Origin of the sequence: Pseudomonas frederiksbergensis, from assembly GCF_003732665.1 — a bacterium.
Lineage (GTDB): Bacteria > Pseudomonadota > Gammaproteobacteria > Pseudomonadales > Pseudomonadaceae > Aquipseudomonas > Aquipseudomonas frederiksbergensis_G.
Map to the genome: position 1 here is coordinate 114043 of NZ_MOBP01000009.1, position 56811 is coordinate 170853.

Here is a 56811-nt window from a genome sequence, read left to right on the forward strand (position 1 = left end):
GCTGTACCAGTTGCCGAAGAAAATCCCCATGCGGCCCTTGGCCGGCAGCATTCGCCAATAGCGCCAGGCCGGTGGCCGCGCCAGTTCTTCGTCGGTCTGCTGGTCGAAGGTGCGCACCTCGATCAGTCGCGGGTCCATCCACTCGTTGAGCAACTTGACCGTCTCGCCCTTGCCGGCGCCTTCGATGCCATTGATCAAAATGATCACCGGGAAACGTTGCTGCTGCTGAAGTTCGAACTGCGCTTCGAGCAAGGCTTCACGCAGGATCGGTACTTCGGCGTCGTAGGTTTCTTTGTCGATGGCGTGACCGATTTCGGCAGATTCGAACATGGGCGGCTCCGTTCCAAGATTGAGCAAGACTAGCGGATTGACCTCTCCTGTGGGGGGAGAAGTTCAAGATCAAAAGATCGCAGCCTTCGGCAGCTCCTACAGGGATACGCATTCCATGTAGGAGCTGTCGAGTGCAACGAGGCTGCGATCTTTTGATCTTGATCTTCACCGTCCTGCCGGCCCAAGGACTTGCCATGGATCAAGCACAGGCCTGTCGATCAGCTAGAATGCCCGCCTTGCCGTTGCCGAGCCTGCCATGAACCCTGAATTGCCCAACGCCCAGCTTGACTGGGACGACCAGGGACGCCCGTATTCGCGGGTGTTCGATGATGTGTATTTTTCCGACCTGTCCGGGTTGGACGAAACTCGCTACGTGTTCATCGAACAAAACCGTCTGAAGGAACGTTTTGCCGCGTTGCCCGCCGACGGGCGCCTGGTGATTGGCGAGACCGGTTTTGGCACCGGATTGAATTTCCTCTGCGCCTGGCAACTGTTCGAAGAGCAAGCCGTGGCCGGTGCGCGGCTGCATTTTGTCAGCGTGGAAAAGTACCCGCTGACCGCCCCGGACCTGAAACGGGCGCTGGCGCTGTGGCCGGAACTCAAGCCATTCGCCGATCAATTGTTGGCCCAGTACGTGGCGATCCATCAGGGCTTTCAACGCTTGGTGATGGATAACGGCCGAGTGACCCTGACCTTGCTGATCGGCGATGCGCTGGAGCAGTTGCCGCAACTGGATGCGCAGATCGATGCGTGGTTTCTCGACGGTTTCGCCCCGGCGAAAAACCCCGACATGTGGACCGCCGAGCTGTTCGCCGAACTGGCGCGCCTGGCCGCCCCCGACTCGACCATCAGCACTTTTACCAGCACCGGTTGGGTCCGTCGGTTGCTCAACGCGGCGGGCTTCAAAATGAAGCGCACGCCGGGCATCGGCCACAAATGGGAAATCCTGCGTGGTGCCTTCGTCGGTTGGCCTGCCGAGACGCCGGCACCGATGCCGGCCAAGCCGTGGTTCGCTCGCCCTGCGCCAAATAACGGCGAGCGCCACGCCCTGGTCATCGGCGCAGGCCTGGCGGGTTGCGCCAGTGCGGCCAGTCTCGCGGCGCGGGGTTGGCAGGTGAGTTTGATGGAGCGTCATGCCGATATCGCCCAGGAAGCCTCGGGCAATCCCCAAGGCGTGCTGTACCTCAAGCTGTCGGCCCACGGCACCGCGTTGTCGCAATTGATTGTCAGCGGTTTCGGCCATACCCGGCGGGTGCTTGAACAGTTGCATCGCGGTGTGGACTGGGACGGCTGCGGTGTGTTGCAACTGGCGTTCAATGCCAAGGAAGCCGAGCGTCAGGCGCAATTGGCGGCGGCGTTTCCTGCAGATCTGCTGCACATACTGGATCAAGCGCAAGCCGAGACACGGGCCGGCATTGCGTTGGCCCATGGCGGCTTGTTCTATCCCGAGGGTGGCTGGGTGCATCCGCCGGCGCTGTGCCAGTGGCAGGCTTCGCGGCCCAACGTTCAATTGCTCACCCATCGCGATGTGCTGGAATTGCGCAAGGTCGATGACCAGTGGCAAGCCTGGGACGGCGACACCCTGCTCGCCAGCGCACCGGTGGTGGTGTTGGCCGGTGCCGCCGAGATCAAGCGTTTCGCGCAAAGCGCCGACCTGCCGCTCAAACGCATTCGCGGGCAAATCACCCGACTGGCGCAAACCAACGAGAGCCAAAGCCTGGCCACGGTGGTTTGCGCCGAAGGGTATGTCGCGCCAGCACGCCTGGGGGAACACACCCTGGGCGCCAGTTTCGATTTCACCAGCGACGACCTGACGCCGACCACTGCCGAACACTTGGGCAACCTGCAACTGCTGGAAGAGATCTCCAGCGATCTGGTCACCCGCCTGCACGCCGATCAACTGGACGCCGATCAACTCCAAGGTCGCGCGGCGTTCCGTTGCACCAGCTCCGACTACCTGCCCATCGTCGGGCCGCTCGCCGATGGCCAGGCGTTCAACCAGGCCTACGCCGCCCTGAGCAAGGACGCCCGGCAAGTGCCTGACGTCCAGTGCCCCTGGCTCGACGGTTTGTACGTCAATAGCGGCCACGGTTCCCGGGGGTTGATCACCGCGCCGTTGTCCGGCGAGTTGCTGGCAGCCTGGCTGGAAAACGAACCGCTGCCCCTGCCGCGCAGTGTGGCCGAGGCTTGTCATCCGAACCGCTTTGCCTTGCGCCGGCTGATTCGCGGAGTCTGATCCGCACGGCTTCGAGCCTTCACTTTCAGCCTTCGTATAACGCTCTACCACCGGGCACAACTGACGTTGTGCCTGTCACCCGCAATATCCTCGCCCCGCTACTTATAACCGATCGATCTAAAACTCCCGCCAAGTCACCGGGTCAGTTTCAGAGTACCCGCCGTTTTGGCGCGGAAATGATTGACCCTCCCCAACGGAAAAACCGGTAAGGACTTTATGTGCGGATTAGCTGGCGAGTTACGCTTTGATCATCAACCTGCGGACCTTGCGGCCGTTGAACGAATCACCCATCACCTGGCCCCTCGCGGTCCGGATGCGTGGGGCTTCCACAGCCAGGGGCCGATTGCCCTGGGCCATCGTCGCCTGAAAATCATGGACCTGTCGGACGGCTCGGCGCAGCCGATGATCGACAACCAATTGGGCTTGTCCCTGGCCTTCAACGGCGCGATCTACAACTTCCCGGAACTGCGCGCCGAGCTTGAAGCCCTCGGTTATGCCTTCTATTCCGGCGGCGACACCGAAGTGCTGCTCAAGGGCTATCACGCCTGGGGCGAGGCACTGCTGCCCAAGCTCAATGGCATGTTTGCTTTCGCGATTTGGGAACGTGACGCCCAGCGCCTGTTCATCGCCCGTGACCGTCTCGGCGTGAAGCCGCTGTACCTGTCGCGCACCGGCCAGCGCCTGCGCTTTGCATCGGCGTTGCCGGCGTTGCTCAAGGGCGGCGATATCAGCCCGATGCTCGACCCGGTGGCACTCAACCATTACCTGAATTTCCATGCGGTGGTCCCGGCCCCGCGCACCTTGATCGCCGGCATCGAAAAACTGCCGCCGGCAACCTGGATGCGCATCGAGGCGGATGGCACCACCGAGCAGAAAACCTGGTGGACCCTGCCCTACGGCCCCCATGCCGATGAGCTGAACCTGACCCTGGAAGACTGGCGCGACCGCGTGCTCGACAGCACCCGCGATGCCGTCGCCATCCGTCAACGTGCGGCCGTCGATGTTGGCGTGTTGCTGTCCGGCGGCGTCGATTCGAGCATGCTCGTAGGCCTGTTGCGTGAAGTCGGTGTCGAGAATCTGTCGACCTTCTCCATCGGTTTCCAGGATGCCGGCGGCGAGCGTGGCGACGAATTCCAGTATTCGGACCTGATCGCCAAGCACTACAACACGCAGCACCATCAATTGCGCATCCAGGAAAGCGAGATCATCGAGCAATTGCCCGCGGCGTTCCGCGCCATGAGCGAGCCGATGGTCAGCCATGACTGCATTGCCTTTTATTTGCTGTCTCGTGAAGTGGCCAAGCACTGCAAGGTTGTGCAGAGCGGCCAGGGCGCGGACGAGTTGTTCGCCGGTTATCACTGGTATCCGCAAGTGGACGGCGCCGCCGATCCGTATGCGGCCTATCGCGAGGCGTTTTTCGACCGCAGCTACGAAGACTACGCCGCCACCGTGCAGCCGAAATGGCTGACAGCGAATGACGCCGCCGGCGACTTCGTGAAGGAACATTTCGCACAGCCCGGCGCCGATGCCGCAGTGGACAAAGCCCTGCGTCTGGACAGCACGATCATGCTGGTGGACGACCCGGTCAAACGCGTCGACAACATGACCATGGCCTGGGGCCTGGAAGCACGTACGCCGTTTCTCGACTATCGCCTGGTGGAACTGTCGGCCCGGGTGCCGGGCAAATTCAAATTGCCGGACGGCGGTAAGCAAGTCCTGAAAGAAGCAGCACGATTGGTCATTCCGAGTGAAGTGATCGACCGCAAAAAAGGCTACTTCCCGGTGCCCGGCCTCAAGCATTTGCAGGGCGATACGCTGAACTGGGTGCGCGAACTGCTGCTCGATCCAAGCCAGGATCGCGGCCTGTTCAACCCGGCCATGCTCGACCGCCTGCTGACCGACCCGCAAGGCCAGTTGACCCCGTTGCGCGGCTCCAAGCTGTGGCAATTGGCGGCACTGAACCTGTGGCTCAGTGAACAAGGACTCTGATCGATGAAACCCCACGCCTCGGCTTACAGCCAACGCTTGTTGCGCGGTCAGTCCCCCTCCTACGAACGCTTGCAGGCGCGCCTGGCCGAAGATGGCAGCGAATTGAACGCCGCGCCGATTGCGGTGCATTGCGGTTGGGGCCGGTTGCTGATCGGGCATACCTTTCCTGATGCGGCGAGCATCGCCCAGGAGTTGCTCAACGAGCAGCCCGGCGAGCGCGATATCGCGTTGTATGTTGCGGCGCCCCAGCAAGTGCTGGGGCTGGAACCGGCGCAGTTATTCCTTGATCCGTCCGACACGTTGCGCCTGTGGTTCAGCGATTACCGGCAATCAACCCGGGTGTTTCGCGGCTTTCGTATTCGCCGGGCCCAGAGCGAGGCCGATTGGCAGGCGATCAACCTGCTGTATCAGGCGCGCGGCATGTTGCCGATCGATGCGTCATTGCTGACCCCACGTCATATGGGCGGCCCGGTGTATTGGCTGGCTGAAGACGAAGACAGCGGCGCGATCATCGGCAGCGTCATGGGCCTCAATCATCACAAGGCCTACAACGACCCGGAAAACGGCAGCAGTCTTTGGTGCCTGGCGGTTGACCCACATTGCTCGCGGCCCGGTGTCGGCGAAGTGCTGGTGCGGCATTTGATCGAGCACTTCATGAGCCGTGGGCTGAGTTACCTGGACCTGTCGGTATTGCACGACAACCGCCAGGCGAAAAGTCTCTACGCCAAGCTCGGTTTTCGTAACCTCTCGACCTTCGCCATCAAGCGCAAGAACGGCATCAATCAGCCGTTGTTCCTTGGGCCGGGGCCGGAGGCGGAGTTCAATCCTTATGCGCGAATCATCGTCGAGGAAGCCCATCGTCGCGGCATTGATGTGCAGGTCGATGATGCGGACGCCGGGATGTTCACCCTCAGCCATGGCGGGCGCCGGGTGCGTTGCCGCGAATCCCTTAGCGACCTGACCAGCGCTATCAGCATGAGCCTGTGCCAGGACAAGAGCCTGACCCATAAGGTGTTGAAAGCGGCCGGCCTGAACCTGCCCTCCCAGCAACTGGCGGGCAACGGCGACGATAACCTGGCGTTTCTCGACGAGCACGAACGTGTGGTGGTCAAGCCGCTGGATGGCGAACAGGGACAAGGCGTTGCGGTGGATTTGCAGACCATTGAAGAGGTCCAGCAAGCCATCGAAGCGGCGCGCAAGTTCGATTCGCGGGTGTTGCTGGAAAGCTTCCACGAAGGGCTGGATTTGCGAATTGTGGTGATCGGTTTTGAAGTGGTCGCTGCGGCAATTCGGCGGCCGGCGGAAGTGGTCGGTGACGGCCAACATTCCATCGGTGCGCTGATCGAAGCCCAGAGTCGACGCCGGCAGGCGGCCACCAGCGGTGAGAGCAAGATTCCGCTGGACCATGAAACCGAGCGCACCTTGCAAGCGGCGGGTTACGACTACAACAGCATTCTGCCGGCGGGCGAGCATCTGTTCGTGCGGCGTACGGCGAATCTTCATACCGGCGGCGTGTTGGAGGATGTCACCGCGATCCTGCATCCGACGCTGGTGGACGCTGCCGTGCGTGCGGCCCGGGCGCTGGATATTCCAATGGTCGGCCTCGACCTGATGGTGCCCGCCGCCGACCAGCCGGAGTATGTGTTTATCGAAGCCAACGAACGCGCCGGCCTGGCCAACCACGAACCGCAACCGACGGCGGAACGCTTTGTGGATTTGTTGTTTCCGCATAGTCAGCCGGCAGCCTCTTAGACGTGTATCGCCTGAGCTGACGCCTTCGCGGGCAAGCCTCGCTCCCACAGGGGAACGCATTCCAAAAAGTGGGAGCGGGCTTGCTCGCGAAGGCGGCCGGACAGGCGACAAAGATCTTTCCCCTCATCGAAACCATCGATGTTCGTTACTCATCAGGAGTTTCCATGACCAGCAAAATTCCCGAACCGGATCTCAACTACCTGCAAAAAGTCCTGCTGGAAATGCTCGCCATTCCCAGCCCGACGGGGTTCACCGACACCATTGTGCGTTACGTCGCCGAACGGCTCGAAGAGCTGGGCATTCCGTTTGAAATGACCCGGCGCGGCACCATCCGCGCCACCCTCAAGGGCAAGAAGAACAGCCCCGACCGTGCGGTTTCCGCGCACCTGGACACCATCGGCGCAGCAGTGCGTGCGGTGAAGGATAACGGGCGCCTGACCCTGGCCCCGGTCGGCTGCTGGTCGAGCCGGTTTGCCGAGGGCAGCCGGGTCAGCCTGTTTACCGACAATGGCGTGATCCGTGGCAGCGTGTTGCCGTTGATGGCCTCCGGGCACGCGTTCAATACCGCCGTGGATGAAATGCCGATCAGTTGGGATCACGTCGAATTGCGCCTGGACGCCTACTGCGCCACCCGCGCCGATTGCGATTCCCTGGGGATCAGCGTCGGCGATTTCGTGGCGTTTGACCCGTTGCCGGAGTTCACCGAAAGCGGCCATATCAGCGCCCGTCACCTGGACGATAAGGCCGGGGTCGCCGCATTGCTGGCGGCAATGAAAGCCATCGTCGACAGCGGCGAAGAACTGATGATCGACTGCCACCCGCTGTTCACCATTACCGAGGAAACCGGCAGTGGCGCCGCGGCCGCGTTGCCGTGGGATGTCAGTGAATTCGTCGGCATCGACATTGCGCCGGTCGCGCCGGGGCAGCACTCCAGCGAACACGCGGTGAGCGTGGCGATGCAGGATTCCGGCGGGCCGTATGACTATCACCTGTCGCGGCATTTACTGCGATTGGCCAGTGACAACGACTTGCCGGTGCGCCGCGACCTGTTCCGCTATTACTTCAGCGACGCCCATTCGGCGGTCACCGCCGGGCACGACATCCGCACCGCGCTGCTGGCGTTCGGCTGCGATGCGACTCACGGCTATGAACGGACCCACATCGACAGCCTGGCGGCGCTGAGTCGTTTGCTGGGTGCGTACATCCTGAGCCCACCGGTATTTGCCAGCGATGCCCAACCGGCCAAGGGTTCGCTGGACCGGTTCAGTCACCAGATCGAACATGACACGCAGATGGAAAGCGACACGCGGGTGCCGTCGGTGGATAGTCTTGTTGGGCAGCGCAACGATAGCTAAGTCCTGCGGTGTCTGAAATATCGCCTTCGCGGGCAAGCCTCGCTCCTACAGGTTTTGTGTCGATCGCAACATTCGGATCGACACATACCCTGTAGGAGCGAGGCTTGCCCGCGAAGGCGTCAGATCAGACACCCATTCACAACCGGGCTAGCCGCAAAACCGCATTCGCCGTAGCATCGCGCCATTGTTTTAGCCGAGGTGCCTATGCTGATCCCCTACGACCAACTTGAAGTCGACACCCTCACCCGCCTGATCGAGGATTTCGTGACCCGCGACGGCACGGACAATGGCGATGACACGCCGCTGGAAACCCGCGTATTACGAGTTCGCCAGGCGCTGACCAAAGGCCAGGCACTGATCGTTTTTGACCCGGACAGCGAGCAATGCCAGTTGATGCTCAAGCACGATGTGCCCAAGCACCTGTTCGACTGAGCCGCTTAGCGTCCTTTGCTTTTCGCCAGTTTGACCTGGATGCGTTCGTAGACTTCGGCCCGGTGCACATTAACGTCTTGGGGGGCTTCGACGCCAAAGCGCACGCTGCCGCCGTTGACCGCCAGAATGCGCACGGAAATGTTGTCACCGATGGAAATCAACTCACCTACGACACGACTGAGTACAAGCATGGCATTCGTCCTTCAGGGTTACTGGACCCCAAAGATGCCCCGCGCGTACTGGGCCTTCAATGTGCTGACGGCAAATCAGTCATGCCCTACAACCCGGCTTGAATCCCCTTACAGACACGTCCTGCAAATCAGACCGATCCTTCAGGAAGCGGAGAAGCGCGGACCGAAAAGGATGACGGTCGCGCCGATTACGCACAGCGCCACGCCAATCCAGTCAGAGCCCAGCGGACGAATCCGCTCGACGACGGCCAGCCAGCCAATCGACGCAATGATGTAGATGCCACCGTAGGCGGCATAGGCGCGGCCCGCGTAGGTCGCTTCGACCCGGGTCAGCAGCAAGGCGAACAGGGTCAGGCTCAACAATGCCGGGATCACCCACAGAGCACTTTTGCCCTGGCGCAGCCACATCCAGAACGCAAAGCAGCCGGCGATTTCAAACAGCGCGGCGAGGAAAAACCACAGGTAATTGAGCATGCTGGCGTCTCGTGAGGATGACCGATGGCGGCCACCCTAACCACGACGTTGCCTGCGGGCAAGATCAGCCTGCGGTTTGTTTGGCCTTGGCGCGCATTTTGTCGGCCATGACGGTCATTTCGTTGTACAGCAATTGTGGATTTTTCTGCTTGATTGCCCAAGCCATGCGGCCTTGTTCGTGGGGAAGGATCATGAACTCGCCGGCGGCCACTTGCGTGTAGATGTAGTCGGCAATGTCGGTGGCGGTGATCGGTGAGCTTTCCAGCAACTTGCCGACCTGGGCTTTCATCGCTGGCGTCGGGCCACGGAAAGAATCCAGCAGGTTGGTCTGGAAGAACGACGGGCAGACCACGTGCACGCCCACTTCCTGGTGCGCCAGTTCGATCAGCAGGCTTTCGGACAATGCCACCACGCCAGCCTTGGCCACGTTGTAGTTGCTCATGGCCGGGCCTTGCATCAGTGCGGCCATGGAGGCGATGTTGATGATCTTGCCTTTGCTTTTTTCCAGCAGCGGCAGGAAGGCCTTGCAGCCCTTGACCACACCCATCAGGTTGATCGCGATCTGCCAGTCCCAGTCTTCCAGGGACAACTCGCTAAAGAACCCGCCCGAAGCCACTCCGGCGTTGTTGACGATGATATCGATGCCACCGAGTTTCTCTTCGCACGCCTGGGCAAAGGCAGTGAGTTGGCTGTAATCGCGTACATCGCAACGCTGGATAAACCCGTCGCCACCGGCCTCGCGCACCCGCTTCAGGGTTTCTTGCAGACCGGGTTCGCTGACATCCGACAACGCCAGTTGCCAGCCTTCGCGGGCCCAGCGCAGTGCGATTTCGCGACCCAGGCCCGAGCCTGCGCCAGTGATCATCATGCGATTTTGCATAGCAAACAGCCTTGTTGTTCTGGGGAAGATGCGCCGAGTGTAGCGAAGGAAACAGCCCGACCCACGCTCCATCAGATTGCTGAATGGTCCGCGCAAACCGGCGCACGGCTTGAGACCGGGTCGCGGCCTTCGCGGGCAAGCCTCGCTCCTACATAAACGCGCCTTGATCGTGTATGCCGTGATCGACGCAAAACCTGTAGGAGCGAGGCTTGCCCGCGAAGAACGATAACGCGGTCCAACTGACCAACTAACAAGACGCGAAAAAGAAATAAGCCTTCTTTCTAAAAAACATTAAAAAACTTTGAATTTTCTTTCATCCGCGTGAGTCGGATTTTGTAAGCAGTTCGGATTTATTGCATTCCGGCTGATAGTTAAAACGCTAGGTCATTCAGAACACTTCCAACAAGGAAATAGACATGGGCACAATTCTTATCGTTATCCTGATCCTGCTGCTGATCGGTGGTTTGCCAGTATTCCCGCACTCAAGAAGTTGGGGTTATGGTCCATCGGGTATCCTCGGCGTCGTGTTGGTAGTGCTGTTGATTCTGCTCTTGCTCGGCAAGATATAAGATTTAACCCGACCCAAAAAAAAGAGGCCCTTGAAAAAGGGCCTCTTTTTTATTGCCTCGACTATTTAGTCCGGCTTGCCGTTAACCACGCCGGCGGTGTTATCCAGCAGGCTCTTGGTCGCGGTTTGCAGGAACGACTCGAGTTTCTGCTTGAGGGCTGCTTCGTCAGGCGACTCTGGAATCACTTCGCCTTTCGGGTTGGCGCCCAGTTCGTAGTGATACAGCTTTGGCGGCATCTCTTTAGGCAGTACCAGCACGCGGTCGGCGGTCAGCAAGGCCACGGTCTGATCGCTGCCCGAAGGTTTGATCACGCCAAAACCCTTGTCGCCTTCCGGCAGGTTCAGCAGGTCGCGGCCCCAGCACTGGTGAATCACGTCGCCACCGACGCGACCCATGATGGTCGGCACGATGTCGATTTGAGTGCCCACGGTGTGGTCACGCTGGCCGAATTTTTCCTGTATGCCCGGTGCGATCATCAGCATCGGCACGTTGAAGCGACCCAGGTCCATTTCGGTGATTTGCTGCTCGTCGCCGAAACCATGGTCGCCGACAACCACGAACAGGGTTTCATTGAAGTAAGGCTCTTTACGCGCCTTCTCAAAGAACTGACCCAGCGCCCAGTCGGAGTAGCGCATGGCGGTCAAGTGTTCGTTCAGGCTGCCGCGATCGGTCACGCGCTCGACCGGCAATGGCGTCGGCAAGGCATACGGCGTGTGGTTGGACAGGGTTTGCAGCAAGGCATAGAAGGGCTTTTTGTCCTTGCCATCGCGCGCCTTCAGTTCTTCCAGGCCACGGTTGAACATGTCCTGGTCGGACACGCCCCACGTCGGATCGGAGAACACCGGGTTCACGAAATCGTTACGCCCGATGAAGTTGGTCATGCCCTGGTTGCTGAAGAAGCCCGACTGGTTGTCCCAGGCGAAATCACCGTTGTAGACATACACATCGTCATAGTCGCGAGCGCTGAGCAACTGCGGCAGGCCGGACAACTTGTGGCTGCCTTCCGGCGTCTGCATCAGGTATTCGAAACCTGGCAGGTTCGGGAAGCAGGCCATGGTGGCAAACATGCCCTGGTGGGTATGGGTGCCGTTGGAGAAGAAGCGGTCGAACAGCAGGCCTTCTTTCGACAACTTGTCGAAGGCTGGCGTGATGTTGCCGGGACGACCCAGGGCGCCCACCGAGTGACCGGCGAAGCTTTCCATCAGGATCACGACAACGTTCTTGATCGGCAGGGTCTTGTTGGCGTCCGGCGTGTAGTTGCGGCGTACTGCGGCGATGTCGTCATCGACCAGTTTGTCGCTCGGGGTCAGCAACATGTCGCGCACGGTCTGCTGGGCCTGGGGCTGTGGCAGCGTGGCTTTCCAGATGTTGTCGCGATCTTCGGACATGCGGCTCTTGGCCGCCGCGATCAGTGACAGCGTGCCGTTGAGGCCCAACTGGTTGGCGAAGTTGGAATCGGTGGTGTAGACGTCACCCCAACGCAGTGGAGGGCCCTGGCGCAGGGTGCCGCGGGCGGCGACCACACAAACCAGCAGGCAGACCACGAACACCGCGATGCGCGCATACCACGGCGCAATCTGACGCGTGCCGATGCTGCCACCGCTGAACGGACCACGGGGACGGGTGGCGCGGTCGGCGCCCTTGAACGCCAGGGTCAGGAGCAAGGTGCCCACGGCCCAGGCCAGCAGGTAGCGAACCACCGGGAAACCGTACCAGAGCATGCTCATCACGGTTTTCGGGTCTTCTTTCACATACTGGAACACCAGCCCGTTGAGGCGCTGGTGGAACTCACGGTAGAAGTCCATCTCCATCAGGCCGAGGAACAGCGCGATGCTCGAAGCGATGGTCAGCCAGAAACGGAAGAACCCGCGAGCCGCCATGGCCCGGGCGCTGAACAATGCCAGCAGCAACGGGATAATGAGGTAGACCACCAGGCGCAAGTCGAAACGCAGGCCATTGGCGAATGCTTCGAGGAAGGTCGAAGCCGGGGTGTCGAGGATCATCGCGCGGTTGTAGACCAGCAGCGCTACGCGCAGCAGGCTGAACATGACCATCATGACCAAGGCACACAACAGCGTGTAGGCCAGATGCGATTTGACGGTCGGTTGCAGCAGGCGACTAGAAGCTCGCTGCTGATTCAGGGCGTCCGGGTTTGCCATGTCGTTTTAGGACCCATTGGAAGTTTAAGTTTCAAAATACAGCTGCGCCCTGCCCTCTGTTGGCCAGTACCTGACCCCGGGGCTTGCGCGGGTGCGCAAATGTTGCACGATCAATCGCGGCATTGCTATTGATTACTTTGCGGGATGTTGGCGAGGGCGAATTGTCTTGGAGGCTTTGTGAAAATTTCGTGCAACGCATATCCGGAAACACAATAAAGCCCCAACCTGATACAGCACCAAACCTGTGGGAGCGGGCTTGCTCGCGAATGCAATTGAACATTCAACATTGATGTCGGCTGACACACCGCCTCGCGAGCAAGCCCGCCCCCACAGGGGTTGCGTTTAAGCTGGCCCTGAATGAAAAACGCCCCGAACCAGTCGGGGCGTTATCGAAAGCGCGGCGCGATTACTTCTCGGCGCGCTCTTTAAGGGCTTTGAGGGTGTTGAACGGGGCATCGACTACGAACTTGTTGGCGATCATCGATGGCACGCTGCCGCCCGGCTCGGTGTGCACCTGATAGGTTACTTCGACCTGATCACCCTTGGGTACGAACTTCCAGTAACCCTCGACTTTGGCGACCCGCACAAAACCTTTTTCCTCAGGAATGTACTTCGGCACGCCTTCGAGTTTGCGGGTCAGGCTGCCGTCGGCACCTTCGACGGTGGTGACGTGCAACACCGAATCACGCGGGGTGACGGGCCATGGGGTGTTGAACTGGGTGTAGGTCCAGCTCTGATCGCCTTCGTGCTTGAGCAACTTCTGGGCTTTGCACTCGTGAATCCAGGCACAGGCTCCCGCCACGTCTTCCTGCAGCGCGCGCAATTTGGCGATGGTGGTCTTCATCAGAGTGACGCCCTGGTAGGCCTTGTAATCGGAACCGGCCACTTCGCTCAGGGACACTTTGATGCCGTCTTCGTTTTTGGCGACTTTCCAGTCTTCAGCCTGGGCGGCCGAAGTGGCCAGCACAACCGTCAAACCACACAGCACAGCGATACGATGCAGCGAACCCATAGTTTTATTCCTTATTGTTGAAGTTCCGTTCGTTGAACACATCACGCCGCCGTCATTTGCTCCCACCAGCCAATCAGCCGGATGGCTTCTTCACTGCTGTTGCCGCAAACCTCGGCATCGGCTTGAAAGGCCGAACAGACCGCCGGACGCTCTGCCTGGCCGAAAATGTTGCACAGGTTTTCGACCGACAGTTGCACGCAACGTTCTCCAGCGGGTTTGCCTTGCGGCATGCCGGGAATCGGTGAACTGATGGAAGGGGCAATACAGCAGGCGCCACAGCCTTCACGGCATTTCATGACGACAAACACCTCGCGACGGGCAATGTGTAAAAGGGACGTGGCACAGAGTACCCGCTAAAACGACTGTTTAAAATTACTTGAAGGTGAGTTTTTACGCTCAAGCGAACGTGACCGACCAGTCTCCGACGAAGCGTCTGGCCCGCGGCTCACCGATGGGAATGATTTAGCGCTTGAACTCGAATTCCAGTGCCGCGCCTTCGACCTCGCGACGCTCTTCGTTGCGCAGTTGCAACTGCATTTCGTTGCTCAGCAGACGACCGTTGAGCTGGAAGTCACTGGATTTGTCGCCAAACATTTGTGGCAAGACCCCATCGTGCTTGGGCAATGGCACAGTCCCCTTGGGCTTGAGCTCTTCGACCATTTGCTTGGGCAGGCTCAAGTCAAGATTAGCGGGTGGCAGTTGGGTGGTCTTGACCACTTCACTGGCCGACTTGGACTTGGAAGCAATGGGCGGGCGCTTTTTGATGGGGGCGGCTTTCTTCTTGGCCGGCGTCGCTTTTTTGGCCGCGACCGGTTTCTTCGCGGTGGCCTGGGAACTGCTGGCGACCGGTTTTTCCTGGGCAGCAGCGGCCATGACACCTTCCGGTAACACAGTCATGACGAGGCAGATTGACAGCCAGGCAGCAGAAAAAATCGGTTTCATGGACCCAACGGCGCTAACGGCAGAGGGCCATATGCTCGCCTGTTAAACGCGCCATGACAAGCACGGGCAGCAATGACCTGCCCGTGGAATCAAAAACCGCTGGCTGTTTCCTGACACAGTTGGGTGGCCAGCAGCCCGAGGGTCATCAACGCCCGCTCGGCCTCGCGGTTCCAAGGCGTGCCGCAGTTCAGGCGAATGCAGTGATTGAATTGCTCGGTATTACTGAAAATCAGCCCCGGCGCGATGCTGATGCCTTGCTGCAAGGCCCGCACATGCAATTCCTGGGTATTGACCCGCCCCGGCAGGCTGACCCACAAAATGAAGCCACCGGTTGGCCGGCTCATCTGCGTGCCTTCGGGGAAGTACTGCTGCACCGCCAACTGGAAGGCACTGAGATTCTTGCGGTACTCCTGGCGGATGAAGCGCAAATGCCGGTCGTAGCCGCCGTTTTCCAGATACGCCGCGATGCCCATCTGCGTGACGCTGCACGCCGAATGGGTGCTGAAGGTCTGCAAACGCTGGATTTCCTGCTGGTACTTGCCCGCGATCATCCAGCCGATCCGCACCCCCGGCGACAGGGTCTTGGAGAAACTCGAGCAATAGATCACCCGGTCGAGCCGGTCGTAGGCCTTGAGGGATTTGGTGCGGCCCTGCTCGAACATCAATTCGCCGTAGATATCGTCTTCGACAATCTGGATATCGAAATCCGAGGCCAGGCGCAGCAGTTGCTTCTGGCGCTCTTCGGGCATGGTGCCGCCCAGTGGATTGCTCAGGCGGGTGGTGAGCACCAACGCCTTGATCGACCACTGGTTGGCCGCCAGTTGCAGGGCTTCGAGGCTCATCCCGGTGGCCGGATCGCTGGGAATTTCGATGACTTTGAGGCCCAGCAAGTCGGCCAGTTGCAGCAGACCGTAATAAGTCGGCGACTCAGCGGCGATCAGGTCCCCCGGCCGGGTCAGGACCCGCAGCGACATCTGCAAGGCATCGACACAACCGTGGGTGATCACCACTTCGGACGGATCGACCACCACGCCGGCATCACGCATGCGGATCGCCACTTGTCGGCGCAACGGCTCGAAACCGGGACTGAACATGTAACTGAACGCCCGAGGACTATGGAACCGGGTGACCTTGGCCAATTGCTGGTGCAGCGCCCGCACCGGCAAATAGTCGACGCTCGGCACCGCAGCGCCCAGTGGGAACACGCCTTCGCGGCGGGACTCCACCAACACTTGCTGGATGATGCTGCTGCGAGTGACCAGGCCGGGCCGCTCGACCCGGGCGATGTCCGGGGTCGGCGCGGTCAGCGCCGGGGTCTGGTGTACGTAGTAACCCGATTGCGGCCGGGCACGAATCAGGCCCTGGTCCTCAAGGTTGGCGTAAGCCTGCAGCACCGTCGCATGGCTGACATTGAGCTGCGAGCTCATCTTGCGCACCGATGGCACGCGCTCCCCCGGTTGATAGACACCACGACGGATGTCCTCGGCCAGTTGCTGAGCAATACGTTGGTAGAGCAAGAGATTGGTCATGACGCAGTACTCGATTTCACGGGCATTTTATTCTTGTGTGAAACAATACCGGAACAGTTTAGAAGTGTACGGGGACAGTTGCCACAATAGTCGACCGTACAGTGCAGTGTCAGCAAAATCTGTACTGCTTTTTTGAAGAGCGTGAAGTGATTCGCAGGCACAAAAAAACCCGGCGCTGTCTGGCAGGCCGGGTTTGTAGGAGCTGTCGAGTGAAACGAGGCTGCGATCTTTTCTGGCCCACTTGAGTATCGAGAGCAAGATCAAAAGATCGCAGGCTTCGCCAGCTCCTACCGGGCAGCGCCGAGCTGGCCTTTTTCGTCGGAGAACACAATTTCCACCCGACGGTTCTGCGCACGGCCACGTTCGGTGGCGTTCACGTCCACCGGGTATTCATCGCCATAGCCTTCGACCTGGATGCGTTTGTCGTCGATGCCCAGGTCCATCAGCACATCGGCCACCGATTGCGCACGGTCACGGGACAGCTTGAGGTTGTCCTGCTTGCCGCCGGTGCTGTCGGTGTAGCCTTCGATCCGCACCACGCGCTTGGGATTGAGCTGCAGGAATTGCACGATCTTCAACACGACGCGGTTTGCCGAGTTTTTCAATTCTGCTTCGCCGGTGTCGAACAGCACATCGCCCAGGGTCATCACCAAACCACGGTCGGTCTGGGTGGTGGCCAGTGCGACGATTTGCTCTTCAAGCCACTTGCCCTGTTGCTGCACGCTGAGCAACTTGGATTCGCGCAGGGCCAATTGCAGGCGCTGGCGCTCCAGTTCGAGCTTCGCCGCCTTCTCTTCGTTGAGCACCTGGTTGGTGTGTTCACGGGCAATGGCGCTGTAGCGCTGGCTCAGGTAAGCGTAATGCACCACATCGGAACCGCTGCCCCAATAGCTGGACAGACGATCAGCGCGGGCCAGCGACTCACCGGCGCGGATCACGTCTTTCGGCGCGATACGCAACACGTTGGAGTCTTCCTTGACCTTCTGGAAGTCGGCACCGGCATCTTGCAACGCGGACTCGCTGTGCTGGCCGGCGCAGCCGTAAAGGCTGACGCAACCAACCAGGATCAAACCGCCGAGCGCTTTGGACTTGAGACTCATTGGGCATCTCCCAGTTGCTTGCGCAGGCGAGTGATGCGGGTATTGAGAAGATTCAACTGCTCTTGGCTCTTGAGGGTCAGGACCTTGGCTTCGGCCAGGCGTGCGTCCAGTTCAGCCTGTTCGGCGCGCATGCGGGCATGCTTGTAGGACTGGTCGGTCATGTCGCCCTGGGCGCGGGAGAACTTGTCTTCGGCCAGTTTCAACTCCGGCACGTCTTCAGCGGTGCCACCCACGGCCTTGGCTTGTTCGAGTGCCTGCTCGGTCAGGCGAATTTGTTCATTCGGCGCCGGATCGGCTGCACAACCCGCCAGAGCCAGAACGGCCAGGGCAGCGAAAAGAGGTCGAATACTCACTAAAAATCCCTACTGTTTTGGGGTACTGGCGGGTTGCTGTTGCTGCGACTTCCAACGCTCGATATTGCGTTGCAGCACAGCTTCCGTCAGTCCGGACGCGGGCAATTCTGTCATCTTTTTGGCCAGCTGTCCGCGCAACCACGGATCGTTGCAGGCGGAGTTATGGGAAACCGCGAGGAACAGGCCGGGTCGGTCGACCGGTTGCGGGTACGTCTGTAAGTCGTTGCCCATGCCCAATGCCTGCGCGGCGGCCATGCCCGAATAGCGTCCGGCGAGTACAAATTCGACTTCGCCCAGAAGCAATTTCTGAAAGGCCTGGGTCAGGTTTGGTGTTCGGGTGAGGGTCAATTGCTGCTCGGCGAAAGTGCCGAATTCCCGGGTCATTCGAGACTTTTCCGACACGGCGCCCGAGTGCCCGCGCAAATCGTTCGCTTCGCTGTACGGCAGCGTCGAACCTTTGCGGGTCCAGACCAGATAATCGTTTTCCAGCAGCGGCGGATGGATGTAATCCAGGTTTTCCAGCTCATTGAGCGTCAACGGTGCGTCCGCCAGCATGTCCATGCGCCCGCTGCGCACTTCGTCCAGGGCCTGGGCGCGTTTGCCGGCGTAGAGCATTTCGATCTTGATGCCCAACTCCCCCGCCACTTGCTGCAACAAATCGGCACTGGCGCCGATCAGGTGCTTGGGGTTCTGCGGGTCTTGCCACAGGTACGGCGGTGCATCCGGGCTGCCGGTGACCACCAGGCGTTCGCATTTGCCCACGGCGCTGGCGAGCCCTGGCAACAGCGTCAGGCCCAGCAATAATGTCCGGCCATACAGGCGGCGCAGATCCATGGCAAAGCTCTCCCACTCAAATCCGAAACAAAAAAAAGCCCGACCAAAAGGCCGGGCTCTTTATAGTTTAAGCCGCTGGATTAGACCAGCTTCTCGAACTCGGGGATGGCTTCGAACAGGTCTGCCACCAGGCCGTAATCGGCCACCTGGAAGATCGGCGCTTCTTCGTCCTTGTTGATCGCAACGATCACTTTGGAGTCTTTCATGCCGGCCAAGTGCTGGATCGCGCCGGAGATACCGACCGCGATGTACAGCTGTGGAGCAACGATCTTGCCGGTCTGACCGACCTGCATGTCGTTGGGTACGAAACCTGCGTCGACCGCAGCGCGGGAAGCGCCGACGGCAGCGCCCAGCTTGTCGGCCAGGGCGTACAGGTGTTTGAAGTTATCGCCGTTCTGCATGCCACGGCCACCGGAAACGACGATCTTGGCGGCGGTCAGTTCCGGACGATCGGACTTGGCCAGTTCTTCGCCAACGAAGCTGGAAATGCCAGCGTCGTGGGCAGCCGCAACCGCTTCAACAGCAGCCGAACCACCTTCAGCAGCCACCGGGTCGAAACCGGTGGCGCGTACGGTGATCACTTTCACTGCGGCGTTCGATTGAACGGTAGCGATGGCGTTACCCGCGTAGATCGGGCGCTTGAAGGTGTCAGCGCTTTCAACCGAGATGATCTCGGAGATCTGGTCAACGTCCAACTGCGCGGCTACGCGTGGCAGGATGTTTTTGCCGTTGGACGTCGCGGCAGCCAGGATGTGGCTGTAGCCCTTGCCCAACTCTGCAACCAGAGGCGCGACGTTTTCCGGCAACTGGTGAGCGTAGGCGGCGTTGTCGGCCACCAGCACTTTCGCCACGCCAGCGATTTTCGCAGCGGCTTCAGCCACGGCGCCAGCGCCTTGACCGGCGACCAGAACGTGGATGTCACCGCCGATTTTGGCGGCAGCAGCGACGGTGTTCAGCGTGGCCGGGGCCAGCACTTTGTTGTCGTGTTCAGCAATAACCAAGATAGTCATTTAGATTACCTTCGCTTCGTTTTTCAGTTTCTCGACCAGTTCAGCCACCGACTTGACCTTGATACCCGCGCTGCGTGCAGCCGGCGCTTCGACTTTTACGGTCTTGTTGGTGGAGGCGGTGGAAACGCCCAAAGCGTCCGGAGTCAGCACTTCGAGAGGCTTCTTCTTGGCTTTCATGATGTTTGGCAGGGACGCGTAACGCGGCTCGTTCAAACGCAGGTCGGTGGTGACGATGGCCGGCAGTTTCAGGGAAACTGTCTGCGCGCCGCCGTCGATTTCGCGGGTCACGGCAACGGTGTCGCCAGTGACTTCGACTTTCGAAGCGAATGTGCCCTGACCGTAGCCGCTCAATGCAGCGAGCATCTGGCCGGTCTGGTTGTTGTCGCTGTCGATGGCTTGTTTGCCGAGGATCACCAGCTGAGGCTGTTCCTTGTCGACAACGGCTTTCAACAGCTTGGCAACAGCCAGGGATGTCAGATCTTCAGCGGATTCGACGAGGATGGCGCGGTCGGCACCCAGAGCCAGCGCGGTGCGCAGTTGCTCTTGAGCGGTGGACGGGCCGATGGAGACGACGACGATTTCAGTCGCAACGCCTTTCTCTTTCAGGCGTACGGCTTCTTCCACGGCGATTTCGCAGAATGGGTTCATCGACATCTTCACGTTAGCGAGGTCGACGCCGGAATTGTCCGCCTTGACGCGAACCTTGACGTTGTAATCCACAACGCGTTTGACAGCTACAAGAACCTTCATGGATTCCTCGTTACTCTCCGGTGAAAAGAAAGTCGCCTAGGCGAACCTGGCGGTTGATGCTCGTGGGCGCAAGGGCACCTCTAAAAACGCTGGCATCTGAACGGGGTGACACGGCTCGCGTTGCTGATGACCGTTCGTCAGTGGTGACCGATGAGTCATTCATTACCGCGGCGTGTAAACTGCGCGCCGAATCTTCGTGGCGCATCACCTTGTACTGCCATCGCCCTGTCTTTAGAGGTGCTCTTGAAACCAACAGTCAGCCTACGGCGAGCGCAAAACCGCCCGTATCTTGACCGGAACACCTATTCCGGTCAATACGGCAAAATGGCCAGTCATAAGCCGCGTGACTTTGATTTCTCTGGCTCCGAGCCAATTCAAACAAACGTTTGTATTGGACGCTAGGAGTGGTGTAGATATAATGCGCCACCCAGAGAGAAAGGTGGCTCATCGATTGTCCTCTTCCGGCCTTGCGCCGGGATTCATGGATGCGACACCAAACCTCCAATTAGAAAAAAAACTGTTGAGCCTTGAGTAGGAGATAACCTGTGGAACGCGAATACATGGAATTCGACGTGGTCATCGTCGGTGCCGGCCCCGCTGGTCTTTCCGCCGCCTGCCGCTTGAAGCAGAAGGCCGCCGAAGCCGGTAAGGAAATCAGCGTCTGCGTGGTCGAAAAAGGCTCCGAAGTCGGTGCTCACATTTTGTCCGGTGCCGTGTTCGAACCACGGGCCCTGAACGAATTGTTCCCGGACTGGAAAGAACTCGGCGCGCCGCTGAACACGCCGGTCACCCGCGATGACATCTTCGTTCTCAAGAACGCCGACAGCGCGCAGAAAATCCCCGACCTCTTTGTGCCCAAGACCATGCACAACGAAGGCAACTACATTATCTCCCTGGGCAACCTGTGCCGCTGGCTCGCCCAGCAGGCCGAGAACCTGGGCGTGGAAATCTACCCGGGCTTCGCCGCCCAGGAAGCGCTGTTCGACGAGAACGGCGTGGTTCGCGGGATCATCACCGGTGACCTGGGCGTTGATCGCGAAGGCCATCCGAAAGAAGGCCTCTACACCCCGGGCATGGAGCTGCGTGGCAAGTACACGCTGTTCGCCGAAGGTTGCCGTGGCCACATCGGCAAGCAACTGATCAAGCGCTTCAACCTCGACAGCGACGCCGACGCCCAGCACTACGGCATCGGCCTGAAAGAAATCTGGGAAATCGACCCGGCCAAGCATCAGCCAGGCCTGGTGGTGCACACCGCCGGCTGGCCGCTGGACATCATGGGCACCGAGAACACCGGTGGATCGTTCCTCTATCACCTGGAAAACAACCAGGTGGTGGTCGGTCTGATCGTCGATCTTTCCTACAGCAACACCTACCTGTCGCCATTCGACGAGTTCCAGCGCCTCAAGCATCACCCGGTGCTCAAGCAGTACCTGGAAGGCGGCAAGCGCATCAGCTACGGCGCTCGCGCAATCTGCAAGGGTGGCCTGAACTCGCTGCCGAAAATGGTGTTCAAGGGCGGCGCGCTGATCGGTTGCGACCTCGGCACCCTGAACTTCGCCAAGATCAAAGGCAGCCACACCGCGATGAAGTCCGGCATGCTCGCCGCTGAATCCGTGGCCGAGGCGCTGTTCGCCGAGAAAGACGGCACCGAAGAGCTGACCACTTACGTCGACGCCTTCAAGAAGAGCTGGCTCTACGACGAACTGTTCGCCAGCCGCAACTTCGGCCCGGCGATCCACAAGTTCGGCGCCATTGTCGGCGGCGGTTTCAACTGGCTCGACCAGAACATCTTCGGCGGCAAACTGCCGTTCACCCTGCACGACACCAAGCCGGATTACGCGTGCCTCAAGCTCGCGGCGGACTGCAAGAAGATCGATTACCCGAAACCCGACGGCAAGCTCAGCTTCGACAAACTCAGCTCGGTGTTCATCTCCGGTACTAACCACGAAGAAGAACAACCGTGCCACCTTAAGCTGACCGACCCGAGCATCCCGATCAGCAAGAACCTGCCGCTGTACGATGAGCCCGCCCAGCGTTATTGCCCGGCTGGCGTGTACGAAGTGGTGACCAAGGAAGACGGCGAGAAACGCTTCCAGATCAACGCCCAGAACTGCGTTCACTGCAAGACCTGCGACATCAAGGACCCTGCACAGAACATCACCTGGGTGGCGCCGGAAGGCTCCGGCGGCCCGACTTACCCGAACATGTAAGCCGCACGCCTGAACATCAAGGCTCCCGAATGGGGGCCTTTTTGTTGCCTGCAATTTAAGCCACAACACAGAACCATTGTGGGAGCGGGCTTGCTCGCGAATCCGGTGTATCAGCCACCATTTAAGTCGACTGACCCACCGCATTCGCGAGCAAGCCCGCTCCCACAGGGGATCATTGTCAACTTAAGCGGCGCGTTCATCCCCGGGACTGCGCTCAAAGTAGCGCTTATATTCCCGACTGAACTGCGACGTACTCTGATACCCCACCCGATGCGCCACCTGCGCCACGCCCAACCCCTCACCCAGCAACAACTGCTGCGCCTTGAGCAAGCGCAAGCGCTTCAAATACTGAACCGGCGACAACAACGTGCTGCGCTTGAAATGCTCATGGAACGTCGACGCACTCATGTTCGCGCAACCGGCCAGCGTCTCGACATTCAACGGCTCGGTGAAATGCCCGTGCAGATGATTCAGCGAAGCGGCGATCCGTGCGAATTGCCCCTGCTGCTCCACCAACGCCCGCAACACATCGGCCTGGGGACCGCGCAGCGCCACGAACAACAATTCCCGCAAACGCGCCGGCCCCATGATCTGGCATTCCAGCGGATCGTGCAGGCAGCGCAACAACCGCTCGACACAACCACGCATGCCGTCATCAAGCACCGCCGAGGTCATGGACTCCAGGGTCTGCGCCGCAATGCTGCGCCCCGCCACCAGCCCCATGGCCAGTACCAGTTCCCCGAGCAACACGCGGTCGATGGCGATGGAAATCCCCAGCATCGGCCCCTCCGGCGCGGCAAAGGTTTCGCACTCGAAAGGCACCGGCAGTGCCTGAATCAGATAGTGCCCGGCGCCGTACTCCAGGGTGCGCGGCCCCAGGTACGCCAATTTGCTGCCCTGGACGATGATCACCAGACTCGGCTCATAGATCTGCGGCCCCCGGGCCACATCGCGGCTGGCGCGCAACACCTGCACCCCCGGCAACGCCGTGGGGGCGAAGCCGTCGCGGGTGGTCAGCGGCTGGAGCAGTGACACCAGGGTTGCGTTGGCATCGAGATGACGGGTCAACAACATAGGCAGCTCTTCACACAAAAGTGACGAAAAAAGGGATGAAAACATCATCGCAGGTCTGACGGGCAAAGCGACCCGTCAACGGCACATGCCGGAGGATTAGGCATGACACTCGGAGGAATCGTCATGGCTGCCCCCGGCGAGCCCCCGCAAAATGGCGCATCTCACCTGTCACTGCTTTTGCGAGGTTCCTTATGTACACCGCTATCGGATATGCCGCTCAGTCCGCCACCACTCCCCTCGCCCCCGTGAAATTCGAACGCCGCAGCCCTCGGGCCGACGACGTGGCGATCGATATTCTGTACTGCGGCGTCTGCCATTCCGACATCCACCAGGCCCGAAACGAATGGGGCATTGCCGTTTACCCACTGATGCCCGGCCACGAGATCGTAGGCAAAGTTACTGCCGTCGGTGCGAACGTGACCAAGCACAAAATCGGCGATCTGGTCGGCGTCGGCTGCATGGTCGATTCTTGCCGCAGTTGCGAAGCCTGCCAGGCCAACCTCGAGCAATATTGCCTCGAAGGTCCGACCATGACCTACGCCACCCCGGACCGGGTCGACGGCAGCAACACCATGGGCGGCTACTCCGACAGCATCGTGGTCAGCGAGCACTTCGTGGTGCGCATCCCTGCAAAACTCGACCTGGCCAGCGCCGCGCCGATCCTTTGCGCCGGCATTACCACCTACTCGCCGCTCAAGCACTACGGCGTGAAGGCCGGCGACAAGGTCGGGATCCTCGGCATGGGTGGCCTCGGCCACATGGGCATCAAGTTCGCCAAGGCCATGGGCGCGCAAGTGACGTTGTTCACCCGCTCGGCGAGCAAGGCTGAAGAAGCGCGGCGCCAGGGCGCGGACCATGTGATCGTGTCCACCGATGCCGAACAGATGAAGGCCGCTGCCGGCCATTTCGACTTCCTGCTGGACACCATTCCGGTGCAGCACGACCTCAACCCCTACCTCGATACCCTGCGTTTCGACGGCGTGCACATTCTGGTGGGTTTGATCGAACCGGTTGATCCGCCGGTCCACGCCGGCAAACTGGTGATGAGCCGCCGCGTGCTGGCCGGTTCGCTGATCGGTGGCGTTGCCGAAACCCAGGAAGTGCTGGATTTCTGCGCCGAACACAACATCAGCTGCGACATCGAAATGCTCAACATCCATCAGATCAACGAAGCGTTCACCCGCATGATTGCCGGTGACGTGAAGTACCGCTTCGTGATCGACATGGCGACGCTGAAAGTCTGATCAGACTTTAGCGCCTCAGACTTTCAAACCAAGCTCAGCCGAGAGCCGGGCCGTGACCCCTTTGATCAGGGGAATCAGCTCGGCCATTTTTTCCAGCGGCATGTACGGCACGGTGCTGGCGATGCTGATGCCAGCGACGATGCGCTTGCTGGCATCACGAATCGGCGCCGCCACACAACGGATCGACGGTTCGTTGTCCTCCAGATCGAACGCGTAACCCCCCGCCACATACTCAACCATGCGCTGCTGAAACTGCTCCCAGGACTGCTCCGGGTGCAGCGGCCAGAACTGATTTTTCCCACCGGCCGGCAGGCTCACTTCGTACAAGCGTTTCCAGTCTTCCTGGGAATCATCCAGCATCAAGGCCTTGCCGATCCCGGTCCGCGCCAACGGCATGCGATGGCCGACCCGCGAACGCATTTCCGGGCCATTGCGTCCCGGATTCTTGTGCAGGTACAGCACCTCGTCGCCCTCGCGGATGGCCAGGTGAATGGTGTCGCCGGTCAACGCCGACAGCTCGTCCAGATACGGCCCGGCCAGGGTCACCAGCGGCAGCTCTTCCCGCGCCTGAAAACCCAGCTCGATCAACTTCGGCCCCAGCAGATAGCCGATTTGCGGGACCACGCGCAGGTAACGCTCGTCCACCAGGCAACTGGCCAGGCGATGGGTGGTGCTGCGCGTGGTGCCGATCAGCCGGGCGATTTCCTTGAGATCGCGGGCGCCACTGGCCACGGCCTGAACCACACCCAAACCACGAAGCAGTGTCTGGGTGCCGGTCGGCGCGGCGTCCTTGGCGATTTTTGGGGCGTCTTCCTGCATATCCAGCCTTTACCGTTGAGCGAGGGAACGGGCGGCATTATGGTCGCCCGACGGCTGCCACTACAACTCGATACGCTCGACCTTGCCCACCAGCAGCACGTAGGAAAGAGCACCGATCAGCGCCAGAACCGCGATGTAGGTAATCGCCGGGGCAAACGAATCGCCGGTGGCGAGGAAACCGATGACGATCGGCGTGGTAATCGCCGACAGGTTGCCGATGAAATTGAACACCCCGCCGGTCAACCCGAGCAACCGTGCCGGGGCCAACGTCGACACCAGCGACCAGGTGATCGAGGCCAGCCCGTTACCGAAGAACGCCAACGCGAGGAAGGCAATCACCAGCGGCGTCGACTCGACGAAGTTGGCGCCGATAATCGACGTGGAAATCAGCAGCCCGCCAATGATCGGCAGCTTGCGAGCGAAGCCGACGGTGTAGCCGCGACGGATCAGGAAATCGGAAAAGAACCCGGAACACAACACACCGACGAACGCCGCGAGAAACGGTAGCGATGCGAGCAAACCGGACTTGATGAAATCCATGCCGCGATATTTCACCAGGTACGTCGGGAACCACGTCAGGAAAAACCACAGCGTCGAGTTGAGGCAGAACTGGCCGAGGTAAATGCCCCAGAGCTTGCGTTTGCTCAGGACAATCCCGAGGTCGGTCCAACTGAATTTCGCCTTGGCTTTCGCCGTGTCAGCCTGGATATCCACCAGCCCGCCGCCCTCGCGGATCAAGTCGATTTCAGCGTCGTTGGCGCCCTTGAAATCCCGTGGCTCGCGATACACCGCGTACCAGATCACCGCCCAGATAATGCCCACCACACCGGTGCTGACGAACACCATGTGCCAGCCAAATTCATGCTGCAGCCAGGCCAGAACCGGCGTCAGGAACGCCAGCCCGACAAACTGCCCGGAGGTGTAGAAACCGATGGCCGTGGCGCGTTCGCGCTCGGGGAACCAGGTGGTGACCACGCGGCTGTTGATCGGATAGGCCGGGGCTTCCAGCGCTCCAACCGCCATGCGCAGCACGAACAGCGCGATGAAGCTGGCGGCGAAACCGAGCATCACCGTGGCCAGGGACCACAACAGCAGCGCGACGCTGTAGAGAATCCGTGGCGGCACGCGATCCACCAGCCAGCCGCCGGGGATCTGCATGGCGGCGTAGGTCCAGCCGAACGCGGAGAAAATCAGCCCGACGTGGATCGGGTCGATCCCCAGTTCAGTGGTCAGCGCCGGGGCGGCGATGGACAGGTTGCTGCGGTCGAGGTAGTTGATCACCACGGTGATAAACAACAGCACCATGATGAAAAAACGCTTGCGGCTGGGCGTCACCAACGACGCCTGCCCGGTGAGGGTTTGCGGCTGCATGAGGGATGCCTCTTCTTATGTTTATTGAGGTCGATGTAACGGCTGACACCGAATCCCTTGTGGGAGCGGGCTTGCTCGCGAAGACGCCGGCACAGGCAACATCTTCGGCAACAGACAGACCGCTTTCGCGAGCAAGCCCGCTCCCACAGGGGATCTCGGTTGGATCAGAAAGAACTCACCACTCGGCAAAACTGCCATCGGCATGGCGCCAGATCGGGTTGCGCCAGCGGTGGCCGACGGCGGCGCGTTCGATCACGTATTCCTCGTTGATCTCGATCCCCAGCCCCGGGCCATTCGGAATCTTCACGAAGCCTTTGTCGTAGTCGAACACCCGCGGATCCTTGACGTAATCCAGCAGGTCGTTGCTCTCGTTGTAGTGGATGCCCAGGCTCTGTTCCTGGATAAACGCGTTGTAGCAAACCGCGTCCAGTTGCAGGCATGCCGCCAGGGCAATCGGGCCCAACGGGCAATGCAGCGCCAGCGCCACGTCGTAGGCTTCGGCCATGTTCGCGATCTTGCGGGTTTCGGTGATGCCGCCGGCGTGGGACGCGTCAGGCTGGATGATGTCGACGTAGCCTTCACTCAGCACACGCTTGAAATCCCAACGGGAGAACAAGCGCTCACCGAGGGCAATCGGCGTGCTGGTCAGCGGCGCGAGTTCCTTCAGCGCTTCGTAGTTTTCGCTGAGCACCGGTTCTTCGATGAACATCAACTTGTAAGGGTCGAGTTCCTTCATCAGCACCTTGGCCATGGGCTTGTGCACCCGGCCATGGAAGTCGACGCCGATGCCGACGTTCGGCCCGACCGCGTCACGCACGGCGGCGACGTTGGCCAGGGCCAGGTCGACTTTCTCGAAGGAATCGAGGAATTGCAGCTCTTCGGTGCCGTTCATTTTCACCGCAGTGAAACCACGTTCCACCGCTTCTTTCGCGGCGCGCGCAGTGTCCGCCGGGCGGTCGCCGCCGATCCACGAATACACGCGGATCTTGTCCCGCACCTGGCCACCGAGCAAATCACTGACCGAGACACCCAACGCTTTACCCTTGATGTCCCACAAGGCCTGGTCGATGCCGGCCAGGGCGCTCATGTGGATCGCGCCGCCCCGATAGAAGCCGCCGCGATAGAGCACGGTCCAGATGTCTTCGATATTGCGTGGGTCTTTGCCGATCAGGTAGTCGGACAATTCTTCAACGGCAGCGGCGACAGTGTGGGCGCGGCCTTCGACCACGGGCTCGCCCCAACCGGTCACGCCCTCGTCGGTTTCGACCTTGAGGAAGCACCAGCGTGGCGGGACGATGAAGGTGGTGAGTTTAGTGATTTTCATCTCATTGTCTCTCTTGTTAGATGCAGCGCTCACAGCGCCAAAAATTCTTAGCTCAGGGCTTTCCAGGCAGTGACGTAAGCCTTGGCATTGGCCGCCACTTGCTCCGGGGTCATGCCCGGTTTGAACAACCCGGAACCGAGGCCGAAACCTTTGACGCCCGCGTCGATAAACACCTGCATATTGTCCGGCGTAATCCCGCCCACCGGCGCGAGGATAGTCCCGGCCGGCAGCACCGCGAGCCAGGCTTTCACAACCGCTGGCCCCATCTGCTCGGCGGGAAACATCTTCAGCACATCCGCGCCTTCAGCCAGTGCAGCAAAGGCCTCGGTCGGCGTCGCCACACCCGGCGACAGGAACAACCCCGCCGCCTTCGCTGCGCGCAGGACCTTGGGATCGCTGTGCGGCATGACGATCACCTGACCGCCGGCCGCTTTCACCTGCTCGACCTGTTCCGGCGTCAGCACCGTGCCCGCGCCGATCAGGCAATCGGCGGGCAAGGTACTGCGCAGGATGCGGATACTTTCGTACGGCTCGGGGGAATTAAGCGGCACTTCGATGACGCGAAATCCGGCGCTGTACAGGACTTCGCCGATGGCCGCCGCCTCTGTAGGACGCAGGCCGCGCAGGATCGCGATCAGGCCGTTTTGCGCCAGGGCTTGCTTGAGCATGTCAGACCTCCAGTCAGGTTTAACGGGATGGATTGTGTGAGACCAGTCCGGCGGCGACCGCCAGTTGCCACAACCCGCGCTCGGTGGCTTGCTCGGCCAGGGTCACATTGGCAAAGCCGCAGGCATCGAGGGCCCGGCTATAGCGGGCGCAGAGTTGGGTGTTGCCAATGAGGATGATCGAAGGCAGATGAACGCTGTTGCGCCGGCGTCGCTGAACATTGGCCAGGGCCGCCAGTTCATGGCCGATCAACAGGCCGGACAGATAGTCCGGCTGCGCGGTGGCGCTGAGTTCGCCGGTGAGCCCGAGACTGCGAGCGCTAAACAACGTCGACAACGGCCCGATCTCGCCGTCCGCCGACAACGCCACTTGCACGCCGCGATCAAATGCCTGGCCATCGAATGACGCACCGTGTTGCTGGGTGCGCCCGAGAATGCTGTGTTCACTGAGTACGGCGAACACTTCGCCGGTCATGAAGGTGTCGAAATGGACGATGCAGCCGTCAGCCACTTCCACCCATTTCGAATGACTGCCAGGCAAGCCGATCAACAGATCGTTGCCCGCCCCGCCCGGCAGGTTCTGCAACACACCAAGGACTTGGGTTTCTTCGCCGCGCATCACATTCGGCAACCGCGAACGCTGAATCACCCCCGGCACGATGTGTACATCGACGCCGCGAAGACTGCGTACGGTTTGTAGGGAATTTCCGAGATTGGCGACGTTGGCCGGCGTGTCCTGGTAGGACGCTTCGCGCCAGCCCTGGGCACTGCCGACCATGCCACAGGCAATCACCGGCAAATCGGGCTGGGCGTCGAGCCAGTCGCCACAGGCCTCATCGAAGGCCAGTTCAAAACCGTCGGTGCATTCCTGGCCGTTGATGATTCGCGGCGTGCGCGGCAGCTGCATGATCCCGGACGACAGCGAACGCTGTTCCAGCACCTGGCCACCCGCGGCGAGTTTGTAAGCACGTAATGAGGTTGTCCCCCAATCGAGCGCGATCAATTGCGCCAGCATCGCTTCACCTGTTTTGTTTTATTGGCAGTGAGTGAGCTGGACTATAAACCCGGACGCGCTTCAATCTCAATATATAAATATCACTCCCATATTATGGGATGCCGAACAACAGTAAAAAATGCCCGGCAGCGCTCGACGCCACCTGCCTCATCGGGGCCGGCGGCGCAGATTTCGCCATTCAATCAGGGGTTATGTGTAATGAAGAGTGGCCTCGATGAGATCAAGACCGGAGCGCTTCCTGGTGGCAGATGCTCGCGATTACTGTTTCGTCGCCGTTTTTATCAACTCACTCGTCGGGACGCGCATCACCTTTGAGAAGTAGGTCTTGTAGGTTGTCGTCTGGACTCTAAAGACACATGAAATAAAATCCCGTTGTTTCAACAGCGGAACCAGGGTTTCACCGTCCAGATAATTTTCCCCGCCCTTGCCAGTTTCCGATTCACTGAAAATGACATTCGCGCGATACCGCAACGGCAGATCGCCCGCCACGGGTTCTACCAGACCAAAACCGGAACGTTTTATGTGATGGGCTTCGCTAAAGTCGAGGTCATCTTCCAACGCACAGACTAGTCCCTGACCAATCCTGGACTTGAACAACTGTAAAACGTCGACGTCAGCGCTGAAATAAATCTGATAGAGCCCAGTATTACGAAGCTCCTCCACACTCGAATAGTCGAGCGTTGCCTCTGGTTTTCCGTGATTCAACGAGCATCCGGCACTCATCAATATAAATAGACATAGAAGAACCTTGCGCACCCGGACTCACTCCCTGAAACATCCACGGGACACCGCGATCACCGGCCTTCGGCAAATTCGCGAAGCACCGCCCCATCCATCCGATACCGCACCCACTCTTCCTGCGGCTGTGCACCGAGGGATTTGTAGAATTCGATGGCCGGTTTGTTCCAGTCCAGCACACTCCACTCGAAACGGCCGCAGTCGTTGGCGCAGGCGATTTTGGCCAGGTGGCGCAGCAAGGTTTTGCCGGCGCCGCCACCCCGTTGTTCGGGGGTGATGTAGAGGTCTTCGAGGTACAGGCAGTTGCTGCCCAGCCAGGTGGAATAGCTGAAGAAGAACACCGCGAAACCAATCGGCAAACCGTCCCGCAGGCAGATCAGGCCGTGGGCGGTGGCGCCTTCGCTGAACAGGCTGCGTTCGATGTCGGCGACGCTGGCGATGACTTCGTGGCGGGCACGTTCGTAGTCGGCCAGCTCAGTGATGAACGCGAGGATTTGCGGAGCATCGCTGGGGGTCGCCGGGCGGATCTCGATCGTCATGGACGTGCCTTGTCTGGAGTTGAAAACGCCATACTAAGGCGGCAATCGGCGCTCGTCACATGGCAAAGCAAAAAGTACCCTACTGACAGCTAAAAGGCCCCTTGTGGGAGCGGGCTTGCTCGCGAAAGCGGTCTGTCTGACACATCAATGCTGAAACAACCGACGCTTTCGCGAGCAAGCCCGCTCCCACATTTTTTACCGTGCATGACCGAAAGGATGTTTATGACTGCCGCTGCTTTCGCTCCGTTGCAAACCCTCGCCGAAACACTCCTGCCCCACGCGCTGGAACCCGCGGAAGACGGCGCCCACGACCTGTCTCACTTGCAGCGGGTGTGGCACAACGTGCGCACGCTTCACGCACAGGAAGGTGGCGACCTGGACGTGCTGCTGGCAGCCGTGCTGTTGCATGATTGCGTGGCGGTGGAGAAGAACTCGCCGCTGCGCTCCCAAGCCTCAAGATTGGCAGCGAAGAAAGCGGCAACGCTGCTGACGACACTGGACTGGCCGGACGCAAAAATCACCGCCGTCGCCCACGCCATCGAAGCCCACAGTTTTTCCGCCAACATCACCCCGACCACCCTCGAAGCGAAAATCCTGCAGGACGCCGACCGTCTCGATTCCCTCGGCATGCTCGGTGTGGCGCGAACCTTTTACATCGCCGGGCGCATGGGCAGTGCGTTGTACGACCCGCAGGACCCGGAGGCCAAGGCCCGGGACTACGATGACAAGCGCTTTTGCCTCGACCATTTCCAGACCAAGCTGCTGCACCTGGCGGACGGTTTCCAGACCGTCACCGGCCAACACCTGGCGCAGATTCGTCATCAGCGGCTCAAGGGTTTCATGGAGTTGTTCAAGGAAGAAATCGGCGCGGGTTAGAAGCTCCAGCCTGAACCGTTCGTCGTTCATCAGGCACCAACCCCCTCGAAGGCGGACCAACATCAGGTAAGGACTCTAATAATTGGAGACGACACCATGATGATGTCCCGGCTGACCGCTCTCACCCTCGCTGCCCTGCTGTCTTCTACCGCCTTCGCCGCGACCACTGCGTCCGGCACCGGCCCCACCGACCCGGTGGAAAAACCCAAGGCCCCCGCCATCCAGAGTGCCCCCGGTATGAACACCGATGGTTCGGGCGTCGACAACAGCCTGCCACCGTCCACTGGCACCGATCCGCGCCTCCAGGGCAGCGACCCCGGCCGCCAGGGCGGGATGAATACGCCGGACAACCAGACACCCGATAACGCCGGCAGCGGCGTCGGCTCGAAAACCACCACCGGTGGTTCGGGCTCCGAAGGTGCCGGCAAATAGTTCGCCGACGCGAGCGCCGCAATACCTATCCACATCCATGAAAGAGGTAACCATGAACGTCGATAAAAACCTGGAAAAAGAAGTCCTGACCCGTCTGCTGCACGCCCATCCGAGCGGTTTGGGCAAGGAGGTCCTGGACAATTACCGGGGGGAGAAAGTAGTGGCCACCACCCTCGCTGTTTTACAGGATCGCGGACTGATCCAGCACGGCCATGTGACCTGCAATGAAGCCGGCGAACACTCGCTGAACCTGCCGATCAAGCTCAGCGCAGCGGGGGTTGAGGCGGCGCGCAAACTGGAAATCCAGTAATAAGACGTTGCGCAAGACCGGGGTAGCCATCAAGGTTTTGTGTTGAATGTGATGGCCTCTTCGCGGGCAAGCCTCGCTCCTACAGGTATACACATCCCCCCTGTAGGAGCGAGGCTTGCCCGCGAAGACGTCTGATCAGACGCAGAATAATTTGAAGGCCGGCATTCAACACATCGGATGATTAAACCGGTTAATCACATTCGAGTAATTACGGTTGTAGCGATTCGCCGAGTTAACGATGTTGGAACTGCGCATCCGTGCCGGCATTTTTGCCATCAAACCGGTTTCTTCGATCTTGAACACACCGTCCTTGATGTCTTTGATCATTGAACGGGACTGCCCGATAAACTCATTGATTTCCAGCATGCCGCCGCTACAGCTCTTGCCGGACTTGGCCGATTGCTCGGTGACTTTCCTGTCCCAGCCTGCCGCAGCATCCGCCACTTGTGCCAGGGACTTTTCGAAAGCGTCCAGCGCCGCCGGATCATTGGGCGCCGCAAACAAGACATTGGCATCGGCATTGTTCAGCTTGCCGTAGTAAATCAGCCCGGCGCGATAGTAAGCCGCGGTGTCCTTGTGCGCCTTGTCGAACGCTTCCTTGGTCAACGCTTGGTCACGATCACTCAGGCCTTTGTAGAACGCCGCTTCTTTCTGAGCGACCAGGGTCAGTGCTGCCAGGTAGTCCGTGCTCAACTGGCGAGCCTTGTCGCCATTGTCGGCCAGGTAACCTTTGGAGTTTGCGTAGTTGTTCAGCTCGTGGCTCAACGGTGACAACGTTTTCAACGCTGTCGAGAAGTCCTTGGCAGCGGCATCGATTTCGACAATCGGCGCGTCCATGGCTGCGGCGGTGTCCAGTTGCGCCGCCGAGCGATCCACCAGAATGTCGTTCTCGATGCGCATCGAAGTCGGCGCTGCCTTGCCTTTCAACAGCGGCATCTGTTGCGTCAGGTAGTTTTCCCGGGCCTCCTGGAACGACGTGGTCAGGCTGTTGGCCACATCGACATACAGGTTGTACTTCTCGATCTGCTGCTGTTGCGCGGCGCTTTGGCTTGGCTGCTTGTTGGCGGTCGCGTCTGGCTTGTCGCCGCAACCGGCCAACAGTGCAGAAGCGGCGAGCACGGTCGCGGCCATCATCATCCGGTAATTCATTTTTTCTCTTCCATAAAAAACGCTTCCATAAAAAAACGCGGCGGGCCATGCATGGCTTGCCGGAGGGGATTCGGTAGGAGATTTTGCAAACGGGGGACTCGCTCCATGAGTGTAAGAAACAGGCCCGACAGGCTGTCAGACGCTTCCCCTTCCTGGGGGCGCGCATTGTGCGAATTTTCAGACGGGATAGCAAATGAGCAGGCTCGCTCCTACACCGATCAGCCTGTGCCACCGATCACTTGTAGGAGCGAGGCTTGCCCGCGAAGGCGACCGATCAGTCGCCCGAATCCTTGCGGACCAACGCATCCACCTCAGCAGTCCCCGGCGAAGTCGCCGGCCCCCACCGAGTGACGGCCAAAGCCGCCGCCGCATTCGCCCGGCGTGCCGCCTCAACCGCCGACAACCCCCGCGCCAACCCGGCCACGAACACCCCGGCATGGGCATCCCCGGCGCCGTTGCTGTCCACCGCTTCAACCTTGAACCCCGGCACATGCTGGCAGTCACCGCGCTGGCGGATCCAGCAGCCTTGCGGTCCATCGCGCACCACCATCAACACATCCGCCGGTAGATGCCCGGCCAACCGATCCAGCGCCGAATCAATATCCGCCGCCCCGGTAAACCGCAGCGCCTCGACGCCATTGCTGGTCCATACATCGATGCGCGGCAGCAATGCATTCATCAACGGCTCATCCGGCGACTCCACCAATGGACCCGGATCGAATATCACGTTGATGCCTGTCGGCAATCCCAGCACCCAATCCACCAACGCCCGGGCCTTGCCGACATGCAGCAAGCTATAGCCGCTGACGTAGACATAATCCCCCGCCTGCGCCGGCACGCTCGCCAGGTCTTCGGTGGACACTTCGCCTTCAGCGCCAATGTAGGAAATGAAACTGCGCTCGGCCGAGGCATCCGTCACGGCGACGCACAACCCGGTATCGCGCTCGGCTTTGTGAGCGATGCCAATCTGGATGCCCTCAACCTTCATCGCTTCCCGCGCCAGGTCGCCGAAACGACCGGTGCCATGCCGACCGAGGTAAACCACCGGCAAGCCATTACGCTGGGCGGCGGCCATCACATTGAAGCCGCCACCGGCTTCGAAACTGGCGGATTGCGCCAATACGTCACCGCCGGCCTGGGGCAGTTTATCCACGGCCATGACCAGGTCGATGATGACCTGGCCGGTGTGCAACAACTTAGGCATGAGCGTTCTCAGTCAGTGCAGCGCGACGATCCTTGGCCCCGCCGAGTACAAAATAAATCCCGCCGGCCACCAGGAAGGTCACGATCCAGCCGAGGCCGTTATGGCCCAGGTACGAGTCGGAAAGGAAGCCACGGAACCAGATGTTTTCAGCGGTGGTGCCGATGGTGGTGAAGCTGAAGCCCAACACAATCGCGATTGCCCAGGCACCGAAGGCACGCCATTCGATGCCGCCGCGATACCAATAGGCGCTGCTTGGGCTGACGTCCAACAGGTCTTTGGGGCTGTAGTAATGACGGTGGATCAGGTCAACGATGAAGATTCCGACCCACGCGGTAATTGGCACCGCCAGCAGGGAAATGAAGGTGATGAACGGGCCGTAGAAGCTGTCGGCGATCAGCATGAAGTAAATCGAACCGGCGAAGATCGCGACGATGTCCACCACCACCGCGTAGACGCGCGGGACCTTGAGGCCAAGGGTCAGGGTGGTCAAACCGGCGGAATACACCGACAGGTTATTCGACAGCAGCAAGCCGCCGAACGCAGTGATCAGGTACGGCACGGCCATCCAGGTCGGCAGCATGTCGCGGATCGCGATGATCGGGTCCGTGGCTTGGGCCAGGTCGTTATTGCCCACCGACAGCAAGCCGCCGAGGGTGATCAGCAGCACCAGCGGAATCCCCGCACCGAACGCCGCCGAGGCCACCAGGCGCACGGCTTTGACGCTTTTGTGCTGGTAACGCGACATGTCCGCGCCGGCGTTGGCCCAACCAATCCCGGTGCCGGCGGCCATGGTGCCGACGCCGATGATCATGGCGCTCAGCGGTGCCGGCGTGGCGTTGAACACCGCGCTCCAGTCGATGGTGGCGCAGAGGAAACCGCCGACCAGCAGGTTCAGCGCACCGAACACGTAGGTCGCCCACTTCTGGATCACCAGCAACGTGGCGTGACCCAGGCCCGACACCGACAGGGTCAGCAGCACGAATATCGCAATGAAGATCAGGGTTAACACCGGTGCACTTTTGGCTTCCACCGGCGAGCCGAACAGGATCGAGCACAACGACAGCAACACGAACGCGGCGGTGGTGGTGTTGACGGTTTCCCAACCCAGGCGCGACATCAGCGAGACCACGGTCGGACCGATGTTGCCGCGCACGCCGAAGATGGCGCGGGACAGGGTCAGGCTCGGTGCGCGGCCACGGCGGCCGGCGATGGAGATGATCCCCACCACGGCGAAAGAGCCAGCGGCGCCGAGGATCGCGACGATGATCGCCTGCCAGATCGCCAGGCCACGAAACGCCACGAGTGTGGCGCCCAAGGGCAAGCCGAGGATGGAAATGTTGGCGGCGAACCAGACCCAGAACAGTTGCAGCGGATGACCGTTGCATTCACTTTCCGGGACGGGCTCGATGCCCCGGGTTTCCAGTTGCCCGGCGCTTGGCCCGGCGTTCGATGAACTCATGATGGATGCTCCTGTTGCCATTGTTTTGGTTGTGGGCAGACGGATTTCTAAGTGACCTGCGCAACCCCATGTAGGAGCTGCCGAAGGCTGCGATCTTTTGATCTTGATTTACAGCTGCCTGAAGACCGCCAGGATCAAAAGATCGCAGCCTTCGGCAGCTCCTACAGGTTTATTGCGTACACCTCAGCGCAGGGTGAGGAGTCCTTTCACAAGGGGTTCCAGCTCCAGACCATTCACGGCTTTGATCTTGTCGATCATCGCCGCCGGCCAACTCTCCAGCCCAAGGCAAGCCCCGAGCATTGCGCCGAGAATCGCCGCGATAGTGTCGGTGTCGCCGCCCAGGCTCGCGGCCATGCACACGGCCTCGAAGGCGTTCAGTTCACCGACGGCCACTTGCTGGGCCAGGGCGAACGACACGACCACCGATTCCTGGGATGCCACGGAGGTGCCGATCACGTCGTACATCAAATCGGCGAGCAAGGCCTTGTCGCTGTCGATGCCGATGGTCCGTGCCCAACTGATCCGCGAGGCAATGCGCCCGCCCGCGACCCAGTGACCATGGCTTTCCGCTTGCTGGGCGATTTGCATGCCCAGGTTCAGCGCTTCGCCCAGGTCCATGCCGTTGATCCCGGCCGAGACCACCGCCGCCACTGCCGCCGCGCTGGAAATCCCCAGCGTGGTGTTGTGGGTGACCTGGCAGGCTTGCACCACGGCTTTTATGAAACGTTGCGGATCCGCGACATCCGCCGCGATTCCCACCGGGGTGATGCGCATCGCCGCGCCGTTGGTGGTGCCGTAGCGCCCCGCTTCTTCGGGCGAATGACCGGCGAGGATCATTTCGATCGCACGTTTGGTCGAAGGCCCGAGCAAATCCTGCGAGCCCTTGGCCTGCATCTCGGCTTCCCATTCGATCAGGCGTTGGGCGAGTACAGCCGGGTCGATCCAGCCTTCGCCTTCGATCAACAATTGGCCGACCAGGATCGCCTGTTCGGTGTCGTCGGTGATCGAACCTTTGGGCATGTTGGCGGCAATCGGTTGATCGGGGCCGGCATCTTCCAGATCGGTGATTTCGCCGAAGCGCGCCTTGATCTCGGCACGGCTCAGGGATTGGGTCGGCATGCCCAGGGCATCACCCAAAGCCAAGCCATAGAACGCGCCCAAGGCACGATTGAGCGCGGTCACTTTGACTCTCCAAATTGCAGGTGCAGACGAAAATGGACGGGGTCGAGCAAACTTGCGACCTGTTCCATGAACCGGCCCTGACGGTCGTACGTGGTGCGCAGGGCCTTGAGGAATACCGTGCCGGTGGGACGACCGAGCAGTTCAGCATCTTCAGCGCTCAGCGGTTCGGCGCCGATCCACTGGTCGCCCCGCTCGCCGATGTAGCCGTAGGCGGCCAGGGTGATGGTCAGCGAGTTATCGATCAGGCCCACTCGCGGCAGACTTTCCAGGGTGCCAGTGGCGGGAATCAATGAACGTTCAAGGGACACCAACGTGCCGTCGTTGGCCCGGCGGCGACGGTCGAGGGTAATGAACTTGTCGGTGCCGAACCGCGACAGCAAGTCAGGACGACTGACCGCTTCCAGGCGCAGCACTTCGGTGTTGACCAACGCCCCGCTGTCCGCCAGGGCCTGGGCCCAGCCGCTGCGCTGATCGAGCACCACACCGTCGAAGGTGACGATGGAACCGACGCCGCTTTGCGTGGCGATGTAATTGCGCCTCTTCAGTTCGGCCAGGGCTTCACGCAGCGTGCCGCGGCTGACCTTGAATTCTTGAGCCAACTGATGCTCGCCCGGCAACAGAAAGCCGTCCTCCATGAGGCCGCTTTCGATGCGCCGGATGAGTTCGTCGACCACCCGTTGTTTCTTGTCAAATCGAACCTGTCTAATCATGTACAAAGTGATAACTGAAACAGGGCCGGACGGGCAAGGCATTTTTTCAGGGAGGTGACAGAAGGATGGGCAGTAATGATCTGTAGTGGACACAAATCAAATGTGGGAGCGGGCTTGCTCGCGAAGGCGGTGTATCAGTCAAATTGATATCGACTGACACTCCGCCTTCGCGAGCAAGCCCGCTCCCACAGGGGTTTAGCGTTGTTTCAGGCGGTCGATCACGACGGCCAACAGCAGAATCGAACCGCGAATCACATACTGATAAAACGTATCAATGTTCTTCAGGTTCATCGCATTCTCGATAATCGCCAGAATCAACACCCCGGCAATCACATGGCGGATCATGCCGATCCCGCCGCTCAACGACACCCCGCCCAACACACACGCGGAGATCACCGTCAGCTCAAACCCCTGGCCAATCATCGGCTGGCCCGAGGTCATGCGTGAGGCGAGGATCACCCCGGCCAATGCACCTATCAAACCATGCACGGCGAAGATGATGATCTTGGTCCGGTCAACGTTTACGCCAGCCAACAGCGCCGCTTCCTGGTTGCCACCGATGGCCATGGTGTTGCGCCCGTAGGTGGTGTAGTTCAGCAGCCAGCCGAAAAACAGGAAGCAAACAATGGTGATCAAAATCGGCACCGGCACGCCGAACAACTGACCGTTACCGAAGACGAAGAACTGTTCCTGTGACACGCCCACCGCTTTGCCATTGGCAAAAATGTACGCCAGGCCACGCACGATTTGCATAGTCGCCAACGTGGTGATCAAGGCATTGACCCGCAACTTGGCGATCACAATCCCGTTGATCAAGCCGACAATCAGCCCCATGAACAGCGCCGCCGCCACGCCGAGGAACACGCTGTCGGTATCACGCATCACCACCGCCGCAACCACGCCGGCGCAGGCAATCACCGAACCCACCGACAAGTCGAAATGCCCGGACGCCAGGCAATACAACATGGTGCACGCGGCAATCCCGGTGGTGGAAATCGCCAGGCCCAAACCGCGCATGTTCAGCGGCGAGAGGAAGTTGTCGATCAGCAACGTACAGGCGACGAAGATGCCGATGGCCGCCAGCAGCATCACCCAGTCATCGAGAAAACGCCGCAGGTCCAGGGGTTTGCGCTGGGTGGGCAGTGCGTTGTTTTGCATGGTCATCATAGTTACCTCTCAGTTCGCCACGCCGTCAGCGCGTTGGCGCGGCAAAGCCAGTTGCAGCAAGTTGGATTCATTCGCTTCGTCGCGGGACAGCTCGCCGCGCATCGCGCCTTCGCACAGCACCAGGATGCGGTCGGAAATGCCCATGACTTCCATCAGGTCGCTGGACACCACAATCACCGCAATGCCACTGGCCGCAAGGTTATGGATGATCTGGTAGATCTCGGCCTTGGCGCCGATGTCGATGCCTCGGGTCGGTTCGTCGAGCAGCAGGACTTTCATCGGCATCGACAGCCAGCGACCGAGAATGGCCTTCTGCTGATTGCCACCGGACAGGTACATGATTTTCTGCGACGCGCTTGGCGTCTTCACTTTCAGCGCGGCGATCTGCTTCTCGGCGTTGCCCTTTTCCCACAGGCCGCGCAACAGGCAACCGAAGGTGGAATGAGCGCCGCGTGCGCTGATGTTGATGTTCTCGGCGACGCTGGAGAGCGGCATGATGCCCTCCTTCTTGCGGTCTTCGGGGCACAGCAGAATCCCGGCGGCGATGGCATCCCGGGGTGAACGCAGTTTCAGTTCATGGCCGCGCAGTTCAAGGCGACCCGCCGTGTTGCGCGTCAAGCCGCTGAGCATGCGGAACAGCTCGGTGCGCCCTGCCCCGACCAAACCGAATAACCCGAGGATCTCGCCTTTGTGCACCTCGAAACTCACCGGTTCGCGCAGGCCAGGCCCGAGCAGACCGTCGACCTTCAGCGCCACCGCCCCCCGTTGACGCGGGCGGTAATCGTAGATGTCCTGGATATCGCGACCGACCATGCACGTCACCAACTGGTCGTGGGTCAGTTCGCTCATGTTCTCGAAGGTACGCACAAAGCGGCCATCCTTGAACACCGTCACCGCGTTGCAGATGCGGAACACTTCTTCCATGCGATGGGAAACGTAGAGCACCACTTTGCCTTCGTCCCGCAGGCGCCCGATGATCGCCATCAAGCGGTCGATCTCCCGCGCTGAAAGGCTGCTGGTGGGTTCGTCGAACGCAATCACATGCGCGCCACGGGACAAGGCCTTGGCGATTTCCACCAATTGCCGCTGGCCGAGGGACAGGCGCCCGACTTTCTCCTGCGGATCGATTTCATCGGCCAGGCCCTTGAGGCAGGCCAACGCTTGCTGGCGCAAGGTACTGCGGTTGATCAGGCCGAAACTGGCCGGCAAATGCCCGAGGAACAGGTTTTCCGCGACGGTCATTTCCGGGACCAGATGCAGCTCTTGGTGAATCACTGCGACGCGGCTGGCGATGCTGTCGGCAGTGGACTTGAACGCCATCGTCTGCTCGCCGATCTGCAGGTCGCCGCTGCTCGGGATGTAGGCGCCGCCGAGGATTTTCAGTAGCGTCGATTTGCCGGCGCCGTTCTCGCCCATCAAGGCATGCACCTGCCCCGGATGCGCGACGAAACTGATGCCGTCCAGCGCCTTCACCCCGGGAAAGGTCTTGCCGATCCCGTTGAAGCGCAAGCTGCCGCCGCTGTGTTCTTGTGTTTGTGTTTGCGCTTGCATAACCACCTCATCACACAGATCAGGTGGCCCCGTCGCCAGGGCCACCGATGAAATCAACCGGCCTTCAGTTCCACAGGCCGATCTTTTCCAGTTCCTGCTTGAAGTTGTCGCGGGTGATCAGCGTCACCTCGTCCATGGCCGTATATTTCGGCGGCTCTTTGCCGGTGGTGATCCACTCGTACATCATCGCGGCGGTGTTGTAGCCTTCGATGTGCGGGCTCGGCAGCATCGAGCCGAAGAAGCCGCTGTTGGGCTTTTTCAGTTCGCCGATGGCGTCGGTGCCGTTGATGCCAATGCCGATGACATTAGCGGCGGTGAACCCGGCGCTTTCGGTGGCGCGCACGCCGCCCAGCACGGTGTTGTCGTTCATGCCGCCGATGATCAGGTTTTTCGCGCCGCTGGGCAGTTTCACCAGCGCCGAGTTGGTGGAGTCCATGCTGCCCGGGACGTCGAGGGTTTTCTGCGCGGTGTAGAGGATGTGGTCTTTCGGGAAGCCCGCATCGGTCAGCGCTTTGGCTGAACCGTCGGTGCGTTTCTTGCCAGTGTCGAGTTCGTTGTAGGTATTGATCACGGCGTAGGTTTCTTTCCAGTCCCAACCGCGCTTCTTGGCTTCGGTGGCCATGGCGTTGCCCTGTTTCTCGCCGACTTCAAACGCTGCCATGCCGAGGTACGGCACGTCTTCCATGAATTTGCCCTTGGCATCGACAAAACGGTCATCGACCGCGATCACTTTCAAGCCGTTGGCCTTGGCTTTGGCCATGATTGCCGGGCCGAGGCCGACGTCCGGCGGGCAGATCACAAAACCCTTGGCGCCGTTGGCCGCCAGGCTGTCGATGGCCGAAAGGGTTTTCTCGCCGTCAGGCACGGCGATCTTGATCAAGGTGAAGCCTTTGTCCTTGGCGGCTTTTTCCGCGAAGTTCCATTCGGTCTGGAACCAGGGCTCTTCCGCCTGTTTGACTAGAAAACCGATTTTCACTTGCTCGGCCGCCAGCAGCGAACTGCTCAGGCTGAACGCCGTGACCGCCAAAGCGGCACAGCACAGGGAACGGATCCCGGGACGACGATTCATAAGCTGACTCCTTGTTATTTTTTTTGAGCGTTATTTGAAAGCCGATACAGCGGTCAAACCGTGAAGCGAATAGTCATATCGTATGATGATTGGATTTCAAACGGAGTTCCGCGTCTGCAATCCATTCGGTCTAGTCGTGGTACATCACCGAGCGCCCACCATCGATGGTGATGCACGAGGCGTTGATGAACGGCGCTTCATCACTGGCCAGGAACACCGCGGTCATCGCCACTTCCATCGGCTGGCCGATGCGCCGTGGCGGGTGCAGATCAAAGGCGCGCTGACGTTCGGCCTGGGGGTCGGCAAAACCGTTCCAGTAATCGACGTTCAGTTGGGTTTCGATATAGCCCGGCGCGATGGCGTTGACCCGAATGCCCTTCGCTGCGTACTCGATGCCCAGGGCGCGGGTCAGGCCGAGCAAACCGTGCTTGGCCACCGGGTACGGGAAGCAGCCGGGGATGATGTGGGAGGAATGGGTCGAGGCAATATTGATGATGCTGCCAATGCCCTGCTCGATCATCTGCGGCAACACGGCTTTGCAACCAAACCAGGCGCCGTCGAGGTCGATGGCGAAGCAGCGGCGCCAGTCTTCCTCGGTCATTTCCAGCGGATCACGGAACACGTTGACCCCGGCGCAGTTGACCAGCACGTCAATGCGGCCGTGGCGTTCGACGGCCAGTCGGGCCATGGCGTGCAGGTCGTGCTGGCTGGAGACGTCAGCCTTGATCGCCTGGACGTCGAAGCCCTTGTCCCGCCAGTGGGCCGCGACTTTCTCGACTTTCTCGCCCTGGATGTCGCTGATGATCAGCTTCGCTTGCTGGGACGCGAAGGTGGCGACGATGGCTTCGCCGATGCCTTGAGCGGCGCCGGTGAGCAGCACGACCTTGTTGTTCAGGCGCTCACCCTTCGGCGGTTCGGGCACCGGCGGCAAGGATAGAGGCTCAGCCATGAAGCCGGACCCCCTTTTCCAGGCACGACAAAAACCGGGCATCTGGCGATGTCCGGCTGAAAATCTGTTTGGAAAATCCCTGCATCACTTCACCTGTTTTGTTTTTTTAAGTGTGAGTGCGTGTAACTGATGGAGCCGACTATAAACCCGACCGCCAAATAATCTCAATATATAATTTTACATCCCATATTTTGGGATTTAACCAGCAAATCTCGTACAGACCTTTCCGGGCACATCGACCCGAATCCACAGCACCGCGCCGTCCAGTGGATGGTTGAGCGGGCTCGCGGCGCTGGTGATGTACAGGGTTTGCAGGTCTTCGCCACCGAACACGCAACTGGTGGGGCGGCTGACTGGCAAGTCGATCACCCGGTCAACCTGGCCTTCGGGGTTCAATCGGAGCAGGCAACTGCCATCCCATCGGGCGTTCCACAGATAGCCCTCGGCATCCATCGCCGAACCGTCCGGGCCGCCGCGCTCGTGGGGGCCGAACCAGACCTGAGCCGGATCGAGGCCGCCGTCGGTGCGGATGAAATGTTGATAGAGCGTGCGGTCGAGGCTGTCGGCGAAGTACAGCCGTGTACCGTCATCGCTCCACAGCAAAGTATTGGGAATGCCCAGCCCTCGGAGCAACGGCGTGACCCGGGCATCGCGGTCGATGCGGAAAAGGCCACCGGAGCGGCGCTCGATGGGCAGGTCTTCGCCGTTCTCGCCGATGTTGTTCTGCATGGTGCCGAGCCAGAGCTGGCCTTGGGCATCGCAGCGGGCTTCGTTGGGGCGGTTGCCGGGTTGTGGGTCGGCGACGCAGAGCAGGGTCAAGCGCGGTTCCAGGCCGGGGGAATCCAGGTCCAGGCGATAGACGCCGCTGCTCATCGCCACCAGCGCATCGCCGCTTTCGCAGGGGATGAACGCGGAGACATGCTCGGGCATCTGCCAGATCTGCACGTTGGCGCCGATCAGCCGCAGGGCTTGTTTGCCGGCGATGTCGACCCAGTACAGCGCCTGGGTGGGCGCGTCCCAGAAGGGTCCTTCACCGAGCTGGGCGCGGTGTTCGGTAACGGCAGTCCACGTCATGAAACCTCCTTCTTATTGCTTTTTATGTGGGAGCGGGCTTGCCCTGTAGGAGCGAGGCTTGCCCGCGAAAGCGATTTAACATTCAACGCCTCTGTTGATCATGAAATAGCTTTCGCGGGCAAGCCTCGCTCCTACAAGGGGATGTGGGTGGTCAGCTGGCTTTTTTGTCGGCCATGACTTGTGGGTAGAAGCGTTTGATGGCCAGGTCGGCATTGTCGATCAGGGTCATGCAGGCCCACACGCCCCGCGCGGCATCCCGGGCGGCGATGGCGTCGGCCATGTCTTTGTGGATCGGCAGTGTGCGCCGGAGTTCATCCGGGTCGGCGGCGGAGACTTCGAACGACACCGCCAGCAGCGCACCGAGGGCCGGAACCATTTGTTCGATGAATTGATTGTGGCTGGCGGCGAGGATGCACTCGTGAAAGAACTGGTCGGCGCGGTTGTAATCGATGCCGCTGTCCACCGCTCGCTCCAGGGCGTTGTAGGCCTGGAGGATGGCTTGCACCTGTTCGACCGTGGCACGCTCGCAGGCCCAGCGCACGGCCATGGGTTCGATGGTGCGGCGCAGGTCGAGCAAGTCATCGACGAAGTTTTCCGGCAGACCGCTACGGGACAACCAACCCACGACTTGCGGATCAAACAGGTTCCAGCGTTTTGTCGGCAACACCCGTGTGCCGACTTTCGGCCCGACTTCGAGCAGGCCTTTGGCGACCAGAGTCTTGATGGCTTCGCGGATCACCGTGCGACTCACCCCCAACTGCTGGCCCAAGTCAGCCTCGACCTTGATGGTTTCGCCGGGCTTCACCTGGCCGGCAGCAATCCAGCAACCGAGCCAATCGACCGTCGACGCATGAAAACTGCTGGACATGGAAACCTCAAAGCCGTTCGCTATGGAGGCTCACGCTAATCATCATACGATTGGCTGTCAATTTGATTTTCTCGGGACAACACAAAACAACTGTGGGAGCGGGCTTGCTCGCGAAGGCGGTGTGTCAGCCAATGATATGTCGACTGACACTCCCTCTTCGCGAGCAAGCCCGCTCCCACATTTTTTGATTTGCTTAAGGTTCGAGGCCGATGGGGAAGAACTCCCCGCCACTCCACACACCCAACCAACGCTGCCCGTCGATCTCACGGCTCACCGCCAATTCCACCAATTGATAGAACACATTGCGATGGATCAGCGCTTCCAGATTGGTCCGCACATGCACGTACGGCGCAGGCTCTTGGGTGACCGGATCAATCACCACCCGCATCGGGTGTTCGGCCCCCGCCTCGGCCGTCTCATCGACGTTGGTGGTGAAGCGCAGAAGCTGGGCTTCACCCTCGCCTTCCACTTCCACGGCAATCGCCACGAAGGGCGCGTCGTCGACCTTGATCCCGACTTTCTCAACCGGAGTGATCAGGAAGTAGTCATCGCCGTCGCGGCGGATGATGGTGGAGAACAGCTTGACCATCGGCTTGCGCCCGATCGGCGTGCCCAAGTAATACCAGGTGCCGTCCCGGGCGATGCGCATGTCGATATCGCCGCAGAAGTCGGGGTTCCACAGGTGGACCGGTGGCAAGCCCTTGGTCTTGGAGATTTGCCCCAGCAGGTCGTTGGCTTTTTGCGGGCCACTCATGGCAATCTCCTTGGAATTACTGGTCGCCGAGCCCCAGCAGGCTACGAGCGTATTGCTCCAGCGGCGGGCCCAGCAAGTCTTCTGGTTTGGTGTCGTGGAACGTCAGTAAACCGCCACGACTCTTGATCCGTGCAGTATCGATCAAATACTGGGTGCTGGTCTCGATCAACATGATCTGAATCACGCCGCTGTCGAGACCGAGGCGATCCACGGCTTCCTGATCAAGCCATTCGTCGGAGTTGCCGATACGGTCGTCAGCCTTGGCAAATCGCGTGTAGAGCAGGTAATGCGCACCGGCGGCCCGGGCTTCGCCCATGGCGGCGTCGAGGCCTTCCGGCGCACGGGCGCGGCGGACCATCGGGAAGTATTCGATAAAGCCGTCGAAGGCGGTTTCAGCCACCACGTTCGGGCGCGGATAGGCACTGCCAGGCGGCGCGAAGGCACCTTGGGCGATGTAGATGAAGGAGTCCGGCTGAATGCGGAAGTTGTTCACGCGCTGGCTGTTGCTGTGGTCCAGCAGCCCCGCGTCGCTCATGTGATAGCGAACACCTTCGCCCATGTCGCTGACATTCATGCAGCCACCAAGCGCCATAACGGCCAGCAGCAAAACCAGGCTACGCATCCTACCCTCCAGAAGCCGGTGACGGAAAACCGGCGAATGGGCGTTGGATGCAGCTTCCGCGCCAGTCCTTGGGTCTATCGATAATTCGAGTTTGGAAACACAGACTGTGGCGAGGGGGCTTGCCCCCGTTCGGCTGCGCAGCAGTCGTGAAATCGGAGAATGCCGTTTTTACTGGCACAACGCAGGGGAATGTTTTGGGGCCGCTTCGCGACCCAACGGGGGCAAGCCCCCTCGCCACAAAGGCCGTGTCAGCCGCCGATAATCTTCATGATGGTCGCACCACCGGAGAACGCCACTTCCTGCTTATCGCCGAGGGCTTTTACCAATAGACGCTGCAAGGCCGGCAGTGCCTGATGACGCGGCTTATCCAGCAGGTCGCCGACATAGTGACGATTACTCGATGACAGGCAACCATGCAGCCATCCGGTAGACGACAGCCGCAGCCGCGAGCAAGTCCGGCAGAACGGCACGCTTTCGTTGGCGATCACGCCAAAGTAGCCCTGCCCCGGAACCTCGTAGCGCACCGCTGTGGCATCCACCGGTGCGTCGGCTTGCAGGTATTCGTAGCGGTCGCCAATCAGGCTCAGCAATTGCTGAAGGCTGACGAACTGTTGCAGGAAGGCGTTGTTGTCGCTGGCCAGGTGGCCCATGCGCATCAGCTCGATAAAGCGCAGCTCATAGCCACGCTCCAGACAGTAGTCGAGCAGCGGCATCACCTGATCGAGGTTCTGCCCGCGCAACGGCACCATGTTGACCTTGATCTTCAGGCCTGCCGCCGAGGCCTGGTCCATGCCATCGAGCACGGTGGCCAGGTCGCCGCCACGGGCAATGCTGCGGAAGGCGCCGGCGTCGAGGGTATCGAGGGAAACGTTGATGCGCCGGATACCGGCGTCCACCAGCAGCGGCAGTTTTTTCGCCAGCAACTGACCATTGGTGGTCAGGCTGATGTCCTCAAGGCCCATCTGGCCGACGGCGGTCATGAAGGCTTCGAGCTTGGGGCTGACCAGCGGCTCGCCGCCGGTGATGCGTAAACGCTCGATGCCGGCGGCTTCGATCAAATACGCCACGCCCCGTGCCATGGCCTCGGCCGACAGTTCATCCTGCGCAGCCACCAGCCGCTTGCCGTTAGGCACGCAATAGGTACAGGCGTAATTGCAGGCTGAAGTCAGGCTGATCCGCAAATTGCGAAAACGCCTGCCTTGACGGTCAACGATCATGGATCACTCCGGCAGAAGAAGTTTCGGGACCGCTAAAACTTGACTCACAAATCAAGTTTTAGCAATACCTAAGCCTGAGTATATTCCTGCGGTACTGCGCCATGTAACGAAATAATGGCGCAATCAGCCAACTGAATGGTTCAGCTGCTTGGAGTGTCGGTGTCGCGCTTGCGTTTGTTGCCCATGCGCACGCCGATGTCCATCAGGAACTGGAAGAAACCTTCCTGATCTTCCAGCACATTGCTCCAGAACGGCGAGTGATACAGCGCCACGGCGCCATGCACCAGCGCCCAGGATGCGCAGTAATGGAAGTACGGCGGCACGTCTTCGAGCTTGCCTTCGCTGATCCGGCCCTTGATCAGCAGAGTCAGGCGTTCAAAGTTCGAGGCACGTATCTTGTGCAGCTCCTCGACCATTTCCGGCACCTGATTGCCCTTGACCACCTTTTCTTCCAGGCGATCGAACAAGCGGTAGCGTTGCGGATCGCGCATGCGGAATTCGAAGTAGGCCCGGGACAGGGCTTCCTTGTCCTTGTCGACATCCGCCGAATGCAGCAGCTCGTTCAAATCGCGCTCGTAATCGAGCATCAGGCGCAGATAGATCTCGGCCTTGGATTTGAAGTGCTTGTAGATCGTGCCTTTGCCGATACCGACGGCATCAGCAATCATCTCGACGGTGACACTGTCTTCACCTTGGTCGAGGAACAGCTTGAGCGCGGTATCGAGAATTTCTTGCTCGCGGCGACGAAACTCACGGACCTTACGAGGTTCTTTATGCATAAGAAAAGGTCTGTAGGGGTCAAAATTCGAAGCCGCGTATTATGCCTAACTTGCGCCAAAATGCACGGATCATCCGAGCATATCTGTGTTTCTTGATGATTTCACGCAAGCTCGCCGGTTGATGAGAACTCTTCCGAAGCGGCCGTATTCCAAAATTGTTTAAAAACCGGGGCAGGCAAACTGGACTCAGCGCGATACTGATCAATACTTGAACTGTCGGCGGGGCATCTCCCCCAAGTGCCGCGTCGATATAGGTACCAACGGACCGCGTGCCTTTGTTTTACTCCTAATGGTCTTAACCCGGATTCACCCCCCAGAACCCGGGTTTTTTTTGCCTGCGATTTAACCCTGCGGGAGCGGGCTTGCCCGCGAACGCGGTGGTGAATCCTAAGCGGATTTCACATGCGCCAGAGGAAACAGCCGCTTGAAGTTCTCGGTGGTCTGCTCGGCAAATCGCTCATACGGCTCCCCACGCAACATCGCCAGGAACTCTGCCACTTCTCGCACATATTGCGGCAGGTTCGGTTTGCCGCGATAAGGGATCGGCGCCAGGTACGGCGAATCAGTCTCCACCAGCAAACGGTCGGCCGGCACCTTGCTCGCCACGTCACGCAACGCATCGGCATTGCGGAACGTGACAATTCCGGACAGGGAAATGTAATAACCCATGTCCAGCGCAGCCTTGGCCATGTCCCAGTCTTCGGTGAAGCAATGCAGCACGCCCGCCTGGGGCAACGCGGCGTCGCGCAACAGCTCCAGGGTATCGGCGCGGGCGCCACGGGTGTGGATGATCACCGGTTTGCCGGTCTGCTGGGCGGCTTGCAGGTGCAGGCGGAAGGACTCCTGCTGTAACTCGGCGGCTTCCGGCTCGTAGTGGTAATCCAGGCCGGTTTCACCAATCGCCACGACACGAGGGTGATTGAGTTCCCGCAACAGCCAGTCCAGCGCGGGTGCGGCGCCGGGTTTTACGTCCAGCGGATGCACGCCGACCGAGCAATCGACGTCGTCATAACGTTCGGCCAGGGCTTTGACTTCGGCGGCGTTGTCGACGCTGACGCCGATGCACAGAAAGTGCCCGACCCCGCGCTGCCGGGCCGCATCCAGTGCGGCATCCAGGGAACCGTCGTGGGCGGCAAGGTCGAGGCGATCAAGGTGGCAATGGGAATCTACGAGCATAAAAAGGGCTGCAACTTACATCGTATGAGTGGGACGGTCGGATTTAAGGGCTCCGGCCAGATGGGTTTCGATTCGACTGCGGGCGGTGTTGTCACCGTCATTGAACTGCACGCCGACGCCAGCGGCGCGGTTGCCCTGGGCGCCTTTAGGGGTGATCCAGGTGACTTTACCAGCGACGGGGATCTTTTCCGCCTCGTCCATCAGGTTCAGCAACATGAACACCTCGTCGCCCAACTTGTAGCTTTTGTTGGTCGGGATGAACAGGCCGCCATTCTTGATAAACGGCATGTAGGCGGCGTAGAGCACGGACTTGTCCTTGATGGTCAGGGACAAGATGCCGTTGCGCGGCCCGGTGTTGAGCGGTTCATTCATGCTGACCTCCACGGCTGATGCTCAGAGTTTAGTCACTTCTGGCCCGGCAAAGACACCCATTGCACCAGCAGCGCCTCAAGCAGCAGCGCCGGGTTGAGGTTGGCCTTGCTCATAACCTTCTGCCGCTGGGCGAGGATCCAGTCCTGAATACTCAGCACTTTGCCCTGCCCGGACTTCTGCGCCAGGTACTGAATGACCTTGCGCATGTCCATCAGTCCCAGACCTTCTTCATCCTGGGTCAACTGATAGCGCAGGATCAGGCTCGACCAGTCACAGAACCAGTCGAACAACAGTAATTGGGGAATGCTTTTCCATTCTTCGGCCAACTGGGTCGGTGATTTCTGTTGCTTGAGCAACTGCTTCACACCCTCGACCACCAGCACCCGCTGCTCGCGTACGCCCTGGTTCTGCAATTTAACTGCGGCCAACGGCGAACCGGCGGCCAGGGTCAGCAACTCGACGCGTTCTTCCGGCGAGCACTCCGGCAACGCCGTCGCCAACCACGCCAGGCTCATCGCCTCGCTCGGCAACGGACAGGCCTGCTGCTGGCAGCGACTCTTGATCGTCGGCAACAAACGACTGGTCTGGTGGCTGACCAGCAACAACACGGTATCGCCGGACGGTTCTTCAAGACTCTTGAGCAAGGCGTTGGCAGCGTTGACGTTCATCGACTCTACCGGCTCGATCAGCACCACTTTGCGCCCGCCCATCTGTGCGGTCTGGACCACGAAGCTGACCAGATCACGCACTTGATCGACCTTGATCGCCTTGTCCGCCTCTTCCGGCTCCAGGATGTAGTTGTCAGGGTGACTGCCGGCCTTGAGCAGCAGGCAGGATTTGCACTCACCGCAGGCATCCAGCGCCGTCGGACGCTGACACAGCAGATGCGCCATCAGCCGCTCGGCCAAGGCACGCTTGCCGATCCCGGCCGGGCCATGGAGCAAATAGGCATGGGCGTGCTGTTTACGGCCCGCCAGTTGCTGCCAGAGCTCGTCCTGCCATGGATAGGCCTCAGCCACGGGTCAGCTCCAGCAAACGCGGGAGCAACGCATCCAGCGACTGCTGGACTTGCGGCAACGGTTGCGCCGCATCTACCCGCACGTAACGCGCAGGATCCGCTTCAGCACGCTTGAGGAAAGCACTGCGTACCGCATCGAAAAAGGCGCGGCCTTCGAGTTCGAAACGATCCAGCCGACCGCGAGCGCTGGCGCGGGCCAGGCCGACTTCCACAGGCAGATCGAAAATCAGGGTCAGGTCCGGGCGCAAGTCGCCCTGGACGAAAGATTCCAGAGTGGCGATGCGCTCCAGCGACAAACCGCGACCGCCACCCTGATAGGCGTAGGTCGAATCGGTAAAGCGATCACACAACACCACCGCGCCACGGGCCAGCGCCGGACGAATCACCTCGGCCAGATGCTGGGCCCGGGCGGCGAACACCAGCAACAGTTCGGTGTCAGGGTTCATGACTTCATCCACCGGAGCCAACAGCACTTCGCGAATGCGCTCGGCCAACGGCGTGCCGCCCGGCTCGCGGGTCAGCAGCACTTCGATACCGGCGGCGCGCAGGCGCTCGGCCAGGTATTCGCGGTTGGTGCTCTTGCCGGCGCCTTCCGGGCCTTCCAGGGTAATAAACAAGCCAGTCACGGGCAGTCCTTAATCAGAGTCATTGCGGGCTTTGCGACGCCGGCGCATCCGGCGCGGGTGCCGGAGCAGGCGCGGACTCCTGGGCCGGCATCGGTGGTACGGATTCTGGCGCGGGCGCTGATGCGGGTGCAGGCGCCGGCTCTTGGGGCGGCACCTGCGGCACTGCTTCCGGCGCGGTATCCGGGGACGCTGCGGGAATCGGCGCCTCGGCCTCCGGCGTCACCGCCCCGTTGGCCGGTGCCGGGCTGGAGCGGTAATCGGCACGGCGCTTGAGCTGGAACTCGCGCACCGCCGAGTTGTGGGCATCCAGGTCATCGGAGAAAACATGGCTGCCATCGCCACGCGCCACGAAATACAAACTGTTGCCGGCCACTGGGTTCAGCGCCGCATGGATCGCTTCGCGGCCGACCATGGCAATCGGGGTCGGCGGCAGGCCGGTGATCATGTAAGTGTTGTACGGCGTCGCTTCCTTGAGATGGGCGCGGGTCAGCTTGCCGGTGTAGCGATCACCCAAACCGTAAATCACCGTCGGATCGGTCTGCAGCATCATGCCGATCGCCATCCGCCGCACGAATACGCCAGCTATCTGCCCGCGCTCCTGGGGCACGCCGGTTTCCTTCTCCACCAACGAGGCCATGATCAGCGCCTGATAGGGCTCGGTGTACGGTGCGTCAGCGGCGCGTTTGTCCCATTCCTTGGCGAGTACTTCGTCGAGGCGCTCATAGGCTTTTTTCAGCAACTCGACGTCGGTAATGCCACGCACAAAGCTGTAAGTGTCCGGGAAGAAGCGACCTTCAGGGAAAATCCCGCTATGGCCGATCTTGTCCATGACTTGCGTGTCGCTCAGGCCGTTCAGTGTTTGCTTGAGCTTGTCGTCCTTGGCCAGCGCCGCGCGGACTTGGCGGAAATTCCAGCCTTCGACCAGGGTCACGCTGTACTGCACCACTTCGCCGCGCTTCCACAAGTCGATCAGACCGTTGACGTTCATGCCCGGCAGCATGCGGTATTCACCGCTGTGGATCGGGGTGCCGGCCAGGTTGAAACGCCAATAGACGCGCAACCAGAAGGCGTCCTTGATGACGCCATCGGCTTCGAGTCGATAGAAAGTGCGGGTCGGTGTCGTGCCCTTGGGCACTTCCAGCAGTTCTTCCTGGGTAATGTTCAGCGGCTGTTCCAGCGCCGAATGGATTTTCCAGGCCGAAGCGGCCATTAGCAGCCCCGCCAGAACCAGTCCGGTTTCCAGCAGCAGCAAGAATTTACGTCTCACGTATCAAGCATCCAGTAGCGCACGGGCAATGGTTTGGAGTTTACGGGTGAGCGGGCCAACCGACCAGCTCAGTGCTGCGTAGGCGCGCACCGGCCAAACGCCATACACGCTGTTGCAGACAAAGACTTCATCAGCCCATTGCAGCTGATCGAGGCTGATGTCGATGATTTGCGTGGGAATGCCCAATGACTCAGCCTGAAACAATAATTCGGCGCGCATCACCCCGGCCACGCCACAGCGCTTGAGATCGGCGGTGATCAGCACACCATTGCGCACCAGGAACAGATTGCTGAAGACACCTTCGATGACCCGACCGACCCGATCAAGCATCAAGCCTTCGGCGTGCTCGGTGTCTTGCCACTCGGAACGGGCAATCACTTGCTCCAGGCGATTCAAATGCTTGAGCCCGGCGAGCAATGGCTGGTTGGACAGGCGTGTGGCGCAGGGAAACAAGCGAACGCCCTGCTCGGCATGCACGGCGGGATAAGCGGCGAGCGGATTACCTTGCAGAATGCGTCGGGCCTGGGCCGAAGGGTCGGGAGCGTAACCGCGCAAGCTGTCGCCGCGGGTGACGATGAGCTTGAGCACGCCCTCGCCCATTGCAGCGGCATAGGCCAGCAGCTCGCTGCGGATCAACCCATGATCGGCAGTGATCGCCAGGCGTGAACACCCCTGTGCCAGGCGCGACAGATGCCGCTCCAGCAACAACGGTTGCCCACCGCGCACGGCAATGGTCTCGAACAGACCATCACCGTAAGCCAGGCCGCGATCCTTCAGCGACAAAGCGTCAGCCGGCTGACCGTCGACCCAGCTGTCCATCAGTCAGCGAACCGGCGGAACACCAGCGAGCCGTTGGTGCCACCAAACCCGAAGGAGTTGGACAGCACCACATCGATATCCATGTTGCGCGCGGTGTGCGGCACGAAGTCGAGGTCGCAGCCTTCGTCCGGCTCATCGAGGTTGATGGTCGGCGGCGCCACCTGGCTGTTGATCGCCAGCACACTGAAGATCGCCTCGACCGCGCCCGCCGCACCCAACAGGTGACCGGTCATGGACTTGGTCGAACTGACCGCCAGCTTGTAGGCGTGATCGCCGAACACCGACTTGATCGCACAGGCTTCGGCGAGGTCACCGGCCGAAGTGGAAGTGCCGTGGGCGTTGATGTACTGGACCTGGTCGCCATTGATCTTGGCGTCGCGCAGGGCATTGGTGATGCAACGTGCAGCACCGGCGCCGTCGGCGGGAGGCGACGTCATGTGGTAGGCATCGCCACTGGTGCCGAAGCCGATCAGCTCGGCGTAGATGGTCGCGCCACGGGCCTTGGCGTGCTCCAGCTCTTCGAGCACCAATGCACCGGCGCCATCGGACAGGACGAAGCCATCACGGCCCTTGTCCCATGGACGGCTGGCACGGGTCGGCTCGTCGTTGCGGGTCGACAGTGCGCGGGAGGCACCGAAGCCGCCCATGCCCAGACCGCAGGCCGCCATTTCAGCGCCGCCGGCAATCATCACGTCGGCTTCGTCGTACATGATGTTGCGCGCCGCCATGCCGATGCAGTGCGTACCGGTGGTGCATGCAGTGGCGATGGCGTAGTTAGGTCCCTGTGCACCCAGGTGGATGGACAGGAAACCGGAAATCATATTGATGATCGAGCCGGGCACGAAGAATGGTGAAATTCGACGAGGGCCAGAATCATGCAGGGTGCGGCTGGTTTCTTCGATATTGGTCAGTCCGCCAATACCCGAACCCATGGCCACGCCGATGCGCTCACGGTTGGCGTCGGTGACTTCCAGACCCGCGTTACGCACAGCCTGAAAACCTGCGGCCAGACCGTATTGAATGAACAGGTCGAGCTTGCGAGCTTCCTTGACCGACAGGTACTCCTCGACATTGAAGCCCTTTACCGAGCCGCCAAAACGGGTGGAATAGGCAGAAAGGTCGGTGTGTTCGATCAGACCAATGCCACTGCGGCCAGCCAGAATGCCCTGCCAACTGCTCGGCACATCCGTGCCCAGTGGCGACAACATACCCATACCGGTGACTACGACGCGTCTACGCGACACAGCACTCTCCTTTTTCAAATGACGACTTTGCATCAGGCCTAAAGAAAAAACCGCACGCCGTGATGGCAGTGCGGTTTTTCCATGACAGCTAGCAACGATTACAAGCTATTAAGCCTGGTGGTTAGTAACGTAATCGATTGCAGCTTGTACAGTAGTGATCTTCTCAGCTTCTTCGTCAGGGATTTCGGTCTCGAATTCCTCTTCCAGAGCCATCACCAGCTCAACGGTGTCAAGGGAGTCGGCACCCAGGTCTTCAACGAAGGAAGCAGTGTTGACCACTTCTTCTTCTTTAACGCCCAGTTGCTCAGCAACGATTTTCTTGACGCGCTCTTCGATGGTGCTCATACCTTGTTTTCACTCCTAATGGACAAATTCAGGCAGCTGGCCAGTGGGTAAGTGTATAGAAAGACTTTTCAGTTTTTCAACTGAAAGCTTCACTCCTCAAACCCTGCGGCCCTCTGCCTATAAATAGATTGCAGCTTTATAACGGATTTTAGACAGCTCGTATGACATTTTTTTGAAGCAACCCGTCACATTTAACTCATGTACATCCCGCCGTTCACCGGGATTGTAGCCCCAGTAACGTAAGCCGCACCGTCGGACGCAAGAAAAGCGACCACAGACGCGATCTCTTGAGCTTGCCCCAAACGGCCCAGCGGAATCTGTGTCACCAAGGATTCACGCTGCGCTTCAGGCAGTTCGCGCGTCATATCGGTGTCGATGAACCCTGGGGCCACCGAGTTTACCGTAATCGAACGCGAACCGACTTCACGCGCCAGTGCGCGGCTGAAACCTTCCAGACCGGCCTTGGCGGCAGCGTAGTTTACTTGGCCTGCGTTGCCCATGGCACCCACAACCGAACCAATACTGATAATTCGTCCCCAACGGGCCTTGGTCATGCCGCGCAAAACACCCTTGGACAGGCGGAACAGACTGTTCAAGTTGGTATCGATGACGTCGTTCCATTCGTCGTCTTTCATGCGCATCATCAGATTATCGCGGGTGATGCCAGCATTGTTGACAAGGATTACCGGGACACCGAATTGCGCAGTGATGTTCGCCAGCACTGCCGCAACGGACTCGTCACTGGTGACATTAAGTTCCAGGCCAGTGCCTTCGATAGCGTTTTCTTTCAGGGTTGCAGCGATGCGCTCGGCGCCCGAAGCGGTGGTCGCGGTGCCGATGACGATGGCGCCCTGACGACCCAATTCCAGGGCGATAGCCTGGCCGATACCGCGGCTCGCACCGGTGACCAATGCAACTTTACCTTGCAGACTCATGCAAGCTTCTCCTGATTCAGGCCAACGCTGCGCGAGCGGCAGCGAAAGCGTCTGGGGTATTAAGGTTGGATGTCGACACGCCTTCGGCGCAGCGTTTATTCAGGCCGGCAAGCACCTTGCCTGGGCCGCACTCGACCAGTTGGGTCGCGCCCTTGGCAGCCAGCGCCTGGACCGATTCGACCCAGCGCACAGGCTTGTAGAGCTGTTCAAGCAGATCACGCTTGAGGGTGTCCAGATCCGCCGGCACAGCAGCGCTGACGTTCTGTACCACCGGGATCTGTGGCGCCTGCCAGTCAATGGCAGCGATGGACTCGGCAAAACGCTCGGCCGCCGGACGCATCAGTTCGCAGTGGGACGGCACGCTGACCGGCAACGGCATGGCGCGCTTGGCACCACGGGCCTTGCAGCCTTCGATGGCCCGCTCGACCGCCGCCTTGGCACCAGCGATTACGACCTGGCCAGGGGAGTTGAAGTTAACGGCACTGACCACTTCGCCTTGGGCCGCTTCGGCACAGGCTGCCAGCACATCGGCATCTTCCAGACCGAGGATAGCGGCCATGCCGCCCTGCCCGGCCGGAACGGCTTCTTGCATCAGTTGACCACGACGCTCGACCAGTTTCACCGCGTCGCCCAGACTCAGGCTGCCCGCGGCCACCAGGGCGCTGTATTCGCCCAGGCTGTGACCGGCAACGTAAGCCGGACGCGCGCCGCCTTGCGCCAGCCACAGGCGCCACAGGGCGA

At 60.3% G+C, this 56811-nt stretch carries 58 protein-coding genes (2 of these 58 cut by a window edge); 11 read left to right on the plus strand and 47 right to left on the minus strand.

Translation table 11 applies throughout. The annotated features are described in order from the left end of the window. Nucleotides 1-330 carry the 5' end (the start) of a polyphosphate:AMP phosphotransferase gene (pap, locus tag BK665_RS15330; protein ID WP_123406866.1) on the minus strand. It extends 1185 nt beyond the left edge of the window, so only the first 330 of its 1515 coding nucleotides appear in the window; it begins with the start codon at nucleotides 328-330; its stop codon lies off the left edge, out of view. Between the two features lie 256 nt (nucleotides 331-586). Here pap and mnmC point away from each other — a divergent pair, with 256 nt between their 5' ends. The 5 genes from mnmC (at nucleotide 587) to BK665_RS15355 (ending at nucleotide 8094) form a co-directional block, all read left to right on the plus strand. Beyond that, nucleotides 587-2566 carry a bifunctional tRNA (5-methylaminomethyl-2-thiouridine)(34)-methyltransferase MnmC2/FAD-dependent 5-carboxymethylaminomethyl-2-thiouridine(34) oxidoreductase MnmC1 gene (gene mnmC, locus BK665_RS15335; RefSeq protein ID WP_123406868.1) on the plus strand — a complete coding sequence of 660 codons (1980 nt, stop codon included), beginning with the start codon at nucleotides 587-589 and terminating at the stop codon, nucleotides 2564-2566. Nucleotides 2567-2782: 216 nt separating this feature from the next. After that, nucleotides 2783-4555, plus strand: coding sequence for an N-acetylglutaminylglutamine amidotransferase (locus BK665_RS15340; RefSeq protein WP_123406870.1), 1773 nt, complete (start codon nucleotides 2783-2785; stop codon nucleotides 4553-4555). 3 nt (nucleotides 4556-4558) lie between these two features. Further along, nucleotides 4559-6307 (plus strand): N-acetylglutaminylglutamine synthetase, encoded by a 1749-nt coding sequence (gene ngg / locus BK665_RS15345; protein ID WP_123406872.1) that lies wholly within the window; start codon nucleotides 4559-4561, stop codon nucleotides 6305-6307. Between the two features lie 164 nt (nucleotides 6308-6471). Next, nucleotides 6472-7662: an osmoprotectant NAGGN system M42 family peptidase gene (locus tag BK665_RS15350; RefSeq protein ID WP_123406874.1), complete on the plus strand. Its 1191-nt coding sequence runs from the start codon at nucleotides 6472-6474 to the stop codon at nucleotides 7660-7662. A 204-nt stretch (nucleotides 7663-7866) separates the two neighbouring features. Beyond that, nucleotides 7867-8094 (plus strand): YheU family protein, encoded by a 228-nt coding sequence (locus BK665_RS15355; RefSeq protein ID WP_010461751.1) that lies wholly within the window; start codon nucleotides 7867-7869, stop codon nucleotides 8092-8094. 5 nt (nucleotides 8095-8099) lie between these two features. On the opposite strand, the gene csrA is transcribed toward BK665_RS15355, so the two are convergent. From csrA to BK665_RS15370, 3 genes are all read right to left on the minus strand, one after another. Continuing rightward, a complete protein-coding gene (csrA, locus tag BK665_RS15360; RefSeq protein ID WP_123406876.1) occupies nucleotides 8100-8285 on the minus strand; it encodes a carbon storage regulator CsrA in 186 nt (61 codons plus the stop codon). A gap of 141 nt (nucleotides 8286-8426) precedes the next feature. Then, the gene (locus BK665_RS15365; RefSeq protein WP_123406878.1) at nucleotides 8427-8759 is read right to left on the minus strand and encodes a YnfA family protein; all 333 of its coding nucleotides are present in this window, start codon (nucleotides 8757-8759) and stop codon (nucleotides 8427-8429) included. Between the two features lie 64 nt (nucleotides 8760-8823). Then, nucleotides 8824-9639, minus strand: coding sequence for an SDR family oxidoreductase (locus BK665_RS15370; protein ID WP_123406880.1), 816 nt, complete (start codon nucleotides 9637-9639; stop codon nucleotides 8824-8826). Nucleotides 9640-10049: 410 nt separating this feature from the next. On the opposite strand from BK665_RS15370, the gene BK665_RS15375 reads away from it, so the two are divergent. Then, nucleotides 10050-10208, plus strand: a complete 159-nt coding sequence (locus tag BK665_RS15375) for a DUF3309 family protein (protein ID WP_178076589.1) — start codon at nucleotides 10050-10052, stop codon at nucleotides 10206-10208. Between the two features lie 65 nt (nucleotides 10209-10273). Here BK665_RS15375 and BK665_RS15380 read toward each other — a convergent pair whose 3' ends face one another. The 10 genes from BK665_RS15380 to BK665_RS15425 form a co-directional block, all read right to left on the minus strand. Beyond that, nucleotides 10274-12367, minus strand: coding sequence for an LTA synthase family protein (locus BK665_RS15380; protein WP_123406882.1), 2094 nt, complete (start codon nucleotides 12365-12367; stop codon nucleotides 10274-10276). A 406-nt stretch (nucleotides 12368-12773) separates the two neighbouring features. Then, entirely contained in the window at nucleotides 12774-13379 is a 606-nt protein-coding gene (locus BK665_RS15385) for an START domain-containing protein (protein ID WP_123406884.1), read from the minus strand. A 41-nt stretch (nucleotides 13380-13420) separates the two neighbouring features. After that, complete coding sequence (locus tag BK665_RS15390) at nucleotides 13421-13675, minus strand: YkgJ family cysteine cluster protein (protein ID WP_123406886.1); 255 nt, start codon at nucleotides 13673-13675, stop codon at nucleotides 13421-13423. Nucleotides 13676-13841: 166 nt separating this feature from the next. Further along, entirely contained in the window at nucleotides 13842-14321 is a 480-nt protein-coding gene (locus tag BK665_RS15395; RefSeq protein ID WP_123406888.1) for a translation initiation factor 2, read from the minus strand. A gap of 89 nt (nucleotides 14322-14410) precedes the next feature. Continuing rightward, the gene (locus tag BK665_RS15400; protein WP_123406891.1) at nucleotides 14411-15850 is read right to left on the minus strand and encodes an aminotransferase-like domain-containing protein; all 1440 of its coding nucleotides are present in this window, start codon (nucleotides 15848-15850) and stop codon (nucleotides 14411-14413) included. 287 nt (nucleotides 15851-16137) lie between these two features. Further along, the gene (locus BK665_RS15405) at nucleotides 16138-16950 is read right to left on the minus strand and encodes an OmpA family protein (RefSeq protein WP_123406892.1); all 813 of its coding nucleotides are present in this window, start codon (nucleotides 16948-16950) and stop codon (nucleotides 16138-16140) included. Continuing rightward, complete coding sequence (locus tag BK665_RS15410; RefSeq protein WP_123406894.1) at nucleotides 16947-17303, minus strand: DUF4398 domain-containing protein; 357 nt, start codon at nucleotides 17301-17303, stop codon at nucleotides 16947-16949. Before BK665_RS15410 ends, BK665_RS15405 begins: the two co-directional genes overlap by 4 nt. Nucleotides 17304-17312: 9 nt before the next feature. Beyond that, on the minus strand, nucleotides 17313-18137 hold the full coding sequence (locus BK665_RS15415; protein WP_123406896.1) for a substrate-binding periplasmic protein: 825 nt from the start codon (nucleotides 18135-18137) through the stop codon (nucleotides 17313-17315). Nucleotides 18138-18217: 80 nt separating this feature from the next. After that, on the minus strand, nucleotides 18218-19147 hold the full coding sequence (locus tag BK665_RS15420; RefSeq protein WP_123406898.1) for an electron transfer flavoprotein subunit alpha/FixB family protein: 930 nt from the start codon (nucleotides 19145-19147) through the stop codon (nucleotides 18218-18220). Continuing rightward, complete coding sequence (locus BK665_RS15425) at nucleotides 19148-19897, minus strand: electron transfer flavoprotein subunit beta/FixA family protein (protein ID WP_123406900.1); 750 nt, start codon at nucleotides 19895-19897, stop codon at nucleotides 19148-19150. A gap of 545 nt (nucleotides 19898-20442) precedes the next feature. On the opposite strand from BK665_RS15425, the gene BK665_RS15430 reads away from it, so the two are divergent. Further along, entirely contained in the window at nucleotides 20443-22107 is a 1665-nt protein-coding gene (locus BK665_RS15430; RefSeq protein ID WP_123406902.1) for an electron transfer flavoprotein-ubiquinone oxidoreductase, read from the plus strand. Between the two features lie 183 nt (nucleotides 22108-22290). Here BK665_RS15430 and BK665_RS15435 read toward each other — a convergent pair whose 3' ends face one another. Beyond that, a complete protein-coding gene (locus tag BK665_RS15435; protein WP_123406904.1) occupies nucleotides 22291-23181 on the minus strand; it encodes an AraC family transcriptional regulator in 891 nt (296 codons plus the stop codon). A 191-nt stretch (nucleotides 23182-23372) separates the two neighbouring features. On the opposite strand from BK665_RS15435, the gene BK665_RS15440 reads away from it, so the two are divergent. Beyond that, complete coding sequence (locus BK665_RS15440; RefSeq protein WP_123406906.1) at nucleotides 23373-24425, plus strand: NAD(P)-dependent alcohol dehydrogenase; 1053 nt, start codon at nucleotides 23373-23375, stop codon at nucleotides 24423-24425. A gap of 15 nt (nucleotides 24426-24440) precedes the next feature. Here the strand turns inward: BK665_RS15440 and BK665_RS15445 are convergent, their stop codons facing one another. The 7 genes from BK665_RS15445 to BK665_RS15480 form a co-directional block, all read right to left on the minus strand. Next, the gene (locus tag BK665_RS15445) at nucleotides 24441-25244 is read right to left on the minus strand and encodes an IclR family transcriptional regulator (protein WP_123406908.1); all 804 of its coding nucleotides are present in this window, start codon (nucleotides 25242-25244) and stop codon (nucleotides 24441-24443) included. Nucleotides 25245-25304: 60 nt separating this feature from the next. After that, nucleotides 25305-26615 carry an MFS transporter gene (locus BK665_RS15450; RefSeq protein ID WP_123406910.1) on the minus strand — a complete coding sequence of 437 codons (1311 nt, stop codon included), beginning with the start codon at nucleotides 26613-26615 and terminating at the stop codon, nucleotides 25305-25307. Between the two features lie 175 nt (nucleotides 26616-26790). After that, on the minus strand, nucleotides 26791-27939 hold the full coding sequence (gene dgoD / locus BK665_RS15460; protein ID WP_008152275.1) for a galactonate dehydratase: 1149 nt from the start codon (nucleotides 27937-27939) through the stop codon (nucleotides 26791-26793). 47 nt (nucleotides 27940-27986) lie between these two features. Beyond that, on the minus strand, nucleotides 27987-28607 hold the full coding sequence (locus tag BK665_RS15465) for a 2-dehydro-3-deoxy-6-phosphogalactonate aldolase (protein WP_123406912.1): 621 nt from the start codon (nucleotides 28605-28607) through the stop codon (nucleotides 27987-27989). Nucleotides 28608-28626: 19 nt separating this feature from the next. After that, nucleotides 28627-29619 carry a 2-dehydro-3-deoxygalactonokinase gene (locus BK665_RS15470; protein ID WP_123406914.1) on the minus strand — a complete coding sequence of 331 codons (993 nt, stop codon included), beginning with the start codon at nucleotides 29617-29619 and terminating at the stop codon, nucleotides 28627-28629. Between the two features lie 258 nt (nucleotides 29620-29877). Further along, nucleotides 29878-30375, minus strand: a complete 498-nt coding sequence (locus BK665_RS34465; RefSeq protein ID WP_259699608.1) for a hypothetical protein — start codon at nucleotides 30373-30375, stop codon at nucleotides 29878-29880. Nucleotides 30376-30413: 38 nt separating this feature from the next. Further along, the gene (locus BK665_RS15480; RefSeq protein WP_123406916.1) at nucleotides 30414-30896 is read right to left on the minus strand and encodes a GNAT family N-acetyltransferase; all 483 of its coding nucleotides are present in this window, start codon (nucleotides 30894-30896) and stop codon (nucleotides 30414-30416) included. A 222-nt stretch (nucleotides 30897-31118) separates the two neighbouring features. Between BK665_RS15480 and BK665_RS15485 the strand changes: the two genes are divergently transcribed. From BK665_RS15485 to BK665_RS15495, 3 genes are all read left to right on the plus strand, one after another. Next, complete coding sequence (locus BK665_RS15485) at nucleotides 31119-31772, plus strand: HD domain-containing protein (RefSeq protein ID WP_123406917.1); 654 nt, start codon at nucleotides 31119-31121, stop codon at nucleotides 31770-31772. A 96-nt stretch (nucleotides 31773-31868) separates the two neighbouring features. After that, nucleotides 31869-32204, plus strand: coding sequence for a hypothetical protein (locus tag BK665_RS15490; RefSeq protein ID WP_123406919.1), 336 nt, complete (start codon nucleotides 31869-31871; stop codon nucleotides 32202-32204). Between the two features lie 52 nt (nucleotides 32205-32256). Next, complete coding sequence (locus tag BK665_RS15495; protein WP_123406921.1) at nucleotides 32257-32514, plus strand: hypothetical protein; 258 nt, start codon at nucleotides 32257-32259, stop codon at nucleotides 32512-32514. A 165-nt stretch (nucleotides 32515-32679) separates the two neighbouring features. Here BK665_RS15495 and BK665_RS15500 read toward each other — a convergent pair whose 3' ends face one another. The 25 genes from BK665_RS15500 to fabD form a co-directional block, all read right to left on the minus strand. After that, nucleotides 32680-33663, minus strand: a complete 984-nt coding sequence (locus tag BK665_RS15500; protein ID WP_123406923.1) for a DUF3829 domain-containing protein — start codon at nucleotides 33661-33663, stop codon at nucleotides 32680-32682. Between the two features lie 274 nt (nucleotides 33664-33937). Next, nucleotides 33938-34867: a PfkB family carbohydrate kinase gene (locus tag BK665_RS15505; RefSeq protein WP_123406925.1), complete on the minus strand. Its 930-nt coding sequence runs from the start codon at nucleotides 34865-34867 to the stop codon at nucleotides 33938-33940. Continuing rightward, nucleotides 34860-36326: a purine-cytosine permease family protein gene (locus tag BK665_RS15510; RefSeq protein WP_123406927.1), complete on the minus strand. Its 1467-nt coding sequence runs from the start codon at nucleotides 36324-36326 to the stop codon at nucleotides 34860-34862. Before BK665_RS15510 ends, BK665_RS15505 begins: the two co-directional genes overlap by 8 nt. A 183-nt stretch (nucleotides 36327-36509) precedes the next feature. After that, nucleotides 36510-37508: an ADP-ribosylglycohydrolase family protein gene (locus BK665_RS15515; protein ID WP_123406929.1), complete on the minus strand. Its 999-nt coding sequence runs from the start codon at nucleotides 37506-37508 to the stop codon at nucleotides 36510-36512. Continuing rightward, on the minus strand, nucleotides 37505-38218 hold the full coding sequence (locus BK665_RS15520) for a GntR family transcriptional regulator (protein ID WP_123406931.1): 714 nt from the start codon (nucleotides 38216-38218) through the stop codon (nucleotides 37505-37507). The genes BK665_RS15515 and BK665_RS15520 overlap by 4 nt, the downstream gene beginning before the upstream one ends. A gap of 195 nt (nucleotides 38219-38413) precedes the next feature. Then, nucleotides 38414-39382: an L-arabinose ABC transporter permease AraH gene (araH, locus tag BK665_RS15525; protein WP_123407155.1), complete on the minus strand. Its 969-nt coding sequence runs from the start codon at nucleotides 39380-39382 to the stop codon at nucleotides 38414-38416. A 12-nt stretch (nucleotides 39383-39394) separates the two neighbouring features. Continuing rightward, complete coding sequence (araG, locus tag BK665_RS15530; RefSeq protein ID WP_123406932.1) at nucleotides 39395-40936, minus strand: L-arabinose ABC transporter ATP-binding protein AraG; 1542 nt, start codon at nucleotides 40934-40936, stop codon at nucleotides 39395-39397. A 64-nt stretch (nucleotides 40937-41000) separates the two neighbouring features. Then, the gene (locus tag BK665_RS15535) at nucleotides 41001-42005 is read right to left on the minus strand and encodes a substrate-binding domain-containing protein (RefSeq protein WP_123406934.1); all 1005 of its coding nucleotides are present in this window, start codon (nucleotides 42003-42005) and stop codon (nucleotides 41001-41003) included. Between the two features lie 130 nt (nucleotides 42006-42135). Then, nucleotides 42136-42954 (minus strand): SDR family oxidoreductase, encoded by an 819-nt coding sequence (locus BK665_RS15540; RefSeq protein WP_123406936.1) that lies wholly within the window; start codon nucleotides 42952-42954, stop codon nucleotides 42136-42138. A 198-nt stretch (nucleotides 42955-43152) separates the two neighbouring features. After that, entirely contained in the window at nucleotides 43153-44028 is an 876-nt protein-coding gene (locus BK665_RS15545) for an SMP-30/gluconolactonase/LRE family protein (RefSeq protein WP_123406938.1), read from the minus strand. Between the two features lie 151 nt (nucleotides 44029-44179). Next, the gene (locus tag BK665_RS15550; protein ID WP_123406940.1) at nucleotides 44180-44896 is read right to left on the minus strand and encodes a FadR/GntR family transcriptional regulator; all 717 of its coding nucleotides are present in this window, start codon (nucleotides 44894-44896) and stop codon (nucleotides 44180-44182) included. Nucleotides 44897-45089: 193 nt separating this feature from the next. Next, entirely contained in the window at nucleotides 45090-45650 is a 561-nt protein-coding gene (locus tag BK665_RS15555; protein ID WP_123406942.1) for a DUF1285 domain-containing protein, read from the minus strand. A 16-nt stretch (nucleotides 45651-45666) separates the two neighbouring features. Next, nucleotides 45667-46272, minus strand: a complete 606-nt coding sequence (locus BK665_RS15560) for a DUF4823 domain-containing protein (protein WP_123406944.1) — start codon at nucleotides 46270-46272, stop codon at nucleotides 45667-45669. 248 nt (nucleotides 46273-46520) lie between these two features. After that, nucleotides 46521-47489: a GTP 3',8-cyclase MoaA gene (locus tag BK665_RS15570; protein ID WP_123406946.1), complete on the minus strand. Its 969-nt coding sequence runs from the start codon at nucleotides 47487-47489 to the stop codon at nucleotides 46521-46523. A 140-nt stretch (nucleotides 47490-47629) separates the two neighbouring features. Next, complete coding sequence (locus BK665_RS15575) at nucleotides 47630-48268, minus strand: TetR/AcrR family transcriptional regulator (protein ID WP_008152317.1); 639 nt, start codon at nucleotides 48266-48268, stop codon at nucleotides 47630-47632. Between the two features lie 387 nt (nucleotides 48269-48655). Beyond that, on the minus strand, nucleotides 48656-49444 hold the full coding sequence (locus BK665_RS15580; RefSeq protein WP_123406948.1) for a TatD family hydrolase: 789 nt from the start codon (nucleotides 49442-49444) through the stop codon (nucleotides 48656-48658). Nucleotides 49445-49459: 15 nt separating this feature from the next. Next, nucleotides 49460-49816: a PilZ domain-containing protein gene (locus tag BK665_RS15585; protein ID WP_123406950.1), complete on the minus strand. Its 357-nt coding sequence runs from the start codon at nucleotides 49814-49816 to the stop codon at nucleotides 49460-49462. Between the two features lie 32 nt (nucleotides 49817-49848). Then, nucleotides 49849-50835, minus strand: a complete 987-nt coding sequence (locus BK665_RS15590; protein ID WP_123406951.1) for a DNA polymerase III subunit delta' — start codon at nucleotides 50833-50835, stop codon at nucleotides 49849-49851. Further along, on the minus strand, nucleotides 50828-51460 hold the full coding sequence (tmk, locus tag BK665_RS15595; protein WP_123406953.1) for a dTMP kinase: 633 nt from the start codon (nucleotides 51458-51460) through the stop codon (nucleotides 50828-50830). The genes BK665_RS15590 and tmk overlap by 8 nt, the downstream gene beginning before the upstream one ends. Before the next feature lie 19 nt (nucleotides 51461-51479). Further along, complete coding sequence (mltG, locus tag BK665_RS15600; protein WP_123406955.1) at nucleotides 51480-52727, minus strand: endolytic transglycosylase MltG; 1248 nt, start codon at nucleotides 52725-52727, stop codon at nucleotides 51480-51482. A 3-nt stretch (nucleotides 52728-52730) separates the two neighbouring features. After that, on the minus strand, nucleotides 52731-53546 hold the full coding sequence (gene pabC / locus BK665_RS15605) for an aminodeoxychorismate lyase (RefSeq protein WP_123406957.1): 816 nt from the start codon (nucleotides 53544-53546) through the stop codon (nucleotides 52731-52733). Then, a complete protein-coding gene (fabF, locus tag BK665_RS15610) occupies nucleotides 53546-54790 on the minus strand; it encodes a beta-ketoacyl-ACP synthase II (protein WP_010461853.1) in 1245 nt (414 codons plus the stop codon). The genes pabC and fabF overlap by 1 nt, the downstream gene beginning before the upstream one ends. A gap of 108 nt (nucleotides 54791-54898) precedes the next feature. Then, the gene (acpP, locus tag BK665_RS15615; protein WP_003442511.1) at nucleotides 54899-55135 is read right to left on the minus strand and encodes an acyl carrier protein; all 237 of its coding nucleotides are present in this window, start codon (nucleotides 55133-55135) and stop codon (nucleotides 54899-54901) included. 191 nt (nucleotides 55136-55326) lie between these two features. Then, the gene (gene fabG, locus BK665_RS15620) at nucleotides 55327-56070 is read right to left on the minus strand and encodes a 3-oxoacyl-ACP reductase FabG (RefSeq protein WP_123406959.1); all 744 of its coding nucleotides are present in this window, start codon (nucleotides 56068-56070) and stop codon (nucleotides 55327-55329) included. Nucleotides 56071-56086: 16 nt separating this feature from the next. Next, on the minus strand, nucleotides 56087-56811 hold the 3' portion of the coding sequence (fabD, locus tag BK665_RS15625) for an ACP S-malonyltransferase (protein ID WP_123406961.1). 214 nt of this gene lie beyond the right edge of the window; 725 of the gene's 939 nt are visible here — the last part of the coding sequence; its start codon lies off the right edge, out of view; it ends in the stop codon at nucleotides 56087-56089.

Coding starts and splice junctions, on each gene's coding strand:
- BK665_RS15555 (WP_123406942.1), bottom strand. CDS start 45,650: ATGAGTGGCCCGCAAAAAGCCAACGACCTGCTGGGGCAAATCTCCAAG.
- dgoD (WP_008152275.1), bottom strand. CDS start 27,939: ATGAAAATCACTAAACTCACCACCTTCATCGTCCCGCCACGCTGGTGC.
- BK665_RS15370 (WP_123406880.1), bottom strand. CDS start 9,639: ATGCAAAATCGCATGATGATCACTGGCGCAGGCTCGGGCCTGGGTCGC.
- BK665_RS15585 (WP_123406950.1), bottom strand. CDS start 49,816: ATGAATGAACCGCTCAACACCGGGCCGCGCAACGGCATCTTGTCCCTG.
- BK665_RS15355 (WP_010461751.1), top strand. CDS start 7,867: ATGCTGATCCCCTACGACCAACTTGAAGTCGACACCCTCACCCGCCTG.
- BK665_RS15545 (WP_123406938.1), bottom strand. CDS start 44,028: ATGACGTGGACTGCCGTTACCGAACACCGCGCCCAGCTCGGTGAAGGA.
- BK665_RS15580 (WP_123406948.1), bottom strand. CDS start 49,444: ATGCTCGTAGATTCCCATTGCCACCTTGATCGCCTCGACCTTGCCGCC.
- BK665_RS15445 (WP_123406908.1), bottom strand. CDS start 25,244: ATGCAGGAAGACGCCCCAAAAATCGCCAAGGACGCCGCGCCGACCGGC.
- BK665_RS15390 (WP_123406886.1), bottom strand. CDS start 13,675: ATGAAATGCCGTGAAGGCTGTGGCGCCTGCTGTATTGCCCCTTCCATC.
- BK665_RS15480 (WP_123406916.1), bottom strand. CDS start 30,896: ATGACGATCGAGATCCGCCCGGCGACCCCCAGCGATGCTCCGCAAATC.
- BK665_RS15550 (WP_123406940.1), bottom strand. CDS start 44,896: ATGTCCAGCAGTTTTCATGCGTCGACGGTCGATTGGCTCGGTTGCTGG.
- BK665_RS15385 (WP_123406884.1), bottom strand. CDS start 13,379: ATGGGTTCGCTGCATCGTATCGCTGTGCTGTGTGGTTTGACGGTTGTG.
- BK665_RS15420 (WP_123406898.1), bottom strand. CDS start 19,147: ATGACTATCTTGGTTATTGCTGAACACGACAACAAAGTGCTGGCCCCG.
- ngg (WP_123406872.1), top strand. CDS start 4,559: ATGAAACCCCACGCCTCGGCTTACAGCCAACGCTTGTTGCGCGGTCAG.
- BK665_RS15435 (WP_123406904.1), bottom strand. CDS start 23,181: ATGTTGTTGACCCGTCATCTCGATGCCAACGCAACCCTGGTGTCACTG.
- fabG (WP_123406959.1), bottom strand. CDS start 56,070: ATGAGTCTGCAAGGTAAAGTTGCATTGGTCACCGGTGCGAGCCGCGGT.
- BK665_RS15440 (WP_123406906.1), top strand. CDS start 23,373: ATGTACACCGCTATCGGATATGCCGCTCAGTCCGCCACCACTCCCCTC.
- BK665_RS15415 (WP_123406896.1), bottom strand. CDS start 18,137: ATGGATCTGCGCCGCCTGTATGGCCGGACATTATTGCTGGGCCTGACG.
- BK665_RS15470 (WP_123406914.1), bottom strand. CDS start 29,619: ATGCTGGCGCAATTGATCGCGCTCGATTGGGGGACAACCTCATTACGT.
- BK665_RS15465 (WP_123406912.1), bottom strand. CDS start 28,607: ATGCTCAAGCAAGCCCTGGCGCAAAACGGCCTGATCGCGATCCTGCGC.
- BK665_RS15425 (WP_123406900.1), bottom strand. CDS start 19,897: ATGAAGGTTCTTGTAGCTGTCAAACGCGTTGTGGATTACAACGTCAAG.
- BK665_RS15400 (WP_123406891.1), bottom strand. CDS start 15,850: ATGACCAATCTCTTGCTCTACCAACGTATTGCTCAGCAACTGGCCGAG.
- acpP (WP_003442511.1), bottom strand. CDS start 55,135: ATGAGCACCATCGAAGAGCGCGTCAAGAAAATCGTTGCTGAGCAACTG.
- BK665_RS15490 (WP_123406919.1), top strand. CDS start 31,869: ATGATGATGTCCCGGCTGACCGCTCTCACCCTCGCTGCCCTGCTGTCT.
- csrA (WP_123406876.1), bottom strand. CDS start 8,285: ATGCTTGTACTCAGTCGTGTCGTAGGTGAGTTGATTTCCATCGGTGAC.
- BK665_RS15450 (WP_123406910.1), bottom strand. CDS start 26,615: ATGCAGCCGCAAACCCTCACCGGGCAGGCGTCGTTGGTGACGCCCAGC.
- BK665_RS15535 (WP_123406934.1), bottom strand. CDS start 42,005: ATGAATCGTCGTCCCGGGATCCGTTCCCTGTGCTGTGCCGCTTTGGCG.
- BK665_RS15365 (WP_123406878.1), bottom strand. CDS start 8,759: ATGCTCAATTACCTGTGGTTTTTCCTCGCCGCGCTGTTTGAAATCGCC.
- BK665_RS15485 (WP_123406917.1), top strand. CDS start 31,119: ATGACTGCCGCTGCTTTCGCTCCGTTGCAAACCCTCGCCGAAACACTC.
- BK665_RS15570 (WP_123406946.1), bottom strand. CDS start 47,489: ATGATCGTTGACCGTCAAGGCAGGCGTTTTCGCAATTTGCGGATCAGC.
- BK665_RS15510 (WP_123406927.1), bottom strand. CDS start 36,326: ATGAGTTCATCGAACGCCGGGCCAAGCGCCGGGCAACTGGAAACCCGG.
- BK665_RS15540 (WP_123406936.1), bottom strand. CDS start 42,954: ATGGCTGAGCCTCTATCCTTGCCGCCGGTGCCCGAACCGCCGAAGGGT.
- BK665_RS15495 (WP_123406921.1), top strand. CDS start 32,257: ATGAACGTCGATAAAAACCTGGAAAAAGAAGTCCTGACCCGTCTGCTG.
- pabC (WP_123406957.1), bottom strand. CDS start 53,546: ATGGACAGCTGGGTCGACGGTCAGCCGGCTGACGCTTTGTCGCTGAAG.
- mnmC (WP_123406868.1), top strand. CDS start 587: ATGAACCCTGAATTGCCCAACGCCCAGCTTGACTGGGACGACCAGGGA.
- BK665_RS15560 (WP_123406944.1), bottom strand. CDS start 46,272: ATGCGTAGCCTGGTTTTGCTGCTGGCCGTTATGGCGCTTGGTGGCTGC.
- BK665_RS15340 (WP_123406870.1), top strand. CDS start 2,783: ATGTGCGGATTAGCTGGCGAGTTACGCTTTGATCATCAACCTGCGGAC.
- BK665_RS15505 (WP_123406925.1), bottom strand. CDS start 34,867: ATGCCTAAGTTGTTGCACACCGGCCAGGTCATCATCGACCTGGTCATG.
- araG (WP_123406932.1), bottom strand. CDS start 40,936: ATGCAAGCGCAAACACAAACACAAGAACACAGCGGCGGCAGCTTGCGC.
- BK665_RS15405 (WP_123406892.1), bottom strand. CDS start 16,950: ATGAGTCTCAAGTCCAAAGCGCTCGGCGGTTTGATCCTGGTTGGTTGC.
- BK665_RS15380 (WP_123406882.1), bottom strand. CDS start 12,367: ATGGCAAACCCGGACGCCCTGAATCAGCAGCGAGCTTCTAGTCGCCTG.
- BK665_RS15575 (WP_008152317.1), bottom strand. CDS start 48,268: ATGCATAAAGAACCTCGTAAGGTCCGTGAGTTTCGTCGCCGCGAGCAA.
- BK665_RS15500 (WP_123406923.1), bottom strand. CDS start 33,663: ATGAATTACCGGATGATGATGGCCGCGACCGTGCTCGCCGCTTCTGCA.
- BK665_RS15520 (WP_123406931.1), bottom strand. CDS start 38,218: ATGATTAGACAGGTTCGATTTGACAAGAAACAACGGGTGGTCGACGAA.
- BK665_RS15350 (WP_123406874.1), top strand. CDS start 6,472: ATGACCAGCAAAATTCCCGAACCGGATCTCAACTACCTGCAAAAAGTC.
- BK665_RS15395 (WP_123406888.1), bottom strand. CDS start 14,321: ATGAAACCGATTTTTTCTGCTGCCTGGCTGTCAATCTGCCTCGTCATG.
- araH (WP_123407155.1), bottom strand. CDS start 39,382: ATGACCATGCAAAACAACGCACTGCCCACCCAGCGCAAACCCCTGGAC.